Here is a 57,671-nt window from a genome sequence, read left to right on the forward strand (position 1 = left end):
GGCACCACACCGGCGATGCCGCCAATGATCATGACGATAAACACCGTTTGCATGGTCAGCAGGCTACGCAATGTGCTGCCCACTCCGGCTAGGCGGTGCTCAGTGACCCATAGCGCGCAGGCAAATACGAAGGCCGCCATTAATCCAAAACCAWTCCCCGCGATCCAGCCTGGCCCCATACCATCAGCACTGGCAATCCATGAAGGGATATCCAGCACCACCAGCAAGCCGATTAAAATAGTGCCCATAATCAAACAGCTACGTAGCGTCGGGCGTGGGCCGCCCAATGCCCAACTGAGCAGCGCCAGTTGAATCGGGAAGGTATTGACCAATAGCAGCGCAATCACCACCGGTAGCCTTGCTACCGCCGAGTAGAGGCTAACGCTCTGGATCGCGATCAGCAGACCCACCGCGAGCTGCCACGGCCAAGAACCAGCGGGCAGCCAAAGCCGCTTTCTCTGCACGATGACTAGCGCCACTAAAATCAGGCAGGCAACCCCTGAGCGGGTTAATACCGCCAGCAATAGCCCGGTTCCGTTATCAAACGCCAGCCGCGCGGAGACGTGATTGGCGGCGAACATGGTGGCCACGGTCATCATTAACACAATGGCCAAATGGCGCGGCAGTAGTTTTGGCAGAGAAGGCGCTGACATAGGAACGAAACGGCTCGTTGTAGTGGTTAAGGTGTAAGATGGGTGGCGGTCATGCAGGTCGCTAGAGCCCAGCATGCCTAGCTTTCACATAGAAGGCTAACGAAATCCTAGCGCTGCTTTTCCGCACTGCAGCATGTTATACTAAAGTCCAATGCTTTGCTCACTAACCTCCTAGCGAAAAGGTTTTTATGAACGCACCGGTGCTGGTAATTAACTGCGGTTCCTCCTCTATTAAATACGCGTTGATTGATTCAGACCCTCAGGCACCGCGACTTGAAGGCATAGCTGAACGCCTGAGTAGTGGGGAGGCACGTTTAAAGGGCAAAAACAGTGCCGGTGAACGTTTTACTCAACCACTGCCTGATGCCGACCATACCCAGGCACTTAACGCGATTCTTGAGCGGATGGAGGGCCGCTTACCGACGGCGGTGGGCCATCGCATCGTGCATGGCGGGGAGCACTTCACCCAAGCCGCGCTCATCGACAATAGCGTCATCACCGCGATCGAAACCACCGCAGCGCTCGCCCCCCTTCACAACCCTGCCAACTTAGCAGGCATCGCAGCAACCCAAAACGTATTCCCTGAACTGCCGCAAGTGGCGGTTTTTGATACCGCTTTTCATCAAACCATGCCGCCGCGTGCCTATCGTTACGCGCTGCCTGAAAACCTCTACGCCGMGCATGGTATTCGCCGCTATGGCTTTCATGGCACCAGCCACGCTTACGTTAGTCAGCGGGTGGGCAAACTAAGTAGCCGTGGCACAGGCGGTTGGCTAACCGCCCACTTAGGCAATGGCTGCTCTACCAGCGCGGTGTGGAACAATCAAAGCCAGGATACCAGCATGGGCCTTACCCCTTTGGAAGGCTTGGTGATGGGCACCCGCAGTGGCGATGTTGATCCCGGCCTGCACGCTCACCTGCACCGCCAATTGGGCTGGTCGTTAGACAAAATCGACGACGTGCTCAACAAACACAGCGGCCTACTGGGGCTTTCAGGCTTAACCAACGATATGCGTGAAATTGAAGAGGCCTCCGAACAGGGCCACGCCACTGCACAGCTGGCAGTGGAGGTATTTTGCTACCGGATCGCTAAATCGCTGGCGGGGCTCTCCTGCGCGCTGCCCCAGCTCGATGGGGTTATTTTCACCGGCGGAATCGGCGAAAACTCACCTATCGTGCGCCGTAATGTATTGTCACTGATGCCCCACTTCGGCTTTGCGTTGGATAACGACGCTAACGAAGCCACCATTCGCGGCAAAGAGGGCAAGCTGGATAGCCCTGACCACCAAGGCCCCCAGGTGTGGGTGATCCCTACCGATGAAGAGGGCCGCATTGCCATGGAAACCCGCCACTGCTTAGAGACCCGTGTATGACTGCCCACCCCGACCAGCCACAAGCCATTCTATTAGTGCCCACCAGCCAGGGTGCCGGGCTCACCTCCGCCTGTCTGGGGTTAATTCAAGCGCTGGATACCATCGGCCTGAAAGCCGGGTTTTTAAAGCCGTTTATGCAGAACGAGCTGAACGGCCCGGGGCTGGATCGCTCCACCGCGCTGGTCTCGCGGGCACTTAATCAGCGCCCGCCTTCGCCGATTTCCCAGGCTCGGCTGGAGCGCTTGCTGCGCGACGACCAAACCGATGAGCTCATGGAAAACGCCGTCGAGCTCTATGAACAGGTTGTCCAGCAGGCCCACCGCGATGGCAGCACCTTAGACCTTGTCGTGGTAGAAGGCGTGGTGCCCACCCAACACACCACCTACGCGACGCAAACCAATGCCCAACTCGCCAACGCGCTGAATGCGCGGATTATTCTGGTGGGCACCGGTGACTTAAACGAACCCCAGGCCCTGGCCGACCAGCTGGATATGCACGCCCGCAGCTTTGGTGGGGTTAGCTCCAGCCGCACTCTGGGCGGCATTTTGATGCGCATGAAAAACCTGCCCTACGCTCAGGAAGATGACCTTTCTGCGGCACCGGGCACTTTCAAACCACAGTTGGAAGAGTCGGTGCTCGCCGAGCTACGGCAATACTCTCCGGCCCTGGCGACGGATAAGTTCCACCTGATCGGCGTGGTGCCTTACAGTAAAACACTCAGTGCGCCGCGCACCCTGGATGTAGCCCGAGCGCTCAATGCCAAACTGCTAAACGAAGGCGATGCGGCCAGCCGCCGGGTGCTTTCCACCAGCCTCTGCGCCCGCAGCGCTGCAAATGCGCTGCATATTTTCACCCCTGGCAGCTTGATAGTGGCCTCCGGCGACCGCGACGATGTGGTGCTGGCCTCCGCACTGGCCACCATGAACGGCATTCAATTAGCGGGCGTACTGCTGACTAACGGCTTTATGCCCAACGACAATATGATTGAGATGTGCCGCCCCGCGCTCAAAACGGGCCTGCCTGTTTTGGCGGTAGAGACCGACAGCCTGACCACCGCCCAGCACCTCAGCCAGTTAAGCGGCGAAATTCCCATGGACGATTTCGAGCGCGCCGAACAGGTGGCTCGTTATGTGGCGGCCCATATGGATCTTGAGTGGCTGAAAGCCCACCTAAGCAGCGGTTATACCCGCCGCCTGTCGCCTTCGGCGTTTCGCCACCAGTTGGTGAAACTTGCTCAACTGGCCAAAAAGCGCGTGGTGCTGCCGGAAGGCGATGAGCCGCGCACCGTCGAAGCGGCGATTATCTGCCAGCGCCGCGGCATTGCCGACTGTGTACTACTCGGTAAGCGCGATGATATTGAAAATGTGGCGCGTAACCGCGGGCTGACGCTGCCCAAAGCGCTGACGATTATCGATCCTGAAAGCAGCCGCGCGCGCTATATTGGCCCGATGGTCGAGCGTCGTCGTGGCAAGCTCAACGAACTCACCGCCGAAGCGCAGTTGCAAGACAACGTGGTGCTCGGCACCATGATGCTGCAGCTGGATGAAGTCGACGGCCTCGTCTCTGGGGCAGTACACACCACCGCCAACACCGTGCGTCCCGCGTTCCAGCTGATTAAAACTGCGCCAGAATACAGCCAGGTGTCGTCGATCTTCTTTATGCTGCTGCCCGAACAGGTGGTGGTCTACGGCGACTGCGCGGTGAATCCCGACCCGGACGCCGAAACCCTGGCCGAAATCGCCCTACAAAGCGCCCGCTCCGCGGAGGCCTTTGGTATTGAACCGCGTGTCGCTATGATCAGCTACTCCACCGGTGACTCCGGCACCGGTGCCGATGTGGATAAAGTCCGCGAAGCCACCCGGATTGCTAAACAGCGCGCACCGCACTTAGCCATTGACGGCCCGCTCCAGTACGACGCCGCCGCCATTGAGAGTGTAGGCAAACAAAAAGCGCCCGACTCCCCGGTTGCCGGTAAGGCGACGGTGTTTATTTTCCCCGACCTCAACACCGGCAACACCACCTATAAAGCAGTACAGCGTAGCGCCCGCGTAGTGAGCGTTGGCCCCATGCTTCAAGGGTTGAACAAGCCGGTGAACGACCTTTCCCGAGGCGCACTGGTCGACGATATCGTTTACACCATTGCGCTAACCGCCATTCAGGCCAGTCAGCGGGAAAGCTGAGTTACAGAATTTTTCCCTAGCCAATAAAAACGCCCCGAGCAGATAACTGCTCGGGGCGTTTTATTAACGACTTAACGGTGTGTGAGGCCTAGACCCACATTGGCACCATCGATTCCAGCACCATGACTAAGCTCATCGCGGTGATGGTTAGGATAGAGACGCCAAATACTTTCTTGGCCCAGCGCACATCGTCGTCTAAACGGTAGCCGCGCAGCGCCAGGTAGAGCCAGTAGCCGCCCATGGTCAGCGCCACACACAGATACCCAGCGCCTGCCTGACTGGCCAACCCTAGCGCCAGCGAGGCGGGAATAAACGCCACAATGTAGCCAAGGATATGGTGTTTGGCCATTTTCACCCCGCGCACTACCGGCAACACCGGAATCGATGCCCGTTGATAATCAGCGTAGCGGAAGATCGCAATGGCATAGGAGKGCGGCATCTGCCACAGGCAGAAAATCACCAGTAGCATGATCGCACCGCTGTCGAACTGACCGGTCACGGCGCAGTAGCCAACCACCGGCGGCATGGCGCCGGAGAGGCTGCCTACCAAGGTGCCGTACTCCGAGCGGCGCTTCATATAGAGGCTATAAAGCCCCACATACACGCCCCAGCCAATCACCGCCAAGGCAACGGTTAGCCCATTGGTGCCCAGCGCCAGGCACACCACCCCCGATACACCCAGCAGCGCCGAAACGCCCAGTGCCTGGGTAATAGAGATGCTGCCTCTTACCAGAGGGCGATGGCGCGTACGCGCCATCAATGCATCAATATCGCGGTCAATAACGTTGTTACACGCACAGCCTGACGCGATGATTAATGCAATCCCCACCATGACCGAGACAAAGCTGAGCCACTCGAACTGCCCCTGGGCGGCGAGAAAATAGCCCCCCAGGGTGGCAATCAGGTTGCCGCCGATAATGCCCGGCTTGGTCAGCTCGAGCAGATCCCGCCAGCGGCTGGGCGCTGAGATTAGCCGATCATCATGTTGAGATGCAGATGCTGCATGATCCACAGCGAGCCTCCTACCACTAGGACGAGAATCGTCAGTGTGAAGACGAAGGACATCAGATTCCAGCCCTCGTCGGCTTTGGTACTCATATGCATAAACATGACCAGTTGCACCAGTATCTGCAACACCGCGGTCACGGCTATCACAATCACGGTAGCCAATACGCTAAAAGCGCCACTCATCACCACCGCAAAAGGGATAATGGTCAGTATCAGCGACAATACCAGTCCTGTCACATACGACTTAACGCTGCCATGGGCATTGGTTGAACTTGCACTCATCTCACAACACTCCCATCAGATAGACGAATGAGAAGACACAGATCCAGACAATATCGAGGAAGTGCCAGAACAGGCTTAGGCACAAAATCCTCGGCCGGGTCATATCGTTCAACCCTTTGGTCGACAGCTGTACCAACATGACCAAAATCCAGATCATGCCAAACGTAACGTGCAACCCGTGAGTACCTACTAGGGTAAAGAAGGCCGATAAAAAGCCGCTACGGTCCGGACCGTACCCTTCATGGATCAGATGCTGGAATTCATAGACTTCCATCCCCAGGAAGCACAAGCCCAGTAGAAAGGTAATAATCAGCCACACTTTCACTTGGCCAACACGGTTGGCATGCATTGCCAAAACGCCCATACCGAAGGTGAAACTACTGATCAGCAGTGCAAAGGTTCCGAAAAGGATCAAAGGTAATTCAAAGATATCAGCGCCGGTTGGCCCACCCGCCGTGCCTTTCATCAGCACGGCGTAAGTGGCGAACAGTGACCCGAAGATCACCAAATCGCTCATTAAGTAGACCCAGAAACCAAATAGCTTCGTGCCCGAAGCATCGTGATGCTCATGAGGCTCGGCCGTTGCGCCGTGATGTAACGTATCGGTTGCCATTACGCTTGCGCCTCCACGCGTTGTTGATGCTCACGTTCGATTCGCTCAACTTCAGCAGCGGGAACGTAGTAGTCGATATCGTCGTTAAATACCCGTGCCATAAAGCTGATGAATACACCCACGGCGCCGACGCCGGCTAACCACCAGATATGCCACACCAGGGCGAAACCGATGACCAGCGCAAAGAAGCTGATAACTGGCCCGGCCACGGTATTACGCGGCATATGAATATCGGTATAGGGGGCTTCTTCAAGCTGCTCTTCGCTACGCTGCTTTTGCGACCAGAAGCTGTCGATATCGCCCACTTCCGGTAGACGTGCAAAGTTGTAGAACGGCGCTGGAGAAGAGGTTGACCACTCCAAGGTGCGGCCGTTCCAGGGGTCGCCGGTGACATCAGCGTTCTGTTTGCGGTCGCGAATACTCACCCAGAACTGGATGATGGTGCAGACAATGCCCAGCATAATGATTACCGCGCCTACCCAAGCCAGAATCATCCACGGTTGCCATTCGGGGTTGGCGTAGGACTGCATGCGGCGTACGGCACCAAAGAAGGCCAGTACGTAAAGCGGCATAAAGGCGACGTAGAAGCCAATAAACCAGCACCAGAACGAACGCTTGCCCCACTTTTCGTTCAAAGTGAAACCGAACGCTTTGGGGAACCAATAGGTAAGCCCCGCCATCATGCCGAACACCACGCCGCCGATAATAACGTTGTGGAAGTGCGCAATAACGAACAGGCTGTTATGCAACACAAAGTTAGCTGCGGGCACCGCCAGCATAACGCCGGTCATACCGCCTAGGGTAAAGGTGATAATAAAGCCCAGCGTCCATAGCACCGGCGAAGTGAGTTCCAGGCTGCCGCGGAACATGGTGAACAGCCAGTTGAACACTTTCACCCCGGTAGGAATGGCGATGATCATTGTCATAATGCCGAAGAAGGCGTTGACGTTGGCGCCCGCCCCCATGGTGAAAAAGTGGTGCAACCAAACCACAAACGAGAGCAAGGTGATCGAAATGGTCGCCCACACCATGGTGGCGTAGCCGAACAGCCGCTTACGGGCAAAGGTCGCAATCACTTCAGAGAACACGCCGAAGGCTGGCAGAATCAGGATATAAACTTCCGGGTGGCCCCAGGCCCAGATGAGATTGACGTACATCATCATGTTGCCGCCAAAATCATTGGTAAAGAAGTGCATGCCCAAATAGCGGTCCAGCGTTAGCAGTGCGATGGTCGCGGTCAAAATTGGGAAGGAAGCAATGATCAGCACGTTGGCGCACAGCGATGTCCAGGTGAAGATCGGCATGCGGAACATCGTCATGCCTTTGGTGCGCATTTTAATGATGGTCACGAAAAAGTTAATACCGGTCAGCGTGGTGCCTATACCGGATATCTGCAACGCCCATATCCAGTAGTCGACCCCCACCCCGGGACTAAACTCGATCCCCGATAACGGCGCGTAAGCGAGCCAGCCGGTTTTGGCGAATTCGCCCACCACCAGCGAGATATTGACCAGTATCGCGGAGACCGCAAACAGCCAAAAGCTTAAGTTATTCAGGAAAGGGAAAGCAACGYCGCGGGCACCAATTTGCAGCGGCACCACCAGGTTCATCAAGCCGATGACCATGGGCATGGCGACAAAGAAGATCATAATCACGCCGTGGGCGGTAAAGATCTGGTCGTAGTGCTCGGGGGGTAAATAGCCCGCTGCATCCCCGGCGGCCATCGCCAGCTGGGTGCGCATCATTATCGCATCCGAGAAGCCGCGCAGCAGCATCACCAGGGCGACGATGAAATACATAATGCCGAGCTTTTTGTGGTCAACGGAGGTAAACCACTCGTTCCACAGCCAGCCCCACTTACGGTAATAGGTGATTAAACCAAACAGTGCGATCCCACCAATGGCCATAAAGGCCGCGACGACCATGATGATCGGCTCGTGGTAGGGAATTGACTCTAACGTGAGTTTTCCAAACACGGCTTAACCTCCCACTTCTACGCTAGAGGAATGGCTGCGCATGGCATTATCCTGACTAGCATGGTTGTTAGTGACATGACCTGATTCGGCCGCGTGATCGGCAGTCTTCTCATTTTCGCCATCGTGGGAGTCAGCATGATCGCCGCCCATCTGATGCTCGCCGCCGGTATGGAAGCTTCGTAAGATGCTTTCATACAGCGATGGTGAGATGGCTGAGAAGTACTCAACCGGATTCGATTCGCTAGGTTCCGCCAACGCTTCATAACCTTCTGGGTAGGTCAGCGTTTGTGGAGCAGCGCGTACCGTTTCCACCCAGGCGTCAAAATCCTCGGGGTTGGTCACCTTGGCTTCAAAGGTCATGCCAGAGAAGCCTGCGCCACTGTAGTTGGTGGAACGACCAGGGTAGCTACCAATTTCATCGGCGATGAGATGGACATCGTTATCCATGCCCGCCATGGCATAAATCTGGCTGCCAAGATGGGGGATAAAGAAAGCGTTCATCACTGAGCCTGAGCTGACCCGAAAGCGCACCGGTGTATCTACCGGAAAGGCCACTTCGTTAACACTGGCAATACCCTGCTCGGGGTAGATAAACAGCCACTTCCAATCAAGCGCCACCGCCTGTATTTCGATCGGCGCCACATCGCTTTCCAGCGGTTTGTGGGGATCAAGGCTATGGGAGGTCTTCCAGGTCAACAGGGCGAGCACCGCGATAATCGCACAGGGCACGATCCACACCACCGCTTCAATCACGTTGGAGTGCGCCCAATCAGGCGTGTATTTAGCCAGGCTATTACTACGCCGGTAACGCCAGCCAAACAGCAGCGTCATGACAATCACAGGAATAACTACAATCAACATTAGGCCAAAGGCGGTCAGAATCAGTGTGCGCTGCTCAGCGCCAATCTGGCCTTTTGGGTCTAGCAGCGCTGAACTACAGCCTGCTAGAAACAGACACAGCGCAAGAAGCACTAGCGTGCCTCGCCTGCGCCAAAGTGAGCGTCGTTGCATGGTGTGATCTCGTCAGAGGTTGTTTAAAACACTAGCTAGCCATGTCGCCCTTCTACATAGCAGGCTAACTACCACCCCATACTCTTCCCAAAACATGCTCTGCATGACGCTCTTGAAAACGTGCTAGGAAAACGCTCTCAAGGACAGTGCACACGTGACGCTGGGCGCCATTGCTCCGGGAAAAATATGCGTCGCCGGATGGGAATTGGCGACGAGCCTCGCTGGCCTAAGCACTAAAGGCTTAAGCAGTTAAGACTAAAGTATTTTCTATTGATCGAGATCATGAAAGAAGTGGCGCATTGCCGCACCCCAGGTATTGACTGCTATGAGCCCCCTCGCCATCGGTGACCACCACATCAAAATCGTCCAGGGCGGCGAAATAAGCCGGGCGCACCACGCCGAACTTGCTGGCATCTACCACTAACAGGCGCTGCATAGCGGTGGCAATGGCCGCTTGTTTCGGTGCCACTTCGTGAAAGTGGAAACAGCTTACCCCCCGCTCTAAATCCACCCCCGCCGCAGATATCAACGCTTTATTAATGCCTAAACGTTCGATAGCGGCGGCCATATTGTCGCTGCCAAATGATTGTGAGGCGGGATAAAATAACCCACCCAGCAGCACCAAACGCACGTTGGGGAGTGCGGCGACGGCATTGGCGACGTTAAGCGCATAGGTCACTACCGTCAGCTCATTAAAATGGCTTAATTGGCTCAACAGCGGCATCAGCGTTGAGCCGCAGTCAATAAACAGCGTATCGCCCTCTTCAATAAAGGCGAGTGCTCGCTGGCACAGGCGATGCTTCGCCTGGTAGTGGCTGGCCTGCTGCTCGGTTAGGTCATAAATAGGCGTGACGCCGGGGTAATTCGCCATCACTAAGCGCCCCCCCAGCAGGCTAATGGCGGAGACCTGGGKTGTTAGGTCGCGGCGGATGGTCATTTCGGAAACATCGCACAGCTCTGCTGCATCGCGCAGATGAAGAGTACCGCCACTGGCAAGCGCTTCCTGAAGTTTGGCAAGGCGCTGAGCGCTACGGCCATTCATGGTGGGCATCTCCTGACAAACCCCTCTTGTTGTGTTTTTCGCAACGACAGCATCGGTGTTGCGTCAATTTCTATGCTGAGCGAGCTGCGGCGTAATTTCCACTGCTACGACGGCTATTGATACTATTAGTGCCACAGTGAGAGCCATATGACATTTAAATAGCGTTGATGTGACAATACTTGCAAATCAACGTTAGAAAAATAACACTAAATGTTATAATTTTAACATTAACGCCAGCCCGCACAATTACAACCCTCGGATAGCCACACCCAAATGGCTCCGCGATAACCTTGTTGAGGCTTTTATGACAGTTCGTACACACTCTCACTCTTCTCGCTCCTCGTCTTTTGTCGCGCTTAGCGCTGGCGTAACGGGCGTATTGACGACGATGCTCACCACACCGCTAATGGCAGATGATGCTCAGCCCCATCCGCTTGATCGGCTGTGGTCATTCGCCAACGTCTCGGKCAACTATCTGGACTGGTCGAACGGCACCGAAGCGCGCACCGCTTCCAATGCGGCTAAAAGCGACTTTATGTTTCTCGAAATCGAAGGCGGCGCTGGCTTTAGCTGGGGCGAGTTTTATGGCTTCTTTGATTTCGAGAACCCCACCAACGACCAGTTTGATGAATCCAGCGGCGGCAAGGACAACTTCCGCACCGCAGGTAAAGTGAMCTCGCACATTTATCTGGGCGATAGCCCGCTGTCGATTTATGCCCACCTGTATGACTTCCGCGATTACGGTTATAACAGCCGCGAGCAGGATCAGATTCTGGGCCTGGGCTACCGCACTACCTTCGACAATGGTCTGTGGTTTAAACCCTTTATCGGGGCGGCGCGGGTACAAAGTAATAGCTATACCGGCATGAACGGCTATATGGCAGGCTGGGTCGCGGGTTATGATTTCACCGCGCTCAACCAGAATTTCAGCGTCACCAACTGGCACGAACAGACGTTTGGCCGTGACGATGAGTATCTGGAACAGAACTACGTGGGCGATACAGCAGGCAGTGTAGGCACCAACGGTGCACTGAGCCTGTGGTGGCATCCGAGCGATTTGATCACCACCGGTATTCAGTATCGCTACTCTGACAACAAGTTGGGTACCCCCAACAATTATCAGAATGCGATGATTTACTCCGTCAAGCTCAACTTACTTTAAACGCGTTACTGTCTATAAAAACGTTACTTACGCGCTGACGCGAAGGATCCCCATATGACACTCCTTATGAGCTTGGTGGGTATGGTCMCTCTGGTGGCCATTGCCCTGATCTTCTCTTATGACCGTAAATCGATCCGGCTGCGTACCGTGCTGGGCGCCTTTGCTATCCAGGCGGGTATCGGTGCCTTTGTACTTTACGTGCCGTTTGGCCAAGCGGTGCTGCAGGCCATTTCGTCCGGTGTTAGCCAAATATTGGTGTATGCCAACGACGGTATCGGCTTTCTGTTCGGTGGTTTAGCGGATGTTGATAACGTCGGCTTTGTATTTGCGATCAAAGTACTCCCCGTCATTATCTTCTTCTCGTCGCTAATTGCCGTGCTTTATTACATCGGCATTATGCAGTGGGTGATTCGTATCCTGGGTGGCGCCCTGCAAAAAGCGCTGGGCACCTCACGCACGGAATCACTCTCCGCAACGGCAAATATTTTCGTCGGCCAGACCGAAGCACCGCTAGTGGTGCGCCCGTTTATCGCCCGCATGACGCCATCGCAACTTTTTGCCGTTATGTGTGGTGGTCTGGCGTCGGTCGCCGGTTCAGTATTGGCGGGCTACGCCGCGCTGGGGATTCCCATGGAGTACCTGGTAGCGGCCTCCTTTATGGCGGCACCGGGCGGGCTGCTGTTCGCCAAGCTGATCATGCCGGAAACCCAAGACGTAACCGATAGCGACAGCGTTTCCAAGGTGGAAGAAGAGATTGACGCCCAGGAAGATAAACCTGCCAATGTGCTAGATGCTGCGGCATCGGGCGCCACCTCGGGTTTAATGCTGGCCGCCAACGTGGGTGCGATGCTGCTGGCATTTATCGCCCTGATTGCCCTGATCAACGGCATCCTGGGTGGCATTGGCGGCTGGGTGGGCTTTGACTCGCTGAGCCTGGAGCTGATCTTGGGCTGGTTGTTTGCTCCACTCGCCTTCCTGTTGGGTGTACCCTGGGAAGAAGCGACCCTGGCGGGCTCATTCATTGGCCAAAAACTGGTGGTCAACGAATTTGTCGCTTACATCAATTTAGCCCCCTACATTGACGGGGAACAAGTTGTTGCCGCCACGGGTCAGTTAATGACACCGCACACTATGGCGATCCTCTCTTTTGCGCTGTGTGGCTTTGCTAACCTCTCCTCCATTGCGATTCTGCTGGGCGGTTTAGGTAGCATTGCCCCCACGCGTCGTAAAGAGATTGCCCGCTTTGGTGTCAAAGCCGTGCTGGCCGGTACACTATCCAACTTGATGTCGGCCTCGATTGCTGGCTTCTTTATTGCGCTAAGTGGCGCGTCTGCATAGCGCTTGCCATTGCTAGCGCAGTGACGGCTACTTAACGCATCGGGCACTGCGGTTTTATCCGCAGTGCCCGTTTTTATCTTTTACTGATTTGTGAGAACTCCATGACTGCGACTGCCTCCCCTCATATCGTCCAAGCCGCCCGACAGGCACTCACCCTCATGGACCTGACGAGCCTGAACGACAGCGACACTGACAGCACCATCGAGGCGCTTTGCCAGCAGGTGAAAACGCCTTTCGGCAATCCAGCCGCGGTCTGCGTCTACCCGCAGTTTATCGTTACTGCCCAGCGCGCGCTTACCGCGCATAAACTCGATAACCAAGTTAAAATTGCCACGGTCACCAACTTCCCCAACGGCGACGACGACATTATGGCCGCCGCCCGTGAAACCCGCGATGCGGTTGCCTCCGGCGCCCATGAAGTTGATGTGGTCTTTCCCTACCGCGCGTTGATGGCAGGCGACGAAGAGACCGGCCTTGAGTTGGTTGAAATGTGCAAAGCCGCCTGTGCTGGCCAAGCGCTGCTCAAAGTGATTATTGAGTCCGGCGAGCTTAAAGAGCCCGAGCTGATTAAACGCGCCAGCGAACTCGCTATTGAAGGCGGCGCTGATTTTATTAAAACCTCGACCGGCAAAGTAGCCGTTAACGCTACGCTGGAAGCCGCTGAGATCATGTTAAGAGCCATCAAGGCCAGCGGCCAAGATGTTGGTTTTAAAGCGGCGGGTGGCGTCAAAACTGCCGAAGACGCGGCAGCATATCTGGCCCTTGCCAACAACATTATGGGCCCAGGCTGGGCAACGCCCGCGCACTTCCGCTTTGGAGCTTCCAGCCTGCTGGGCAATCTGCTGGCAACGTTGACCGGCAATACCAACGCCGCCGCCACAGACGGAGGTTACTAATGGCTGCCAACACGACTAAACACGCCCTGCTCCCCCAGGAACTGATTCGCCTTAAGCGTGATAACCAGCCGTTGCCGGCTGAAGAGATCAAAGCCTTTGTGCAAGGCATTGCCGATGATCGCATTAGCGACGCACAAATTGGCGCTTTCACCATGGCGGTGTTTCTTAACGGCATGAGCCGTGAAGAAGTCGTGGCGCTGACTACCGCCACCCGCGACTCCGGTCATGTGATGCAGTGGAGCGACCTGAACCTGCCCGGCCCGATTGTCGATAAGCACTCCACTGGCGGTGTAGGCGACTTGGTCTCGCTGGTGCTTGGCCCCTGGGTCGCCGCCTGCGGCGCCTTTGTACCGATGATTTCTGGCCGCGGCCTGGGACACACCGGCGGCACGCTGGATAAGCTTGAATCGATCCCCGGCTACGACCCCTACCCTGCGCCAGAGCGTTTCCGCGAGGTGGTGAAATCCACCGGCGTGGCGATTATCGGCCAGACCGGGGATCTTGCCCCTGCCGATAAGCGCATTTACGGCGTGCGGGACGTCACCGCCACGGTAGAGTCTATTCCGCTGATTACCGCCTCTATCCTGGGCAAAAAGCTCGCTTCAGGCCTGGACGCGCTGGTCATGGACGTTAAAGTCGGCAGCGGCGCTTTTATGCCCACGCCGGAAAAATCCCGCGAGCTGGCAAAAAGCATCGCCAATGTGGCCACCCAAGCGGGCACGCCCACAACTGCCCTGCTCACCGACATGAGCCAACCGCTGGCCCCCTGCGCCGGTAACGCCGTTGAAATCGTCGAGACCTTGGCGCTACTGCGCGGCGACCGCCCCAACAGCCGCGTGATGCAAGTCACCCGCGAGCTGGCGGTAGAGATGCTGATCGCTGGCAAGCTGGCTGGCTCACGTGAAGAAGCACTAACTAAGCTTGAGAAAGCGCTGACCTCCGGCGCTGCCGCGGAAGTATTCGCCCGCATGGTGCGCGAACTTGGCGGCCCCAGCGACTTTATGGAGCGCTCAGATCACTACCTGGCCAAAGCCGACGTGATTAAACCCGTGTATGCCGAGCAATCGGGTGTCGTCCAGAGTATCGATACCCGCGCCGTGGGCATGAGCGTGGTGGAACTGGGTGGTGGCCGCCTGCGTAACGATGCCAGCGTCGATCACAGCGTCGGTTTCACCGACATCGTCGAAATCGGTGAGAGCGTGGATAGCCAGCGGCCCATTGCCATGGTGCACGCCCGCAGTGACGCCGCCGCCGAGCGCGCCGCCGAACAGCTGCGTGCAGCGTTTACAATTGGCGAAGGTGCCGCCAACGCCGACACCCTGCTACAAGACACTTTCCGTGGAGAAGCCTTATGAGCCGCGCGATTGTACTGGTACTTGACTCCTTTGGGATTGGCGCCGCCCCGGATGCCGCGACCTTCGGCGATGAAGGCTCCGATACCCTGGGCCATATCGCCGCCGCATGCGCCCGTGGCGAGGCGGATAACGCCAACCGCTCAGGCCCGCTCAAGCTGCCCAACATGGCCAAGTTGGGGCTATTTCACGCCCACCGCGATGCCACGGGCAGCGTTGCCGAAGGCGTCACGCTGCCGGAAAGCCTGGAAGGCGCTTACGCCCACGCCAAAGAAATTTCCAGCGGCAAAGACACCCCCTCCGGCCACTGGGAAATTGCCGGCGTACCAGTACGCTTTGACTGGGGTTACTTTCTGGATAAAACCGACAGCTTCCCCCTTGAGCTGCTCGACGCCATTGTTCAGGAAGCCGACCTCACTGGGGTGATTGGCAACTGCCACGCCTCCGGTACCGAGATCATCGCCCGCCTGGGTGAAGAGCACATCGCCACCGGCAAGCCAATTGTTTACACCTCGGCGGATTCGGTCTTTCAGATCGCCGCTCACGAAGAGCATTTCGGCCTTGAGCGGCTTTATAAGCTGTGCGAAACCGTCCGCGAGCTGCTGGAGCCTTATAACATTGGCCGCGTCATTGCGCGTCCGTTTATTGGCGAAGACAGCAACACCTTCGCCCGCACCGGCAACCGCCGCGACTATAGCGTTGAGCCACCGGCACCGACCGTGCTGCAAAAGCTTGATGATGCCGGTGGCGAAGTGGTCTCGATTGGAAAAATTGCCGACATCTACGCCCACTGCGGCATTACTCACAAGGTAAAAGCCAGCGGCCACGATGCACTGATGGACGCCACGCTCAACGAGATCGAGCGCACCAGCCAGCGCGGCTTTGACAAGAAAAATCAGGGCGAGCGCGCCATGATCATGACCAACTTTGTCGATTTTGACTCGGTCTATGGCCACCGCCGGGATGTGCCGGGCTACGCTGCCGCACTAGAAGATTTCGACGCCCAGCTACCTAAGCTGCTGGCTGCGCTAAGCGAAGATGATCTGCTGATTCTCACCGCCGACCACGGCTGCGACCCCAGCTGGCACGGCACCGAGCMCACCCGCGAGTACATCCCCATTCTGGTACATGGCCCCGGCTTTACCCCCGGCTCGCTGGGTGAGCGCGGCACCTTTGCCGATATTGGCCAAACCCTGGCCGACTTTTTCCTGCTTCCGGCCATGGCCGATGGCACAAGCTTTCTACCTGACGCTGCTTAAAGGCGAGCGCCGCTTAAAGGAGACCTTTGATGGCAACCCCACATATCAACGCTGCCCCCGGTGATTTTGCCGATACCGTACTGATGCCCGGTGACCCGCTGCGCGCCAAGTACATTGCCGACACCTACCTGGAGAATGTTCGCCAGGTCAACGACGTGCGCAATATGTTTGGTTATACCGGCACCTATAAAGGCCGCGAGATTTCCGTGATGGGCCACGGCATGGGCATTCCGTCGGTCTCCATCTATGCCAAAGAGCTGATCACCGACTACGGCGTAAAATCGCTAATTCGCGTGGGCTCCTGCGGCGCGGTACGCGACGACGTCAACGTGCGCGATGTGGTCATCGGCATGGGCGCCAGCACCGATTCAAAAGTTAACCGTATGCGCTTCAACGACCACGACTTCGCCGCCATCGCAGACTTTGAGCTGACCCAGCACGCCGTTGCTGCCGCCAAAGCCAAAAAAGTGCCAGTCAAAGTCGGCAACATCTTCTCAGCGGACTTGTTCTACAACCCGCAAACCGAAATGGCTGAAATGCTTAAGCGCTACGGCATTGTCGGCGTCGAGATGGAAGCTGCTGGTCTATACGGCGTCGCCGCCGAGTTTGGCGCCCGCGCCATGACCATCTGCACCGTATCGGATCACATCCTGAAAGGCGACTCGCTCTCCAGCGCAGACCGTCAAACTACCTTTGACGACATGATGCTGATTGCTTTGGACACCGTGTTACGCGACGACGCTGCCCGCGCTTGAAGCGCTGACATGGCCTAAAGCAAGGTTCTTCTTCGCTCAGTATGGAATTATCTCTACCAGCCTGATAGTTGCACCCGTGGGAGGTAGCTTTAGCTCGCGACCGCTTAGGCTGCCAGCCTGACAACACCGGGGTACCTTCGGCACCCTTCGCCCGCTGGAAGCGGCCTCCCACAATTAGCTTCCAGCCTGATAGTTGCACCTGTGGGAGATGACGAAGAACCAAAAGGAAAAATGATGGAACAGGTATCAGAAGAGATCGTTCAGAAGTTATTCAGCGCCCGGGCTAACGCCTATGTGCCCTACTCCGCGCATCCGGTGGCATCAGTGATGGTGACTCCCGATGGTCAGCAGTTTGCGGGCACCAATGTGGAAGTGGCGCACTACAAAGGCCTGTGTGCCGAAGCCTCGGCCATTTCCGCCATGATCACCGCAGGGCAACGCCAGTTAGCCTCCGTCTACGTCATGGGCCCAGGCGATCACTTATGCACGCCCTGCGGCGATTGCCGTCAGCGCATCCGCGAGTTCGCCACGCCAGAAACGCAAATCAAGGTGCTATCCGGCGGCGGCGAACTACTGAAAACCTACACCATGGAAGCCCTGCTACCCGATGGTTTTGGGCCAGAGCAGCTGCCGCCGCGCTAACTCGTTTCCCGTAGCACCAGCGCCACCGGCAGCGATACGTGCCGGGGCGCTTCTCCCGCCCTTGCTTCTGCCAGTAGTGCCATGCTCGTCGCCGCTATCTCAGCAATATTCTGCCGTACGGTGGTGAGCCCAGTGGCGAGGGTGGGCAGGTCATCAAACCCCGTTACTGCGACCTGAACAGGCACTTCAATGCCGCGGTCTTCCAGCGCGGCCACACAGCCCAACGCTAGTTCGTCGGTGGCGCATACCAGCGCATCAAAAGGCAGTGGTTGAGTGCCCTCTTCGTCTAAATAGCGATTTAGATAGCGATAGCTGTTAAGGGAGTCTGACGCTAGGCGGTGCGGTAGGCTGATCAAGCGTTCGGCAAGCCCTGCCTCTTCCAACGCACGCCGGTATCCTTCCAAACGGCTATGGGGACGCGGCACCTCTAGCTCACCGCCCATAAAGGCCAGCCGCTGGCGGCCCTGGGTAATGAGGTGGTGCGTTATTTCATACAGACCCTGCCTATCGTCTGGGGAGACGGAAAAGCCTTCCCCGGCGTCACCTATGCGTACAAAAGGAATCGCAGCGGCCTTAAGCAGCGCTGGGCGCTCATCGTCTGGGGCTTCACCAAGCAAAATGGCCGCCCCCGCGCGTTCGGGTAATTCAGCGGTTTGCTGGTGATTAAAGAACACCGGCACCATACCCTGCTGATGAAGGGCCACGGTAAGGTGTTGGTAGAGCAAAATATAGTAAGGACGCAGTTCGATATCCTGTCGCCCCAGTGATATGCCCACTACCGCCGTTTTGCCGCTGATGAGCTGGCGCGCGGCAGCACTGGGCTGGTAAGCAACCTCGCGGCTAATCGCCAAAATCCTCTCACGCAGGTTATCGCTGAGCCCCGGTTTGCCATTTAGGGCTCGACTCACGGAGGCAATTGATACTTCGGCCCGCCGGGCAATTTCTCGGATGGTGGCCGTTTGGGCGTTTTGTTTGCTCTTTATCACCGAATCTCTCACCGGCTATTTCCCGCCCTATTTTTCACCTGGAATGCCTCCAGTGTGCCGAAAAACGCCCGGCGTTGCGACGCTGATTACACTGCAATTTCCAGACTGCGATCTTCCTGACTGGATATAACGCAGGCATCAAGAACGGTTTGGATCGCCGCCCCTCGGGCAAAGTCCGGCTGGTCGTTTTCACCACTGCGAATGCTTTCCACAAAACGCTGATAGATACTGGGTGTTGGCGGTGCCTTCACTGTGCTCCAGCGCGCCGGGTGAACGTCATCGTCCAAACACACCTGCACGTTCTCTTTTGAGGCATCTAAATCGATTCGAATAGCACCTTTATCGCCGTGTACGCTCAGGGTTAGCGAGTTATGGTGCCCCGTCGCCCAGCGGGTGGCTTGAATGGTGCCCTTGGCCCCATTGGCAAAGGTCACTCGCATTAGCGCGGTATCGTTGGCATCCAATAGATAATCGCCGATGCGGTTATTCGGGGCTTTTTCAAAGCAGGTCAGTTCGCAGTTCACGCGACTAATATCACCGACCGGGAAGCTGGCGAAATCGACAATATGCACACCCACATCGCCCAATACGCCTTTGCTGCCATGGGCTTCCGAAAGCCGCCAAAGCCACTGACTCTCCTGATCCCAGCGCCCCCACTCATTGCTGACCAACCAACTTTGCCGGTAGCTGGCATCTACGTGGCGAACTTGACCAATCGCCCCAGCGGTAATCAGTGCACGAGCGTGCTGAATGGCCGGCGCATCGCGATAGCTAAAATTGACCATATTGATGACCTTGGCGGCCTGCGCCGCTTGGGCCATTTCATGAGCATCATCCGCATTCGTCGCCAGCGGCTTTTCGCACAGAATGTGCTTACCTGCGGTGATCGCGGCCAGTGACGTGCGCTTATGAACACCATCCGGCGTGACGTTGCTAACGGCTTGGATATCCTTCCGCGCCAGCATAGTCTTCAGGTCGTCATACGCATCGGCGATACCATAACGGCCAGCAAAATCACGGGCCTTGGCCAGCTCCATATCGCACACCGCCACCACTTCCACTCCCTCGATCCGGCTAAAGTGCTTGGCGTGTTCCCCCGCCATACTGCCAGCGCCAATAATCGCCAAGCGGATCATTTGAAGCCCCCTTCGCCGGGTTTATGCAGCCCTTCGCCTTTGATTTCCACCGGGTTGGGGGCCTGATCGGCAGGAATATTGGGGCAGCTGTCGATCCACCGGGAGCCTTCCGGGCGCGCCCATTTCACAGCGTTCTTCAGTACCGTTTTCACCTGTGCGTCGTAGTAGATTGGGTAGGTTTCGTGACCAGGGCGGAAGTAGAAAATCTTGCCGTTGCCGCGTTTGTAGGTCAGCCCTGAACGGAATACCTCACCACCCTCAAAAGCACTGATAAAGACCACTTCATCGGGGTTGGGTACCGCAAACGGCTCGCCGTACATTTCGGTGTGCGGCAGTTCGATATAGTCGCCCAGGCCCTGCACAATAGGGTGACCAGGGTTAACGACCCATAGCCGCTCGCGCTCTCCCGCTTCCCGCCACTTGAGCGAGCAGGTGGTGCCCATCAGACGTTTGAAGATTTTTGCGTAGTGCCCAGAGTGCAGCACAATTAGCCCCATACCCTGCAACACGCGCGCCTGCACGCGGTCGACGGTTTCCTCAAGCACATCGCCATGGGCAGCGTGGCCCCACCACAGCAGCACGTCGGTATTGTCGAGGAACTCGTCACTTAACCCCTGTTCAGGGTCTTGCAGAGTGACAGCACGGGCATTGAGCCCTTCAGCTTCGTTTAGCCCTTCGGCGATGCAGTGATGCATACCATCAGGATAAATTCTTGCTACAACTTCATTGGTTTGCTCGTGAACGTTTTCACCCCACACGGTGACGTTAATGGTCATATTTTCTCCTTAGCCATAGCGGCCTAACAGCGTAAAAACGGCTTTAAGTGACACCCAAGGTACAAAGTAAACGTTTACTATAAATACGTAAACGTTTACTTTTCTACATCTTTAGTCGCTATCCCCACCTCGACTATGTAGACCATCACTATTGGCATCGCGCCGAGGTTATCCGTATTCTGAAACGCTACCTCACGCTTTAGCGTGGCTAACAATGCGTGTTTAATTATTTGCTTCTAACAACAGGCTGTTCCACGACAGGCTGTTTCTAAAAACAGGAGAACGCCATGGCTGGTTTACTGCCCAACGTCGACCCCGACGGCTTGCTTGAGTACTCGGTGGTCTACACAGACCGCTCGCTGAATCACATGTCGCAGCAGTTTCAAGGTGTGATGCGGGATATTTCCGCCACGCTGAAAGAGGTGTACAACGCCCATGCAGCGGTCATCGTGCCCGGCAGCGGCACCTTTGGCATGGAAGCGGTGGCGCGCCAGTTTGCCCTTGACCAGAAAACCCTGGTCATTCGTAACGGCTGGTTCAGCTACCGCTGGACGCAAATTATCGAGATGGGCCGTTTAACCGATCAGCACAAGGTACTTAAGGCGCGGCGCCTGAATGGCGATGACCCTCGCTCGCCTTTTCAGCCGGTTCCCATTGATGAGGCCGTCGCGCAAATTCGTAGCGAAAAGCCTGCCGTTGTGTTCGCCCCGCAAGTCGAAACCTCTGCTGGTTTGCTGCTTCCGGATGACTATATTCAAGCGCTCGCCGAAGCCACTCACGAGGTAGGTGGCATGTTTGTGCTGGATGCCATTGCCGCGGGCACTCTGTGGGTGGATATGCAGACACTCGGGATTGATGTGGTAGTAAGCGCGCCGCAAAAAGGCTGGAGCGGTTCGCCCTGCTGCGCCATGGTAATGCTCTCAGAACGCGCCACACAGCGCTTAAGTGAGACCCAGAGCAACAGCTTTGCCTGTGATTTGGGCAAGTGGCACAGCATTATGCAGGCCTACGAAAATGGCGGGCACGCCTACCACGCCACCATGCCTACCGATGCACTGCGGCAGCTAAGGGACATTATGCAGGAGACCCGCGCTTACGGCTTTGCCAAGGTAAAAGAGGAGCAGCAGGCGATTGGCCGGGAAGTCCGCGCCATGCTTAAACGCCACGGTTTTGTGAGCGTTGCTGCGGAAGGTTTTGAGGCCCCGGGGGTAGTAGTGTGCTATAGCGACGATAGCGGCTTAGTGGGCAAACTTGCCCAGGCGGGCGTGCAAGTGGCGGGAGGCGTACCGCTGATGTGCGATGAAGGCGATAACTTCCAAACCTTCCGCATAGGTCTATTTGGCCTCGATAAACTGCATCACACAGAGCGCAGTGTGAATAGCTTGGAGCAGGCGATTAAAGCAGTGGTTTAAGAGCGTGTTGAAGAGAGTGCTTAAGAGAGCAAGGAAGGAAAAGCCCGCTATTTTAATAGCGGGCTTAAAGTCACATATAGCCCACGCCCCGCGGCATCATACCCAGATGGTTTTCGACTTGGGTAACCCCAGGTACGTTTTCCGCAGCGACGGTCACCGCTTGCTTCTGCTCAAGCGATTCGACCAGCCCCCATACCTCCACAGCACCGCCATCCACAATCACGCTAATACCTTCAACCTGTACGCCGGCATTATTCTCAACCTCGTTAAGAATAGCCTCGCGAATTTGCCGATCATTCGTGGGTGACTGGGTCGGCGCCACCGCCGCATTGGCAATACCTTGTAGCAGGTTTGCACGGCTGACGATGCCCACCAGTTTACCTTCACGCAGCACAGGCACCCGCTTGATATGGTGTTTTTCCAACATGCGCGCAATGGTGTGCAGCGGCGTGTTCTCTTCGACGGTCATTGGATTCGGGGTCATGACCTCGTGGGCTTTACGACCATGGGACTTAACGTAGTCGCCAGCATCCTTGCCGCCGGTAAACAGCGATAACCACCAGGAGTCGCGATGGTCACCGTCGCCTTTTACCCGGCGCATTAAATCGCCTTCACTGACAATGCCAATCACCTGGTGAGCCTCATCCACTACGGGAACGGCACTGATGCGGTGACTGAGCAACAACTGGGCAATTTCTCGCACTTCAGTATCAGGCCCCACACTCACCACTTTGGGGGTCATAATATCGATAGCTTGCATGGTTCTACTCCTTGCGCTCAACCCTTAAAGACTGGGCCGCAGATGCAGGTTAGTCTGCCTGTACTTTGAGACTAGTTCGCTGCTGGCAATTTGCCCATGTCGAGAGGCGATATCAATGAACGCATTGAGGCGGCGTTGATCTGGCGCAGTTTATTTGCCCCTTTCTTATTTGTGCTCCTTCACCACACTGCTCTCTTCGACTTTCTCAACATCGACAATGCCCGAGCGGCTAACAACCACCTTCCAGCGGGCGAGGTAGGGCGCATCCTCACTACCCGTCTCCCGAATCACCAAGTTGAACAGATGGCGGCGCTCGACGCCCTCACGCACCGCTTGGCCATCTTTTAAACGGTAGATATGATGCTTGCCCTTACTCATTAGCCGCGTCAGCATGGAGATATCCAGATTGAGCGTTTCGCGGGTGTGCTCGTAGCCGCTTAAAAAGCGCGTGGGCGACATACGTGAGCTTGAGCGGTAATGCAGCACCACCTCTTCCCGCTGAGCCACCTTGCGACGGCGCATCTGCTGAATATCCTCGCCCAGCGAGGCAAATCGCTTGTAGTCGAACCATTCCAGTTGACGCCCCACCAAGGCGTTAKGCGTGGGGTCGCGATACTGTCGGCGCCACTTGGGGCGTCCTTTACGCAGCCAGCGCCAAAGGGTATTGCGCAAATCATCCTTAAACACTTCACGCATGGCGTAGAGCAGCGCCATAGCTAAGACGAACAGGGCAGTAATCCCGCCCAGCACGCTGCGCAATTGCAGTACACCCAAGGTCACAAATGTCATCACCACGGCTGTCGCCAGGGCCTTGACCGCTTTCTGCTCACCGCCACCCAGCTCTAACGCCGCTTGTTTCAGGGTAATCGGGTGCTCAATCAGCCGCCGCAGCAGGCGCATTTTATTCGACATGCGTGTTGGGTCTGCCATAACCCGCTCGGCGTTGTACTGCTGCTCGCGGCGGTACTCATCCTCTCGATGGCAGACGCTGATAAAACGGCGACGAATATCGGTAAACTCTCCTCCACGGGGCATATGGGCTATCAACGCCAGCAACTGCTGTTCGGTAAACCAGGAGAGGTAGTTATCGATATTGGCAAAGTACTTATTGAAGCTTTCATCATCGGGCTTATGGCGTCGCAGCCGCTTGAGAATGCCGTCACTTAGGTCGATCATCTCGTGCAGTTGGTCGCGTAGGGCGACAGCACTCTGTTGCACCTCACGGTTTTCTTCCCGCTCCTCTTGGCGAGCGTGGCGCAACTTATTGGCGTTCACCAGCATCGCTCGAGTCGTGCGCTCCATCGCTTCCACGTATTGGTAGGCGTAGAGGCTCAGACTCAACCGGTACGAATCGCTGCCGAGGCGGTTACGACTGGCCAATCGACTGTGCACCAAGGGTAAGAGATACTCGTCACTGTAGTAGGTGCGCGAGACATTGATGGCCGCATGATAAAAGGCTTCTTCTGAGATAAGCTGGGTGCTTAATCCAAGCTCGCCAGGCACAAAAAGATAGACGTCGAGGTTATGCGATGTCTCTTCCTTGAGCCGCCGGGTAAGACGCAGCTGAAAGCTGTTTTTACGCTCAACGTTGATCAACTCATCAATCTCCTACTCCTTTGGCTAACGTGATGATATACCATGGCTAAAATGATCATGGGGCTGCGCAAAGCCACCGCCCTTTGTTTACCTCTTCGTCTGTGGAGCTAGGAAATGCCCATTGCCCGTTTTTCACCCTTTGAGCTGCTGCTATTAAAGAGCCGTAGCCAAGTGGATACGGCAACCCTGCTGCTGTTGGCCTGGGTGCTGGTGCACCGCCAACACGTCTCAGAGGGGCAGCGGCGACGCCGCCTAGCTCAGGTGACCGCACAGTTTCGCCACGGGCATGAGTTAGGCCCGGTGATGAGTATTGCCCATAGCCAAGACCTGCAAGCGATCCAACTAGCGGCCGAGGTGGTTCGCAAAGAGTGCGGCACAGAGCGCTGCCTCAGCGTTATTCATCAAGCGATTACCGTTGCCACCGATGACGGCGAGCTGTCGCTGGCCAACCACTATATTTTGCGCTTTTTGGCCGATTTGCTAAGCGTTGCCCCAATGACCTTAAACACCCTGTTTAAGGAGCTCACCGGCACCTCGCTTACCACCCCCGAAGACCCCAGTCGTGATGCCTACTGGAAAACTCACGACCCAGATTACCATGCCCGAAAAGCACGCGAGGCAGAGGCGGCGGAACGGCAGCACCAACAGGCCAACGCCCAGGCCGAACAGCAACAGCGAAAAAAAGAACAGCGCCACCAACAGAAGCAGCAAAAACAGCAGGAGAAGCAGCAGCGCCAAGAGCAGGCTCGCCAAGCCCGCGATCACGAACGGCAACGCCAGCGGGAACAGMCGCGCCAGCAGGAGCAGCACAGGCAACAACAGCAGCGCGAACAAGCCGAGCGGGAACAGCAACGCCGCTCTCGCGATCACTCTTCTCAGCAACGCTCTCGTCAGCAAGACTCTTATCATCAAGAGCAGCGCAATCGCCAGCAACGCGCTTCMCCGCCACCGCCGGACCGCACCACGCGGGCGCTTTCGGTGCTGGGACTTACCCCAGGCGCCACCCGTATAGAAGTGCGCCACGCCTATCGGCGAATGGCACAGCTCCACCACCCAGACCGCTTCTATTCGGAGAGCGAGCACCAGGTAGCCCTGGCTTCAGCGCGGTTTCAGCGTATTAAAAACGCCTACGATTATTTGATGCAAACTTATTGAAGCCATGCAACGCTAGCCTGCTCGCACACCCTGTTTGGCCTACAAGAATTGACAGTCCTAAGAGAAACGATAGCCCCCTATGCGCGATTTGTACCAGCGCCTCGCGGTTTCCCCCGAGGCCAACGACCAAGAAATCAGCCAAGCCGTTGCTAGCTGCCAGCATAGCGCTCTACGCCAGGATGCCGAGGCGGTGTTCGCCGTTGCCGAACGCCGTGAAMCCTACGATACGCTGCACGACACCGTCAGCGATATCGGCAGGCTACGCGCGCGCCTGGGGCTCAGCCACGGCGCCCACTGGCAGGGCGATGTCGCCAACGACTTTTCACTGCCCCCCGACCACGCTATTTCCCGTCACGACGAACTGGTTGACCGCGTTAGCCACGCGGTCTCGCTTTACAACCGCTGGCGCCGCTGGCGCGGGCCGTGGCTACTGATCGCCATGTTCGCCGCCGGGGCTGGCATAGGTATCGCTCTGGGGCTCGCCCTGTGCCTGGGGTTTGTGCCGATGTGAAGCCGCACGATTAGCCGTGTTATCGTGTTTACGCTCCTGTTCATCCTTGCGAATCTCGGCTTTTGTGGGGCGCGGCGCCGGTTTCGGCGGCGCGGGTTTCTTATGTTCCTCTGGATTTGATGTAGCTTCTTGGGCTGATTCACCCTTGCCCTGTTCACGCTCAGGTGGGTCGTTTTCTTGCGAGTCTGTGTCTAGCGAGAACGAAGTCCCCGCGGTAGCCTCCATACGGTCTTCGGAGCGCGCTTCCATACTGACACTGAGACGCGGCACGCCCAGGTCAATCTCTTGGGCTTCCATGCGCTGCTTCAGCAGCAGGTTAAACGCCCGTGAGACATCCCACTGCATCTCCGGTGCGGTACGAAAACGCATGCGTAGGATAGGGCAGCCATCCTCAAAGCCCTGGACCCCCTGCATTTCCAGCGGCGACCAAATATAGTGGCGCATCATCGGATCGCGGCGCAGCTCCTGGGCGGTCTCCTGCATCAGCGTAATCGCATCGTCGATTTTCATATCAAACGGAATACGGATACGCATCAGCGCGATGCCAAACTGGCGCGACATGTTATGAATCGACTCAATGCGGCTAAAGGTGATGATATGCACAATCCCATCCAAATCGCGCAGCCGCACGGTGCGCAGCGTCAGCCCTTCGACCGTACCCATATGGTTATTGATCTGTACAAAGTCATCTACCGCCAGCGAATCCTCAATCAAGATAAAAATACCGGTAATCAAATCCTGTACTAACGTCTGGGCGCCAAAACCAATCGCTAGACCGATCACACCCGCACCGGCTAGCAGCGGCGTGACATTGACACCCAAATTCGCCAGCCCAGCGATGAAGGCAATAATCAAAATGGTGACGAAGATAACATTGCGAATCATCGGCGTGATGGTTTGCGCCCGGGCCTGATTAACCCGCCGCCCCCGAGAGCGTGCCGACGACGTAAGTGCCCGCTGAATGGCGGTGTCAGCGAAGATCCACACTAGCCATGCCAATAGTACGGTGGCGCCCAGGCTCACCAGCGCTTGACCAATCCGCGCGCTGGCCACGGCCTGCTGGCCCAGCCCAAAGAACGAACTGCCCCACACCTGCATGGAGAGCTCGGCAAACACCATCCATGAACAGATATGCGCCAGCACAAAACCGAAGCGCTCTAAACGCTTACGATACTGGCTCTGGCGGTGTCGGTGTCGGCGCTTGCCCATCCGTTCCGCTTGGCGGCGCAGCAGCCCAGTGACCACCAGCGTTAACACCAACAGGCTGGCGGAAATAATTGAGCGTGCCAGCGCGGTGCCTACATCGCCAACGGTGATAAAAATCGCCAACAGTGAACCACTCACCATCAGTAACGCAGGTATGTGCCATAGCCCACCCAGGGAGCGGATCATCTCGACCGCGGCGCTGGCATCACGACGCTGCTTGAAGGGGCGATTGCAAATCAAATGGCGTACGGGGCGTTTGAATTTGATAATAAACCGCGCCGCGAGCAGCGCCGCCAACATATTGGAAAGCACCGACACTAGGCTCGATAGCTCGCTGCCAAGCATTTCGACCAAGCGAGAGGAGTTAACCGCATCGCCAAGCGCAATTAAGGCACCGATCACAAACAGGCCGCGCAGCGCGTGCTGTTGAAGCAGTTGAACCGCGGTAAACCGATGGCCGCGGCTAAAGAATGCGATAACCGTTTCAAATACCACCGAGAGCGCCCGACCACACAGGCAAATATAGGCCACCACCAGCACCAGCGTTCGCCCAGGGCTATCAGGCAGCACCTGACCAATGCCCAGCGTGATAGCAAACGACAACGCCCAAGGCAGCATACGGCGCAAGAAGTGCACCGCCATCAACCAGCCTTTTGGGTCCCGGGGTAAATCCAGCGGCCACTCCCGCCGGGTGGCCACCATGCGTCCAAAGGCAATCATGACGACCAGCAGCACGCCCCAAATCAGCGCAAGCACGGCGCCCTCGGCCACCGCCCGAATCGCCTCGCCCTGGTCGGCATCATCGTTAAGCGCGCGCAAATCATCTGCGCCTTGAACCAACTGGCGTGACCACTGATCAACCGGCGAGTCCCCCGCCTGGGCCTGATCACCCAGGTCACTTAAGGTGTCAGCGAGAGCCCCCAGCAGCCCTTGGCGCACCACGCCTTCATCCTCACTGGCAGCGTCAGCGGTGACCTGCAACTCGCGTAGCGATTTAAGCAGCTCGGTGCGCTGTTGCTCGCTTTCGAGCATGGTGATGACGTCATTCAAGGACGCCTGGAACTCTTCACCACTGACCTCGGCCGTTTGCTCTTCAGAACCACCGCCCAAGCTGGGAAGCGACACCGTTTGCGCCTGGGCCTGCGTAATTGCCGTACTCGTCAATACCAGGCTTGCCAAGACAAACAAGACAAGGCCTGTTAGCGAGTTGATTAACCAGTGCTGTCGCACGCCTTACTCCTGAAAATTAGCTTAGATGGCGCTCTGCTTATCATCTGCTGCCGCTACGCCAGTAATACGCACAGTCTCAACGCGTGACTATGATAGGCTGGAAACCTAAACGTTCACCTCAAGGATGGCGAGATGACGCTACAAGCTCCACCCAACCGCTTAAACAGCCATGGGAAAATTCGGCAGGTTGGCGTTGAAATTGAATTCGCAGGCCTGCCGCCCCGGGACACAGCGATGATTGTACGTGAGCTGTTTGGCGGGGAGCTTAACGKGGTAAGCCCTCATCGGCTACTCGTAGAGGATACACGCTGGGGCGAATTTGGTATCGAGCTCGACACTCAGTACGCTCATCCTGACAAAACACTCGTTGACGACCCGCACGCCCAAGACAGCGAGTGGGCGCGCCATCAGCATCAGCGGCGGATCGAGTTTCATCAAAAAACCCGCGAATTGATTGGTGATATGGTCACCGGTCTAGTGCCTACCGAAATCGTTTGCCCCCCCATCCCCTGGGATGAGCTGGAAGATTTAGACACGCTATTCGAGGCTCTGCGTAAGCATGGCGCCAAGGGCACCGATGCCAGCCTGTTGTATGGGTTTGGGTTACACCTAAACCCCGAAGTGGAGCGTTTCGACGTTGACTACTTGCTGGCCATGCTGCGTGCGTACCTGCTGCTAGCTAGCTGGCTGCGTGACGAAATTAAAGTCGATATTACCCGTGAGATGCTGCCCCACGCGAATCCATTCCCCAAAGCCTATGCGTTAAAAGTGCTTGATAGCCGCTATTCGCCGGATCTCGACACGCTGATTGACGACTATTTGGGCTACAATCCAACGCGCAACCGCGAGCTGGATATGCTGCCGCTATTTGCCTACCTACGACCCGATCATGCCCATGAATTACTGCATAAGCAGCTTACCAAGCCGCGCCCTACCTTTCACTATCGCCTACCCAACGCCCAGCTTTCACAGCCGGGGTGGGGCTCCGTGGTCGAGTGGAATCGCTGGGTAGAGGTTGAGAAACTGGCCGCTAATGCTGACGTTTTGCTCGCCCGGTGCGATGAGTACATCGCCGATCATAACCGCCCCATTTTGACCCGTGTAAAAGAGAAACTGACCCACTGGCTACGCCGTAAACACTAGTTTTTTTTCGTTCTTTATTTCCCGCAACAGTGAGTAACCACCCGCATGTCTCGGCCGCTTATCGGAATTACTACCTCTGACCAAAAAAGCCATTTAGCGTGGTGTTTCGATTGGTTTGCCGTCTGGCGGCATGGCGGCAAACCGCTGCGTTTATCGCCTTCGCGCCCGCAGCCAGAAAGCCTTGATGGTTTAATCATCGGCGGCGGCGACGATATTCAGGCCCACCTTTATGGCGGCGAAGTCCAACTGGATGTGCGCCTTGACCCCGCCCGGGATGAGCTGGAGCTCACCCTACTTGAGCGCTTTATCCCGCTGGATACCCCTGTACTGGGTATTTGCCGAGGGGCGCAATTAATCAACGTACACCTTGGCGGCACCCTGGACCCCGACATCTACACGACCCATGAAGGGCTAAAGCGGCGACGCACCGTACTCCCGCGCAAAACCGTTGATATCGTAGGAGCGAGTAAATTGCATCGCTTGCTAGGGGTTACCTGGTGTCGGGTTAACAGCCTGCATCATCAAGCCGTTTATCAAGCGGGTAAAGGGATTGAAATCGTTGCACGTGACAGGGATGGTTTGGTGCAGGGCATTGAGTCGCGGGAACACGGCTTCTTGATTGGCGTCCAGTGGCACCCGGAGTGGTTGATTTTCAATCGCCCCCAGCAGCGCTTGATTCGCGCGCTGGTGAGGGCGTCAGAGCGGCATGCTAAACGGCATACGAGCTAGTTCAGTACCGCCAAGGCAGCCTCATAATCAGGCTCGTTCTTCAACTCGCTCACCAGCTCACTATGCAGCACCCGGTTATCGGCATCCAGTACCACGACTGCACGGGCGCAAAGGCCTTCCATGGGGTTGTTGCACAGCGCTACGCCCCAGGCTTCGCGAAACTCAGCGTGACGGAAAGTCGATAGCGTTTCGACGTTATCCAAACCTTCCGCCCCACAGAAGCGCTTGGCCGCAAACGGTAAGTCCGCAGAGACAACCAATACTACGGTATCCGCAAGGTTAGACGCCAGCTCGTTAAAGTGCCGCGTAGACATGGCACAAGTAGGCGTATCTACACTGGGAATGATATTCAGCACTTTACGCTTGCCTGCATAGGTATCGAGCGTAACGTCTTGCAAATCAGTGTTGGTCAGCGTCATCGCAGGTGCCGGCTGCCCTTTTGCAGGCAGTGTGCCAGCCACATCTAGCGGTTCGCCTGCGCGGGTAATCTGTTGCATTCTCGTCTCCTTATAAGGTTAATAATGAATACGTGTTGGCCATTTGATAAGCCATGGTAGGCTATCTTCATGCCTTTGCGTTCTGCCTGAAAGGCCTTTGTTCAATGTTTGCGTTTCATCCTACCGAGGGAGTGATATGGCCTGTGTATTAATCATTAAAACCGGCGACGCTTTTCCGGAAGKTGTCGACCAGCACGGTGATTTTGAAACGCTATTTGAAAAGCAGCTTAGCACGGCTCTACCGGCACATTTAGATTTACAGGTATGGGATGCAACCCGCCAACCCAGCGCACCTGATCTTAAAGCACCCGCGGGCATTGTGATTACCGGCTCGCACAGCATGGTCAGCGAAGCCGAACCCTGGAGCGAGGCGCTTAAACCATGGCTGCAAGAGGCGCTGGCAAACGAAACGCCGATGCTAGGCGTTTGCTATGGTCACCAGTTAATGGCCGCCGCTTTTGGTGGCGTGAGCGACTACCACCCGGCGGGAAGGGAATCCGGCACGCGTACCGTGCGGCTAACCCAAGCGGGGCAGCAAGACCCTTTGTTTAGACAGCTACCGGAAAGTTTTTCCGCCCACCTGACCCATGCCCAATCGGTGATGCAAGCGCCTCACGGTTGCACAGTGCTGGCCCATAACAGCCACGACGCCCACCAGGCGCTACGCTACGGCCCACGCCAGTGGAGCGTCCAGTTTCATCCTGAGTTTACTGCGCCGGTGATGCGCGCCTACATTGAGCGCCAACGTGCCGCGCTGCGCGACCAGGGCGAAGAGCCCGATACTCTGCTGGCGAACATTGTGGACTGCCATGAAGCCACCAGCTTGCTGCGGCGCTTTTTGGCGTTTGTATAGCGCGTGGCCACTGCCCTTAGCCAATGCGACGCTGATCTCGACGTGAGGCCAAGCGATCCGCCAGCCGCGTTGGCTCAGGCAGCTTGGTACGTCCTAAGCAGCGCATCACCCATTCAAGCGATGTTTCCAAGGTGATGCGGTGCCCAGGCGATACGTACACTGGTTTAACCTTGGTACGGGAGCGCAAAACCGCACCAATGGTCTCTTGCCCCGCGTAAAGCGGCACCCTGTCACCGCGCTGCTCGCCCACCTCAGCGTGTTGACCACACAGGCGCGACTTGGCAATCCCAATGGTGGGCAAATCCAGCCATAGCCCTAGATGAGCCGCCACCCCTAACCGGCGTGGGTGCGCAATACCCTGGCCATCGACCATCACCAGCTCAGGCATCACGCTGAGTTTTTCAAACGCGCCCAGCGCAGCGGGGATTTCGCGAAACGACAGCAAACCAGGGATGTACGGCATGCGCGTGGGTTCGCGGTGGATCACCTGCTCTACCACGCTTAAATCGGGTGCGGTGGCAGGGTCCCACTTCAATACCACCACCGCTGCCCGGGTGATTTCGCCACGCTCTTCAAAACCGATATCTACCCCAGCGATATGCGTTACCGGCGCTAGGCGGTCGGTCATTTCCAAGCGCTTGGCCAGCTCTGTCTGCAGGGCTCTCGCCTCTTTAGGCGCCAAATTCCATTCGTGTAACGGTGCTGACATATCATCCTCCTTGATCTAGTGAATGGTAATCAAGGTAGCAAAAAAACGCCCCCGCACCTGGAAAGGTACGGGGGCGTTTGAGATTTTCTCAGGCGCCGTTTAACGGCGACTGATCAATCTTTAGGCGCGTTCGCGACGACGAACCGGCGCATCGCCTTCGTCGCGACGGCGGCGCGGTGCACGCTCTGCCGGTGCGCTATCTTCGCTGATTTCCAGCGGACGACCGGCAACACGGGCACGTGCCATCTTGGTCAGAATCGTTGCGGGCAAGCCGCTCGGCAGTTCGACCACAGAGAAAGCGTTGCGGATATCGATACGGCCGATACGCGCGCCTTCAATACCACCTTCATTAGCCAGGGCACCGACTAGTTGACCCGGCTTAACGCCATCTTTATGACCCACGGAAACGCGGTAGCGCGTCATGCCTTCGGTCGGGCCGCTAGTACGTTCACGACGAGCGCCCGGCTTACCGGCGGGTGCGCCATCACGCGAAGGCTTCTCTTTGCGCGGCGCCTGTAGGCGACCAATCGGCGCCTCGTCAGCGCGTGCCATGGCAGCAAACGCACAGGTCAGCTCAATCGGGTCATGACCTTCTTCGACCAGACGCTCAATCAGCGCACGCTGCTCTTCGGCGCCTTTGGTTAAAGAGGCAATAACGCGCTGATAGAAAACGTCATCGCGGTGGGCGCGAATCGCACTTTCATCAGGCAGCGGCATTTCGGTCATTTTCTGACCGGTTGCCTGCTCCATCCAGCCTACTTTACGGCCTTCACGGAAACCCGCAAAGGTAATCGCGATGCCGCTGCGGCCCGCACGACCAGTACGACCGATACGGTGGGTGTAGGCTTCCGCATCTTGGGGTAGATCGTAGTTGATAACGTGAGTAATGCGCGATACGTCTAGACCACGCGCAGCCACATCAGTCGCAATCAACACGTCGACTTTGCCACGCTTCAAGCGCGTAATGGTGCGCTCACGCAGGCTCTGATCGAGATCACCCGACAAGCCTGCGGCGTTAACGCCACGTGCAGTCAGTTGCTCAACCAGCGTGGTACACGCAGCACGGGTACGCACAAAGACGATAGCGCCATCGACCGGTTCAACTTCAAGAATACGCGACAGCGCTTCCAGCTTAGCGCCGCCATCAACGCGCACAATGCGCTGTTCGATGTTCTCGCCGGTAGTGGTGCCAGACTCAATGGCGACTTTCACCGGATTAACCAAATAGCGGTTAACGATGCGCTCAATTTCAGTCGGCAGTGTCGCCGAGAAGAACACACGCTGGGCATCTTTCGGGGTATCGGCAACCACGCGTTTTACGTCGTCGATAAAGCCCATGCGCAGCATTTCATCAGCTTCGTCCAGCACCAGGGCGGACAAGCCATCAAGCTTCAGGCTACCGCGATCCAGGTGGTCGATAATACGGCCTGGGGTACCCACAACCACTTGCGCGCCACGCTTCAGGGCGCCCAGCTGCTCACGGTACTCTTGACCGCCACATAGGGTGGCAACTTCAAGGCCTTTGAGGTTTTGGCCATACTTACTAAAAGAGGCGGCTACTTGCTGCGCCAGCTCGCGGGTTGGCGCCATCACCAACACTTGCGGCTCGCGGCGGGTCAGTTCTAAACGTGACAGTAACGGTAATGCAAACGCTGCAGTTTTGCCGGTACCCGTCTGGGCCTGGCCCAGCATATCGCGGCCTTCAAGCAGCGCAGGGATGGTTTGTGCCTGAATCGGTGAAGGAACTAGGTAGCCCTGTGATTCAACAGCAGACAGAACGGCAGGCAAAAGAGCCAGATCGCCGAAGCTCGGCGAGGCGACAGAAGTCGAGGTCATTAATCACACCTTGGTAGGCCGGTAAATACCGGCAAAAAACATCATAAGCGTCTCTGACTCTGTCATCGCACAACGGCATAAAGTGTGGTCGTTGTCGATAACAGGCACCGCCGTAGCGGTTAAAGCCATCAATGGAGTCGGAGACGCCGGTCGCACCTAGCATCCGGTTGGCAAGCACCGCGTTAACGGGCCAACCGTTGTGGCGACCTACTGCGCCGATCTCACCCGTGTGGTGAAATACTGGAGGCGCGCCATCTTCACAGCAATGAACATCTAGCAATTGGCGAGATGTTCCCGTAAGCGCCGCTACGCGTAACTATTAATATTGACTCATTAATAGCAATGTCATTAATAACTATCTCACTAACGACTACGTAGACAAACACTCACCGTCATGATGGAGGGGTCAACACATGCGAGGAAGGCGCATCCTAACACCGCATTTTACTCATGACCAGTTTTTTCACGTACATTCTCTTACCTCTCAATCTTGCACCACAATGAATCAAGAGCTTGCACTTGTGCATATATAGTCTAACCTAAGAATTGCCTAAACAAGTTCACTATTCTCAAGGAGCGATGCGATGAACTGGGATCAAATTGAAGGCAAATGGACAGAAATGAAGGGCAAGGCCCGTTCCAGCTGGGGCGAAATTACTGACGATGAATGGGATCAAATCGGCGGCAAGAAAGMCCAGTTGGTAGGTAAGCTTCAACAGAGATATGGCATTGAACGTGAAGAAGCAGAGCGTCAAGCCGACGACTGGGCTGATAAGCAGTAGATTCCATTTTAAGTAGGTCGGCATTGTCAGCTATATCCGCTAAACGACCTACCCTTTATCGTAGCCACATGGAGAGATGCTATGCGTAAGACAATTCTGACTACAGCGATCAGTACTGCCCTACTGGGAAGCTTTGCGATGGGCGCTCATGCCCAAAACGAGCCCCAGGGCATGTATTCTGCCGACGATATTCTGGATGCAGAGGTCTATTTTGCCGGCGGTTCCGGTGAAGAGATCGGCGATGTTGATGACATCTTGTTTGATGAAGAGATGCGTATCAGCGCCATCGTGATTGAAAGTGGCTCAGTGCTTGGCCTGGGCGGTCGCGAAATCGTTGTCGATACCGATTACTTCACTCTCGAAACCGAGACTGAAGGCGACGGTGACACCGAGCACCGCATCATGGTTGAAGCCAGCCAGGAAGAGGTGGAAGCCTTCCCCGCTTATGATAATGACTGGTGGGAACAGACCAAAGCCAACGCCCGTGACGCTTGGCAAACCACCCAAGAAGGCGCTGAGAGCGCTTGGCAGCGAACTCGTGATGCGGTAAACGCAGACGAATAAAGTTAAGCCAAGCCAGTAAGCACCTATAAGCAAAAGGGCCACCCGTTTGGGTGGCCCTTTTTGATGGAAACCGCCTAGTGGCGCGTTCACTACTTACGCTACACGTCTATTTACGCCGCACCCCTTTGCCCGGCAAACGCTCTCGGTCGTGGGGCTGCTGAAAATCAAGCAGCGGTCCGGCAGGCACAATCCGCGTGGGGTTAATCGTATCGTGACTGTAGTAGTAGTGGCGCTTGATATGATCCATATTGACGGTCTCAGCCACTCCCGGCCACTGATAGATTTCCCTCACGTAATTGGAAAGATTGGGATAATCTTCAATGCGCTTAAAATTGCATTTGAAGTGGCCATAGTAAACCGCGTCAAACCGGATCAGCGTGGTAAAGAGACGAATATCCGCCTCGGTTAACCACTCCCCGGCCAAATAGCGCTGCCCGGCCAAGCGCGCTTCCATACGCTCTAGGGCGTCAAACAATGCCTTCACATGCTTCTCATAAACCGCCTGCTCGGTGGCAAAGCCTGATTTATACACCCCATTATTGATATGGTCGTAGACATCGGCATTGACGTCATCAATAACGTCACGCAGGTCGTGTGGGTAAAAATCCAGGTCGTTGCCGGTCAACGCATCAAACCCATGATTAAATATGCGTAGCAGATCCGCGGACTCATTATTAACGATGGCACTGCGCTGTTTGTCCCATAGCACGGGGACGGTCACGCGACCGGTGTAGTGCGGGTCGGTCATGGTATACAGCTGGTGATGGAAATCGACGCCGTTAATGGGGTCACCACTAGCGCCTTCGTCCTGGCGGTATGTCCAGCCTTGGTCGAGCATCAAGGGGCTTACATGGGACGTGCCGATCAACGGTTCCAGCCCTTTCAGCTTACGCATCATCAAGGTGCGATGCGCCCAGGGACAGGCGAGCGAGACATATAAATGGTAGCGCTCTTTTTCAGCCGGGTAACAGTGGCCGTCGGTCTCAGCCTGGTCGCCCACCCAATCGCGTAGCTGAGCTGATTCCCGGACAAATTCGCCGCCGTGTTTTTTGGTGTCATACCACTGGTCTTGCCATTCGCCGTTTACAAGTAGTCCCATGGGGCGTCTCCTGAACAGTTGTTTGGGGTGCTGAGCTAATACATTCTTTTTTTCAGCATACGCCCGCTTCAAGGAGGCTCAAGCGGATGTTTTACGGTCTTTCATTCGAGTCAGTCGAATCATGCAGCACGCACTCGCTTACCACGGCTTGTTTCAGTGCAGCCGCCATCGCATGCGCCGCAGGCCCAGCGCGATCCCGATCGCGAAAAATCAGCTGAACCGGCACTTCGCGAATCCCTCCCGCGGGCAGTGGCAGTGGCTTTAATTGGCCGCTTTTCAACTCATCAGCAATGCGTGTCTCGGGCATCCAGGCAAAGCCAAGTCCACGCCTTAGCATATCAAGCGAGGTGTTTAGGTGGCTGACGGTCCAGCGCTGCTCCGCTTTCAACCAGCCAGAATTGGTTGATTGGCGCAGGGCTGAATCACGCACCACCAACTGCCGATGCTGGGCCAGGTCGCGCAGGTCTAATGAGCGCCCCAGCTGGTGCAACACATGCTGGGGGTGTGCCACGGCAACAAAGCGCACCGTTACTAACGGCTCGCCCAAGAACCCCTGCGCCTCAATGCCAGAGACCACTAAATCGGCGCGGCCATCGTAGAGCATTTCAATGCCGCCATTGAGCACACTCTCGTGTAACTGAACGCGCACCTGGGGGTAGGTTTCAGAGAAGCGCTCTAACGCTTTGGCTTGAGCGGCGGCAGGAAACACCTGATCAATGGCCACCACCACTTCTGCTTCTAAACCTGCGGCTAGCCGGGTGGCGACATCCTCAAGTGACGCCGCGCTCTCGATTAATTGGCGCGCACGTCGAAGCAACAGCTCCCCCGCCTCGGTTAACCGCACCTGTCGGCCAATAGGCTCTAACACCTGGACGCCGAGCTGCTCTTCTAATTTATGCACGGCATGGTTCAGCGTAGAAGGGCTTTTATGTACCGCCTCTGCCGCACGCGCAAACCCACCGTGGTCAACCACGGCGGCCAACATTTGCCATTGTGAAAGTGTTACCCGGGACATTTCGATTTCCTCAACGCAATACAGCGAAACAATGCGCTTAATGTTCGAAAAAACTTGTGTTCGAAAACATGGCTAGAATGCCAGGAAATAGCCAACACTTCCGCCCATGCTTGTAAAATGCTTGAGAATAACCGCTGGCAACAGGCGAAAAGGCGTCCAACGCCCGCCCAAATACTCGACATCTCTTATAGGTAAACCTTAAAAAGCTTTGTTTTCATCTATCGTTAACATCAGCTATTTAGTTAGCACGCCTTATCGGTTACATTTGTTAGCAAACACTGTTTATAAATAGTGATTTGCGTTTATTATTATCATTTTCGCATTTAATTACATTTTATGTATAGGCATACAGTCTATGCACCCCTGCCTTCATCGGGTATGGTTTCTGGGTTTATTCACTTAATAGTTAATTTTAATCACGAACTCGGCGGTCCATTTACCCATGTTGCGAATCCTCCATTCGCTGCCTCGCACGCATAAATTATTACTGTTACCCGTGGCCACAATGGTCACCGTGCTGGGCACACAAAAATTATTGACGACATACCAAGATTTAAATCAGCCACAGACACCACTTGAAAGCGTGCTGGTACCGCTTCCAAGTGATTCTACTCCGGGCGTTCCTTCCCTGCGTCAAGAACGCACCCCGGTGGCAGATGCGATCGACCGCGCCTCACGCGCCCTCGACGCCACCCGCGAAAACATCCCCCTCAGTGAACTCACCGCAACCGAGATCGTTGATCTTGACGTCATTGCTAGCGCAGAAGCCGATATGGCGGTCCAACCCGCCTTGGGTGGCGATGCCACGGCACTGAATACTGCCGCACTGACAGGTGGCGGCCTTGATGGTGGGGCGCTGCATATGGCGATTGTGCTGGGCACGCTGACCAGCGGTATGCTGGATGTCGATCACGACGACTCCTCCGTTGAAATTGCCGATGCCACCTCTTATGAGGACTACGGCATTGAGCTATTCGATGATATCTCGTTTCTTAATTTAGAGCTGGCAGCTGAAGAGCCGTTTGTGCCGGAGTGGGAAACGCACATTGTCGAATCTGGCGAAACCTTCGCGGTACTGGCACAGAATGAATTAGGCCTTGGTTACAGCGAAGTGATGGCTCTGCTTGAGGATTTACCCGATCAGCGCTTGCTAACGAACTGGCGCGCCGGGCACAGCTTTGATTACCAGCTGGATGAAGATGGGCGTTTGTTATCGCTACGCATGATGAAAAACACCCGTGATGGCATATTGTTGGAGAAAGATGCAGACCACTTCGCCATCACCACAATTGAACGCCAGGGCGAGCCTGTTCAACGCCTCTATGCAGGCAGCGTCAGCGGTAGTTTCGCGCGTTCCGCTCAGGCGACAGGCTTGAACAGCGGCTCGGTAACAGAGCTGACAAAGCTGCTTGAGAAGAAACTCGATTTTCGGCGTGACAGCCGTCGTGGCGACCGCTTTCAGGTGCTGGTTGAGTCAGACATGATCGATGGGGAAACGCTGGATTCCCGCGTATTGGCGGTTCATTACGACGGCGAACGCATGGACTTAACCGTTGTACGTAATGCCAGCGACGATAATTTCTATACGCCCGAGGGTGGTAGCCTGGACCCTGCCTTTGCCCGCCACCCGTTTGAGGGCAGCTACCGCTTAAGCTCTAGCTTCAATCCTCGGCGCAAGCACCCGGTCACTGGTCGCATCAGCCCCCATAACGGCACTGACTTTGCCATGCCTATTGGCACACCGGTAACGGCTCCCGCCAATGGTGTCGTTGAGCGTGTGAGCAACCATCACGCCGCTGGTCGCTATGTCGTTATCCGCCACGACAATGGCTACCGGACGCGCTACTTGCATCTCTCCCGGCCGTTGGTTGAGCAAGGTGAACGAGTGACCATGGGCGAGCGCATTGCCCTTTCAGGCAATACAGGCCGTAGCACTGGCCCTCACCTGCACTATGAAGTCATCGTTAACAACTCGCCTGTGAATGCGATGACCGTCCCTCTGCCCGAAAACACCAGTTTGAGCGGCGACACGCTTATTGCCTTCCAAACCCAGGCCTCACCGATACTGGCTGCACTGGAAAGCGGCGAAACAGGGCCGGTTAATGTGGCTAACTATCAGCAGGAAAGCGACGACTAGCGCTTCGCTACGCAATAACGAGCGCTTATAAGTAACGCACCGCCCTCGGGCGGTGCGTTACGTTGGGGTGCACTATTTTAACTTTGCAGATGCTTAAACCGGACGCCGCAATGCGGCCAGTAGCGTTGCATCGCGGCGGTAGATGTCAGGCCTAAACTCCACCTCGCCTTCGGCATTCGGCCACGCGGTTAAGTAGTGCAGCGCAATGGGAATACGCTGGGTCAAACTCACGTTGCGATCGCTCCCGCCACTCAATAGCGTACTCATTTGGTAACGACTGCCGGTGTCTTGCAACAGCATCTGGGCTAGCTCAGCCACACCTTCAACTCGAATACAGCCCGAACTGAGCGCGCGCTGTTCACGCTGGAATAACCCCCGCGCGGGGGTATCGTGCAAATAGATCATGTCATCGTTGGGAAACCGCACCACGACACGGCCTAGCGGGTTACCTGAGCCCGCCACTTGACGCAACATAACGCCGCCCGGGCGCTGCCAATCAATCTCCTCAGCAACCAACTGCTCACCCGACAGACTAATCACCTGGATGTTTTTACGCGCCAAATAATCGATATCGGCACGTACCTGGGGTAACACATCCTCACGCATAATGGTCGGCGGGATCGTCCAGGAAGGGTTAATGGTTAAATGACTGATCGTGGAGTGGATAATCGGCGTCTCACGGCGCGATGAACCGACCACCACCCGGGCATCCCAATGCTGGCCGTTAGGCCGCACGTAGTGCATCCGGTAGCCCGCAATGTCGACCCACACCCGTGGTTCGGCAGACTGCATCGGACGAATCCAGCGCGCGCGCTCTAGATTGACCCGTAGTTGGTCGATTCGCGCCGCCACCGAAGTGTTCAAGGCCAAACGGGTTTGCTCACCCACCACGCCATCTTCCTGCAGCAGATGGCGGCGTTGAAAACGTCTCACAGCGGCCTCTAGCGGTGCGTCAAAGGTGCGACGGTTAGACGCCGCCTGCACGCTAATCATTGGATAAGCACTACCGTCGGCCACCTGCAACTCCGCCTCCCCCCATAGCGCTAAACGTTGGCGCAGCACGCTTACATCGTCGGCTTCGTCACCTGGGCGCAGCGACTCATCCCGAGCGTCTAGATAGGGCACGCTGCCCAAGTTAGCCAATTGATAATGCTGCTTCAATGTAGCGCGCAACTGCTGATATTCGGCGGATGAGGGCCGAGCTAACGCCATGGCGTTTTCAAGCTCACGGTCATCGACGGCATGCACAACCCGCAGCAACGAGTAGCCACGTTCAGGGCGCGGCGCATCCCACTGGGACTCGACATCACGCGGGTTCACCTTGCCGCGCTCTAAATGATCCAGCGCCAGCAGCAGCGACCGAGTCGCTTTAACATCAAACGACGCCTGGGCGGCTTCATCACCGGCCTGACTGCGCTGAAACTCATCCAGCAGCGTATCAGCGTGGTAGTCTTCGGGTGCCAGACCATCAATTGCCAAGCTATTTAGCCCAGCGACCAATGACTCAACCGCCACTGCCGACTGCCAGGCGGGCTGACCATCGCGCAGCTGATAAAACTCAGCGATGGGGAGCCGATGCGCTTCCACCGACGAGCTTAACTGCTGGGCTAGCGCCTGTTGTAGCGGCGCTGAATCCGCATACACAGTGCTGATGCCTAAAGGGCTGTGGGTAAGCGTTAGACCTAGAGCGACCCCTATCGCCCATCGTCTTAGTGGCAGTATCTCGTTCATCGCCCTCTCCTTGCGTTACTATAGTCTTCCACATCGCCGACCCTGTTTTTTTATCTTAGTCGGCTAATCTTCATAATGACTGATATTGCTTGTAGGATCGACTTTTATGGCTCTTCGATTAAATGTTGCCTCGTTATTATTCACCTTACCTTTTACATTATTTACATTACCGCTACACGCTGCCAGTTTCTTTGCCCAAGTTGATTCAACGCCACCCCGCGGCGTATTGCCTTTAAACCACCAGTTGCAGCAGCTCGCCCCTCAGGCATCACCCGAGGCACTGCGCTTAGCCGCTCAAGCCCTTAACTGTGCCGAACCTAATGCCGAGCGTCTGGCAGTGATCGATTACTCCCTGCCGTCTACCGAGCCGCGCCTATGGGTGTTTGATTTGCGCCAGCATAAGCTGCTCTTCGAAGAGCTGGTCTCTCACGGCCAAGGCTCCGGTGACGCCCAAGCCGAAACGTTTTCCAACACCCCCGACAGCCACCAGTCCAGCATTGGTCTATTTCGTACTATGAACAGCTATTATGGCCGCAACGGCTATTCGCTACGACTAGAGGGACTGGAGCCCAATGTTAATGACTTGGCGTTCGAGCGCGCGATTGTGATCCATGGCGCTGACTATGTGAGTGACGCGTTTATTACCCAAACCGGGAGGCTCGGGCGCAGCCATGGCTGCCCGGCAGTACGTGAAGACGTGACGTACCCGCTGATTGACAGTCTAAAAGAGGATCAGTACGTGTTCGCTTATTATCCTGATGCCGAGTGGCTTGCCACCTCAGCCTTTCTAGGCTGCACAGCTGCCGCCGCACAGCTTGCCCGGCGCTAATGTCCGGGCYTTTAATAAGCATAAGCGTTAACAACCTCAGTCTTGCAGGCAACCAATAGCTCATTTTCATCATTCACGGCAGCTAAATCATGCGCACAGCGGAACTCTCTGCAATACTTTGTGACAAATCAACACAAAACGTTGCTATCTGCCGTAGGTGTCTCTGCCATGTTCACCTTTATGCACCCATATCAAAAAATTCATCGCCTGGAACAGGAAGTCGCCGACTTACGCGCTCAGCTTGACGCTGCTACCCCGTCTCCCAGCTGCCGCCTGTTAAGCCTGATGAAACCAGCGCACTCCATCGGCATGCTGCAAGCAAGAGGAGCCGATATGCTGGCTTCTCTGAATAGCGGCATTCAAGAGTACGCCGACCAGTTGGCGGGTGAGCGCGCTACTCTAACGGAGACAGTTAATTTGATTGCCGCGGCTGAACACGCGATCAATGCCCTTGATCAGCGTTGCCACGACACAGAGCATGCCGAAGCGTTACCCCCGTTAGTCCTCGCCAAAACCTTACACGCCCTAAGCCAAATGCAGGTCGGTCTTGCACGCAGTGCGGGCCACGCCCAAGCGCTAGCGGTTAGCACGGCGCTCGAAACGGCCCATAGCCAAGGTCTACTTGGCAGCACTGACGCCGCAACCCAGCCATCGCCGGGGTTAGCAGCCATTGCTGATGACGTTCACCGCTTAGCACTTACGATGCATCGATTGAGCCACCAMCTCAGCCTGCTGATGGAACAAGTGAATTGCCAGGTAAGAGAGCACTCACGGGCCGTGGTGAAAAAGCGCTTGGCTGACGATGAGATTGCCCTCTCGGCGCAAACAGCCAAGCAGGCAGTGCATCAACTGGCTGACCAATCCCAGCATATGCACAAGGTGATTCATCACAGCGCCACCGCTGCATTTTTACACTCCGCTAAGCTTGATCATGCGGTGTGGAAGTGCAGACTTTATAAGCAGCTACTGTCTGCCAACACAGACACTCCCTTAGAGGATCACCACCAGTGCCGTTTAGGCCGCTGGCATCAACAGGGAGAGGGTTACCAACGCTACGCACGCAGCGACGCTTATCGAGCGCTAGCGGCGCCCCATCGTCGTATGCACGACAGCGGTGCTGAAGCACTTAAGTTTGCCCGCCTGGGCGACCGCAATGGCCAACTGGCTGCCTTAGGCGTAATGGAAGAGGCCAGCCAGCAGCTTGCCCGGCAGCTGGACAAACTTATGGAGCACGCCATATTCGAGGCGCCCTACTCAACCAGCCATCGCTCTCCGCTAGCAGGGGCGCCTTAAGCGCCCATCATAGAGCTGCCCGCTAAAWAGCCTTTCGTCTTCTCTAGCTGCCTATGCCATGCTGTTTCCACTGCAATCACTATTCCCACTAGTGACAATAGGAAAAAGCATATGGCACAGGTCAAAAAGCTAGACCTCGCGTTACAAGGCGGCGGCGCTCACGGAGCCTATACCTGGGGTGTCATTGATCGCCTACTGGCCGATGATCGTATTGAAATTGAAGGTATCAGCGGTACCAGCGCCGGAGCGATGAACGGCGTGGTGATGGCCGATGCGCTGACACGAGGTGATAAAGAGACCGCTCGGCAAGCACTGCACGATTTTTGGCAAGCAGTGAGCCGAGCAGGCATGGCCAGCCCCATCCGCCGCTCCCCCATGGATATCTTAACCGGCAACTGGAGCCTGGATCACTCGCCCGGCTTTGTTGCCATGGATCTGTTAAGCCGAGTGGCCTCCCCCTACCAACTCAACCCACTCAACATAAATCCGCTGCGCGATATCGTGGCCGATCACATTGATTTCGAGCGGGTGAGACAATGCCAGCAGCTCAAGCTGTTTGTGGCAGCCACCAATGTACGTACGGGCAAACAGCGCGTGTTCCGTCGTGAAGAGATGAGCGTTGACGCCGTGATGGCCTCCGCCTGCTTACCCTTTGTGTTCCAGGCGGTGGAGATCGACGGCGAAGCGTATTGGGATGGTGGCTATATGGGTAATCCAGCGCTGTTCCCTCTCATGGAAGAGTGCAGCGCGCGGGACATCCTGCTGATACAAATTAACCCTATCAGCCGTAATGAAGTACCTACCTCAGCGTCGGCGATTATGAACCGCCTTAACGAGATCACCTTTAATTCAGCACTGATTAAAGAGATCCGCATGATCGCACTACTTAAGCACGCCCTTGATGAGCAGGGCATTGAAAACTGTTATCAGCAGGCTCTGTTCCACCGCATCAGCGGTGAGCAGGCGCTTGAGGAGCTCTCGGTCTCTAGCAAATCCAATTCCGAGTGGCCTTTTCTATGCCATCTATATGAGCAGGGCCAAGCCGCCGCCGAACGCTGGTTATGCGAGCACTTCGATGCCATCGGTAGCCACTCCACACTGGATATAGACGCCGTCTATTTACATGAATAACCGGCGCCATAAACCACCATTGTTAAAAACTCCTCTAGCACCAAGATGCCGCAAAACCAGCACTGCATGCCCAATCATGCAGCATACTGTTGGCCTTTCAATTCTCACATGCTTAGCAAAAATAAATTAACATTTTGATTTTTATCAACAAACAATCAACTGGCAAACTACCTGCATAACTCCTACCAGTGGTGGTAGGCGTGGACCAGGCCCAACTGGGTACGAGTGCGTCGAGCCTGACCTTCAACGATGAAGGCATGTTCTCGTCAATTGTTTGCGTAACGCGCTAACTCGTTTGCGTTGCGTAGCGATCAACTCGTTTTATGCCCCGTGAGGCCATCCCATGGACATACGCAACAAAGCCAACCGCATTCGGTTATTCAATTTCTCGACCCCTCAAATGCGCGCTTTCCACTTTTCATGGTTCGCGTTTCATATCTGCTTTTTCGGCTGGTTCGGCATCGCCCCTCTTATGGCGATTGTTCGCGAAGACCTTTCGCTGACTCAAACACAAATCGGCAATACGATTATCGCTTCAGTGGCGATTACCGTCATTGTGCGCCTTGCGATTGGCGTACTGTGCGACCGCATCGGCCCGCGTAAAACCTATACCGGGCTACTGTTGCTAGGTGCTATCCCGGTGATGGGCATTGGCTTAGCCGACAGTTTTGAAACTTTTCTATTGGCACGCTTAGCCATAGGGGCGATTGGCGCCTCCTTCGTCATTACCCAGTACCACACCTCGATGATGTTCGCCCCCAATGTGGTTGGCACCGCCAACGCTACCAGCGCGGGGTGGGGCAACTTAGGTGGCGGCACTACACAAATTCTGATGCCGCTGATCTTCTCCGGCATGCTGATGCTGGGCGTTAACGAAGCCTTTGGCTGGCGCCTGGCAATGATGGTACCTGGTGTCGTGATGTTCTTTACCGGTATTGGCTACTGGTTCTTCACTCAAGATGCGCCCAATGGTAACTTCAGCGAACTTCGCGCACGCGGCGAATTGCCTGAAGCCTCGGGTGAAAATGGTGCCGCGCAAAGCTTTCTAGCCGCCGCCAAGGATATCCGTGTTTGGGCGCTGTTCGTCGTTTATGGCCTCTGCTTTGGCGTGGAACTCACGATCAACAACATTGCCGCCATCTACTTCTTCGATAAGTTTGATCTCACCCTGGCCACCGCTGGTCTGATTGCTGGCTTGTTCGGGTTAATGAATATTTTTGCGCGTACCCTTGGGGGCGTTTTCTCAGMCCTTTTCGCCAAGCAAGGGGGATTGAAAGGACGCGTTCGCTGGCTGTTTATTGCCTTGGTTTGCGAAGGTATTGCCTTGGTGGCATTCTCACAGATGCACGTGTTAAGCCTTGCGATAGGTATCATGCTGGTGTTCAGCCTGTTTGTGCAGATGGCAGAAGGCGCTACCTACGGTGTGGTGCCGTTTATCAATAAAAAAGCCTTGGGGGCCGTCGCGGGTATTGTTGGTGCTGGCGGTAACGTGGGCGCAGTAGGCGCAGCATTTTTGTTCCGTAGTGAAAGCCTAACGTATCAACAAGGCCTGTTCTATTTAGGCCTCACGGTACTGGTGCTGGCCTCCTGTGTGTTGCTAGTACGCTTTAGCGATGCAACCGAAGCAGAAGAGGCCAAAGCCTACCGCGACGCGGTGGGTGATGACGTAGGCGCAGGCGCTCTGTCGTTACGTTAAACGCTTTCCAGTACAGTCGCGTACACTCCCATCTCGCTACTTAGCAGTATGGGAGTGTATTCATTTAGGGTTATTCGTCATCTAATGTGGATTTAATAGTAACCGGCACATTTTGTGCTTCACGGTTCAGACAGAAACCACCAAGCCAACTGTCTGTTGKGGGAGGCCGCTTCCAGCGGGCGAAGGTACCCCGGTGTTGTCAGGCTGGCAGCCTAAACGGTCGCGAGCTAAAGCTACCTCCCACAGGTCAACTGTCAGGCTGACAGAAATAATTCCATACCGAATGACGAAGAGCCTCATTTAGGTGGCAAGCCACTAAGGAAATTTCTATGTCTTCAGCGCAGCAACTGCTCTTAACCGCCATCCGTTGCGATATCGACAACCTTACCCACCTTGCCACCACCGCCGATATAGTCGGTGATATTAGCCGCTTTATTCATATGCTCCAGCGTGAACGGGGCGCCTCGACGATTTACCTTGTCTCCCAAGGTCAACGCTTCAAAACCCGCCGCGACACCTACCGGGAGCACAGCCAGCAGGCTGAGACATTAATGCGCCAACGGCTGGAAGCGCTCAGCGAGGAGGCTCGCCCTCAGGCCGCCGCGCGCTTACTGCGCCGGATTGCTGCCGTTTGGTACGCCCTAGACGAACTTGGCGCGCTTCGCCAGGCCATCGATACCTTTGCCATCACGCCCGATGCGGCGACACAGGCATTTAACCAGTTAACTAGCGGGCTGCTGGCCATTGTGTTTGAGGCCGCAGACACCTCTATAGATCCTGATATTACCCGCACGCTAGTGGCCATTTTCCACTTGATGCAGGGCAAAGAGCTGGCTGGCCAGGAACGCGCCTGCGGCGCTTTTGGCTTTACCCATGGCCACTTCGACGAGCCCCATCGCGCGCTGCTCAATCAACTCATGGCAGATCAACAGCGCTGCTTTGACMCCTTTGTCGAGTTCGCGACACCTGAAGCGCAGCAGGCCTGGCAAAAGGAGCTTTCACCACGCACGCTGTCAGGTATCTGCCAACTGAGAGACACTGCCTGCCAGCGCTCATCGACAACGCCATCACCCTCCAAAGAGACACCTGATACGTTGGGTGAAACCTGGTACGAATTGACCACCCTGCGTATCGACTCAATGAAAAGGGTTGAAGATGCGCTGATCTCACAGCTGAGCGTACTGTGCCACCGCAAAATCGCCCAAGCGCAAGACGCTTTAGAGAAAACTAAAACGCAGCCTTGTACTTATGCACCTGCGCCGTGCGAACAACTGCTGGCGCTTAATGATGGGCAACCGTTAGGCGATCTGACCGCCAACGCCCTCACCTCACCATTAGGCCGCTCGCTAATTGAACTTACCCAAGCCCAGGCCAGCCGTTTGCAGGGGCTTAGCGATGAGTTGGAAAATACCCGCAAAGCGCTGCGTGAACGCAAACTGATTGAACGCGCCAAAGGGCTGATCATGGCCCACCAGGACATGAGCGAAGAAGAGGCCTACCGCTTTCTGCGTAAAACCTCGATGGATCAGAGCAAAAGCATGGCGGATATGGCCCAAGCAATACTGGATCTCTCAGCGATGCTAAAGCGTAAAGATGCTAAAACCTAACGCTGATGGGCATTCCCGTTAATGATTAATGAGCAGTGCCGTACCTGGCGGATCAAGGGATGTTTGCAGGATGGCATGAGGTTAGCCATGCTTAAGACTTAACTGTCTAAACGAGCAAGGAGCGCACCCCATGCATAACGGCGTGCTATTAATTACCGGCGCATCCAGCGGCATTGGCGCAGCCACCGCCCGAGCAGCCGCACGTGAAGGCTACAAACTGGTGCTGGCCGCCCGTTCTAGCGACAAGCTCACCGCACTTGCTCAAGAGCTGGGGCCGGAAAACGTGCTGACCTGCGAGCTAGACGTGACCAACATGGAGCAGCAACAAGCCATGGTCGAGCAGGCACTGGAAACCTTTGGTCGGCTGGATGCCGTCTTTGCCAACGCTGGCCGTGGCGGCTCACCCGGCGGCTTTAGCGAGGCTGACCACAACGCATGGCGTGAGATGATCCTTACCAACATCTACGGCGTGGGCCTCACTATCCAGGCTTGCTTGCCTGCCCTTAAACGTAGCAAAGGCCATGTGTTATTAACCGGTTCAGCGGCAGGCCGCACGACTATTCCAGGCTCTATGTATAGCGCAACCAAATGGGCGGTCACGGGAATCGGCTACAACCTGCGCGAAGAGCTCCGCGGTACAGGCATGCGCGTCACGCTGATCGAACCGGGAATGGTCGACACGCCCTTTTTTGATGAACCCCCAACACATGCCTTAGAGGATCGCGACATTGCCAATGCGGTGGTTTACGCGCTTGCACAGCCTGCCCATGTAGATGTGAATGAAATTCTTATTCGCCCCACCCCGCCGCTTGAGTGAATGTTTATGGTGCAGCGAACACCACCTGCACAATCCACACCTTGCAATTCACCTGCACTGGCCGCATAACGTGTAATTACCAAGCGCGCTAAGTAATTTTTTCACTCTACGCGCCCACGAATTTATTTGCAGGTGACCCATGAGCCAACTCGCTTCCACGGCACTTTCCGTCCTCGACCTGGCACCTATTCGTCAGGGGGGCAGCGCCGCTGAGACCTTCCGCGATAGCGTTGCCCTTGCACAATTAACCGAGCGGCTAGGCTTTACCCGTTACTGGCTCGCTGAGCACCACAATATTGCCGGTATCGCCAGCGCCGCCACCGCGGTACTGATTGGTCATATTGCCGGACAAACGTCCACTATCCGCGTAGGTAGCGGTGGCATTATGCTGCCTAACCATCCGCCGCTGGTGATTGCCGAGCAGTTCGGCACCCTGGAAACGCTCTACCCTGGCCGTATTGACCTGGGCTTAGGGCGTGCGCCGGGCTCGGATGGCGCCACCATGCAGGCGATGCGGCGCAACGCCCATGCGGGGGTCGACGATTTTCCACAACTGCTTAACGAGCTGCGCAGCTACTTAGCCGATGCAGAGCCCCAGCAGCGCGTGAAAGCGGTGCCTGGCCAGGGTACCCATGTGCCTATTTGGTTGCTGGGCTCCAGCGGCTACAGCGCACAGCTGGCGGCTAAGCTGGGCCTACCCTTTGCGTTTGCTGCTCAGTTTGCGCCGGGTTATTTATTTGAAGCCCTGCGCTTATATCGCGACAACTTCCGTCCATCGCAACACCTCGACAAGCCCCACGCCATGGTCGGCCTACCGGTGATGGCCGCAGAGAGCGACGCGATGGCTCACTACCTGGCCACGACCGCGCAGCAGAAGTTTTTAAACCTGATCCGCGGCAAGCCAACTCAGTCACAGCCACCGGTTGAGCAACTGGATTGGTCCCCGGTTGAGCAGGCCCAAGTCAGCCAGTTTTTAGGCGCGGCGATTATTGGTGGGCCAGAGACGGTGAAAGCGGAGCTGGAGGAGTTCCAAGCGCGCACTGGCGCCGATGAGCTTATGATTAATAGCGATTTTTATAACCACGCTGACCGCCTGCGTAGCTACGAAATTGTGGCTGAGGCAGCCCGTTAAGCGCTTCGCTGTACAGGATACTTATGACCACACTCGCTTTCTCTCCAATGACGGATGACGATTTTGCTKCTTTCTGGCCAACTTTCMAAGCCATTGTCGCAGCGCAAGAAACCTATGCGTTTGATCCCGATATCAGCTTTGAAGCTGCCCGTCAGCTATGGTGTAAAACGCCTAATGCGAGTGTGGTTGCCAAAGATGAAAATGGCCAAGTGCTGGGTGCCTACTACTTAAAAGCCAACGCGGCAGGCCCTGGTGGCCATGTATKCAACTGTGGCTATATGGTCACCCCTGCCGCACGGGGCAAAGGCGTAGCGCGTGCCATGTGTGAGCACTCCCAGCAACAGGCACGCGAACTAGGGTTTCTAGCCATGCAGTACAACGCCGTGGTAGCCACCAATGAAGTCGCCGTCGCCTTATGGCAGAAACTTGGGTTTAGCATTGTCGGTACCGTTCCTAATGCCTACCGTCATGCGCACCTTGGGTTTGTCGACACTTATGTGATGCATAAGACACTTTAACCGTTACGTTTAAGGTAACGATTGAAAGCACTGGCTTGAGTTAGGGGTTTACGCTCCTAATTCAGCCTTTGTTTCTTCCCTCCTTTACTCTACCCTCTTTCACTATAGAAATTAAAGCCCCTCTTTTAATCATCGAAAAAGCCTAAAAGCTTTTATTTTAAATAAAACTTAATACAAAAACTCTTCAAATAGCAAGCAAACATTTAACTATACAMCTTTATCGTGATTAAGCATTTAAAAATATAATACATTAAAAACAGCTTAATTAACCCGCCAGCTTACCAAGCAATTGGTACCTTTTAAAACTCCCCTAGACACCAATTCAGGTGCGGGGAGTATTAGGAGAAGTATCAATGCAAAATATATCAGTTAAGAGAGTGATTGCTGGCGCACTGATTGTGCTTTTAGCCATGCTTATCATTTTGGGTGGCATGGGCGCCATGGCAGAACGCGAAGGTGCACAGCTGCTGGCAGAAATTAATGAGATCAGCGCTCAACAAGCGAGTGCTGCTAATCGTGCAGAAACAAATCTAATGGAAATGCGGGTCAGGCTAGAGCGCATGTCACAGCACTACCGCAATGGCAACGAAAACTATGCTGAGCGTGCGCTAGGAGAAGCGCTGGTGGGTTTGGAGAACTCCGACCAGCGTATTGCAGAACTTACTCGCCTTGAACTCCCAAGCGATTCTGATCGTCGCCCGCTAATCGATGCAATTGTCGATAGTTACAACCTTATTGTCACTGACACCTTACGAAGTGATTTAGCCAATGAGCGTTATGAGGCACTGGACGAATACCGTGATCCCATGAATCAGAAGTTCTCCGGCTTTAGCACTGCGATCAGTAATTTTAATGACTATGCACTGAGCAGAGGCAACCAAGTTCTCTCAGAAGCACAGCGCGACAGCATCATTTTTGGTATTACCGTAGGCGTTCTCACTTTAACCGCGATTGTGCTCTATATTGTGGTACAAATAATTATTAATCGGCTCGTTATCAGCCCCCTACAGCGGGCAGTCAGCATTTGCGAAAACATTGCAAAGGGGGATTTGACCAGCCATATCGACGACCTAGGGCGTAACGAGATCGGTCGCCTTTATAGCGCCATGGAGGATATGCAAGAGCGTCTGGAAGAGATGATTGGCACACTCAATCAAAGTAGCGAAGCCGTCGCCTCTAGCTCCAAGCAAATCGCTAGCGGCAGCCAAGACCTCGCCTCACGTACCGAGCAACAAGCTGCGGCTTTGCAGCAAACTGCTGCGAGTATGGATGAAATTTCATCGATTGTGCGGCAGAACGCGGATACCGCTGGTCAAGCACAGCAGCTAACCCAAGACGCAGCACAACAGGCGAATACCGGCAAACAGGCCTCTGAGCGCACTAGCCTACTGATGCGCGAACTGGAAGAAACCTCACACAAAGTCAACGATATTGTGCAGGTGATTGATTCGATCGCCTTTCAAACCAATATTCTGGCGTTGAATGCGTCGGTGGAAGCTGCCCGGGCAGGCGAACATGGCAGAGGGTTTGCAGTGGTGGCCAGCGAAGTCCGCTCATTAGCCACAAAAACGTCCACCTCTTCGAAAGAAATACGCACCATGATTGAAGATATCTCGCAGCGTATTGTGGTGGGTGCGGAACAAGCAGCGAAAAATGGCCATGATATGGCGGAAATTAACGAAGCAATTCGTAAAGTGACGGAAATGATGCAAGAGCTGGCTCTCGCCGCAAAAGAGCAGGAGTCGGGCATTAGCCAAGTGAGTACGGCAGTTTCTCAAATGGATTCCGCCACTCAGGAAAATGTTTCGTTGGTTGAAGAAACCAGTACGGCATCTGCATCACTCCAGGATGAAGCCACCCGTCTGGCCGAGTTAGTCACCACCTTCAAACTGAAGCGCGTGACTAATAGTGGTGCGGAAAGCCCCGCTGTCACTAGCTCGCAGCAGAAGTTTGCAACTACTCGCGCTTATCCATCTAAACAATTGCCTAGCGCCACGCCCGATTGGGAAGAGTTTTAGGCCACACTTCGGGGCCAGCTCGGCTGGCCCTTTTGCCACTGAGTTGCCACTAACGTTAATAAAAAATAACAACCAGTTAAATGCAAATATCGACAGAATAAGGTACGTTTTCCTACATAATGACAATTAAGTAAGTCACTCCTTTCCTATGTAATGGCAAATTATGTCTGTTGATACTTGGTTGTTTTCACGCTTCTCGTTGCGCTCTCGGTTTATTGCCCTGATTGCCACATTGGTGTTTGCCACGACGCTGCTACTGGGCTGGGTGGCATCGCGTGAATCAGCACAGCAAATGGAAGCCAATATTGGTAATGCAGCCTCTGAAGCCGCCTATCAAATGGTGGATAAGCTGGATCGCAGCATGGACGCACGCATCAAAGAGGTAAAACTCCTATTAGGTATGCAGGCGCTCACTAATGACACCACTACTAGCGCTCTACGGGAGCAGCTAGAGCGCCTGCAAGACAACCACAACGTCGTTTCGTGGATTGGCTTTACCGACCCAGAAGGTACTGTTCAAGCAGCTACTGGAGGAATTTTAGAAGGCGTTTCGATAGCGCAAAGGCCCGTATTTATTGAAGGACGCGAGGCACTCTGGATAGGCGATGTTCATGAAGCAGTGCTACTCGCTCAACTACTGCCTAACCCCAGCGGCGAAGAGCTTAAATTTGTCGATATTGCCACTCCAGTGTATGACCGCAATGAGGAACTCCAGGGCGTTCTGGCGGTACATTTGAGTTGGGAGTGGGCCGAATATATTCAGCAATCCATGTTTTCGCCCGCTAAGCAGCGGCAAGATAACGAAATACTACTACTTTCAGCCAATGGTACCGTACTGCTCGGGCCAGAGGCACTGATGGGAAAACCGTTAGGCAGCCTTGAACACCTACCTAGCCCTACCAATACATCGCCACAATGGGCCATTGAAACCTGGCCCAATGGCGAGAAATTTGTCACCGGCTATGCGCGCAGCAGTGGCTTTGAGGACTTTCCTGGATTGGGATGGATAGCCATTACCCGTAACCCCGTCGCATCAGCCTTTGCCCCTGTAGAGCAGCTTCAGGCAGCCATTATGGGCATAGGCATTCTACTGGCGCTGCTATTTGCAATGATTGGTTGGGTGATTGCCTCTCGAATGGTGGCTCCTCTCRCCCGCTTAGCCAGGGCCGCCGATCAAATACAGGAGGGTGAGCACGCCGATTGTATTCCCCCGGAAAGCGGCTCTCCTGAAATGAAACGCCTATCGACCTCTATGCGTAACATGGTTAGCCGCTTGCTGGATCAACGGCAAACGATCCATCGTTTGGAGGATTTAGCCAATACCGACCCGCTAACAGGCCTGCCTAACCGTTCGTTTCTTAATCAATACCTGCAGCTGGCCATCCCAGAGGCTGAAAGAAACCAGCAAAGCATGGTGGTGATGTACATCGACCTGGATGGTTTCAAACAGGTCAACGATGAGCTCGGCCACCACGCCGGGGATCTGCTGCTCATTGAAGTCACTCAGCGGCTGAAAAACGCTCTGCGCAGTGGCGATGTGGTGGCACGCCTGGGTGGCGATGAATTCGTCATGGTACTTAAAACCAAGCCAGAACACCTGGAAATGCTTACTCACGAGGTTAGTAGGCGTTTACTTACTGCTATCGCTCAACCGATTTTATTACCCGAAAATAAGCGCGCTCACGTGGGCTGTAGCTTGGGCGCTGCTTGGTGGCCGCACCACGGTTTGCATATTGAGACGGTGCTAAAACTTGCGGATAGCGCCCTGTACGCAGCCAAAAGCAAAGGTAAGCACCAGCTAGTGATTCACAAGCCTGAGCCCTTTTAATTTCAAACCCAGGCCATAAAGCTCAAACGCTAGTCCTTCATATCAAAACAGTGCTGCAACTGCTGCTCAGCGGCTTCGCTGCCCATTGCCGTTAACTTAGCAATATTGCGCTTAGGGATAGCGTCGGTATCGCCGTAAAACTCAATCGCTTTTTCGACGCTCTCTTCGCGCAGCAGATGCACCATGGCATAGGGGGAGCGGTTGGTATAGTTAGCGGCGTCATCCGGCTCAGCACCGTCAAAACAGTAATCGGGATGGAAGGTAGCGAGCTGATAGATCCCTTCATACCCCTGGTCGACCAGGATGCTCTCGGCCAGCTCAACAAAATCCAGATAGTGATCAAAGCTTTTGAACAGCGTTGGAAATACCAGCAGCGTGGTTTCTGTTGCTGGGTGCTCGTCCAGCCACTGCACCTCGACCATTAACTCCTCAAGCGCCACTTCGATTTTCTTGGAGCGCACGACCTCAACGCGGACAGCTTCGCGCGAGAGCTCCCGCTGAGCGAACGGGCAAATATCATGCGCTACAATGAAGGTGCGCACCCAGTTCAGGGTTTGCACCACTATTTGGTTGTCTGCGTGCATAGCACCCTCTTTACTCCATTAGGTCGGCTGATAGCCAACACACCGCGGGCGGCAGTTTATCAATGGTTAACAGCTAATGTGTGTGACTAATGCTTCTTTACGCACTATACGTGCTCTTGGTAACGCTTCAGGGCGACTTCGTAAGATTTATGAATATGGTCATCCATTAATTCTCGCGCCATTTTAGCATCACGCTGCAGTGCCAGCTCCACGAGTTGATGATGCTGTTCATCCAGCTCCTGGCGAATCGTCGGCATTTTTGGGCCCAGACGCCGGTAGCGGTCAAATTGATCATGCAACTGCTCAATAAAGCGTAGTAACCAGACCGACCCACACGGCGCCACCAACGTACGGTGAAACTGGGTATGCAGATGCTCCCACTCCTCGCCTTTATCCAAGGTAATATCGGCCCGTTTCAGGCGATGCGCGGCGGCCAACAAATCGGCCTCCCAAAGCGAGTCGCCGTTAGCGATAGCCCGCTCGAGCGCCATTCCCTCCATTTCCAAGCGCATCTGAGCAATATCGTCCAGCTCATCACGCGACAACTTCGGCACCCGAAAGCCGCGCTGGTTCTCCTGCACCAGCAATCCATAGGCCGCCAGTTTATTGAGCGCTTCACGTAACGGGCTTAAACCGACCTGATAGCGATCTTTAAGCGCATTGATCGCGAGCTTTTCGCCGGCAACAAAACGCCCGCCGACTAAATCTTTGCGCAAATTATCAAATACACGGCTTGATGCTGTCCCGGCTAGCCCAGCTGGCCCTGCTGACTTAGGTAAAGAATTATTCATGACGATGTCCTTTATGCATCTCAGCTCCCGCTGTCCATTCCGTATCCACTGTTGACGTCGGATCGAGCACTACCTATATTCTATTTTAGACAAGATAATCGATTTTTTAATCTACAAACGATAAATAAGGCTCGGGTATGCTTTTAATCTCCTCATCGGCTTTACGGGATATGCGTCCATGAAACCACCCGCCGTTACCTGGCAACTGTTCTGGGCCTTTTTCCGTATCGGCATTTTTGGTTTCGGCGGCGGTCCAGCCATGATTCCTTTAGTGCGCGCCGAAGTCGTCACCCGCCACCACTGGCTTACTGATGAAGAGTTTGCCGATGTGCTGGCGATTGGCAATACCTTACCCGGCCCTATTGCGACCAAAATGCCCGGCTACATTGGCTACCGCGTAGGCGGCGTAATCGGCTGTATCGCCGCCGTTATTGCCATCATCGTGCCAATGATCGTGGCGATGATTGTTATGTTAGGCATTTTCAGCCGCTACCGCGATGTGGCATGGATTCGCGGTATGGGCCAAGCGGTCGTGCCCGTGGTCATGGTTATGATGGCACAGCTCACGTGGGATTTTTTTGATAAATCCCAGGCTGCCTTAGGCTGGCTGGCAAGCGCCATAATGGCAATCGTGGCCGCTGGGCTAATTTACTGGCTTGGTATTCACCCTGGCTGGGTGATTGGCGCCATTCTCGTTGCCGCCCTGCTACGCCCCTCAGGCACTAAACCTTCGGGAACTAAAAAAGCGGAGGGGCGCGCATGATTTATTGGGATCTCTTTTTAGCGTTTTTTATCCCTAACATTATTGGTTACGGCGGTGGCCCAGCGATTATCCCACTGATTGAGGCCGAGGTGGTGGGCCGCTATGGCTGGATGACGTCCCAGGCCTTTKCTGAAACATTAGCCTTAGGCAATGCGCTACCCAGCCCCATCGCCACCAAAATGGCAGGCTATGTGGGCTATGAAGTAGCCGGGGCTGGTGGCGCTTTCATCGCCGTGGCCGCCACCGTGATCCCCACATTGCTCTTGATGCTAGGCGCACTGGGGCTGCTGTACCGCCACCGTGACTCACCCCGCGTTAAGCGCATGAGCCAGTGGGTTCGCCCAGTTATCGCCATGATGATGGCCTGGCTGACCTTGGGGTTTCTGCTCGAAAGCCTCGACAACAGCGGTGCTATCCACACGCTGGTTATTGGTGTAGTGGCGGCTATTGCACTGATTCGCTTCAAAACACATCCCGCCTTTGTGGTCATGGGCGCCCTGGTTTATGGAGCCTTACTTCTCGGCTAACACCCACTTGCAGGTGCTTTTGCAAGACAACAAGAACCCGACAACGGGACCACGCGCTCACAACGTCGCCGCAGTAAAGGCGGCATCCCACAACACCAACCCTAATCTATAAAGGTGTATAAGAATGACGCGTTCAACATTTACTCTAAGCACTACATTAGCTGCCATCGGACTTGCGTCTAGTATGGCGTTCACCACCACGGTACAAGCTGACTATCCTGAGCAGGATGTACGCTTGATCATCCCGTACGGCCCGGGGGGAGCAACTGACATACTCTTCCGGCTGATTTCTCAGGAAGCCGAAAAGAGCCTTGGAGAGTCCATCGTTCCGGTCAATATGGCGGGTGCAGGGGCAACATTAGGGTCACGTAACGTAAAAGATGCTGACCCCGACGGCTACACGCTGCTGGGCAGCCACGACACCATTGCGCTTTCAAAACTAGCGGGCMCCGTCGACTACTCATTTGATGCCTTCGAACCCATCGCACTGCTCACCCAAACCATCAATATTCCCACCGCCCATGCCAATCATCCTGTGCAGAGCGCCGACGAAATAGCTGACTTTGTTCGCGAAAACCCAGGCCAAGTGCGTTTCAGCATGATCCCCAGCTCCACTGACCACTTCTTCTGGGCGCAGTTCTTCCAGGAAACGGGCATCGATATGGCAGATGTACGCTTAGTGGGTTACCCAGATACCGGAGAGCAGGTATCGGCTCTAATGGCGGAGGAGGT

Annotated in this window: 52 protein-coding genes (2 of these 52 running past the window's edge); 31 read left to right on the top strand and 21 right to left on the bottom strand. The window is 55.5% G+C overall.

The features are described 5' to 3' along the window. Positions 1 to 653: the 5' portion of an EamA family transporter gene (locus HALO_RS17735; RefSeq protein ID WP_050714206.1), read on the bottom strand. 268 nt of this gene lie to the left of the window's left edge; 653 of the gene's 921 nt are visible here — the first part of the coding sequence; its start codon is at positions 651 to 653; its stop codon lies off the left edge, out of view. A 188-nt stretch (positions 654 to 841) separates the two neighbouring features. Between HALO_RS17735 and HALO_RS17740 the strand changes: the two genes are divergently transcribed. Both HALO_RS17740 and pta read left to right on the top strand, forming a co-directional pair. Then, positions 842 to 2,026 (top strand): acetate/propionate family kinase, encoded by a 1,185-nt coding sequence (locus HALO_RS17740; protein ID WP_050713776.1) that lies wholly within the window; start codon positions 842 to 844, stop codon positions 2,024 to 2,026. Beyond that, positions 2,023 to 4,206, top strand: a complete 2,184-nt coding sequence (gene pta / locus HALO_RS17745) for a phosphate acetyltransferase (RefSeq protein WP_035577278.1) — start codon at positions 2,023 to 2,025, stop codon at positions 4,204 to 4,206. Before HALO_RS17740 ends, pta begins: the two co-directional genes overlap by 4 nt. Positions 4,207 to 4,294: 88 nt before the next feature. Here the strand turns inward: pta and cyoE are convergent, their stop codons facing one another. The 6 genes from cyoE to HALO_RS17775 form a co-directional block, all read right to left on the bottom strand. Continuing rightward, positions 4,295 to 5,218, bottom strand: a complete 924-nt coding sequence (gene cyoE, locus HALO_RS17750; RefSeq protein WP_050713777.1) for a heme o synthase — start codon at positions 5,216 to 5,218, stop codon at positions 4,295 to 4,297. Beyond that, positions 5,176 to 5,496 (bottom strand): cytochrome o ubiquinol oxidase subunit IV, encoded by a 321-nt coding sequence (cyoD, locus tag HALO_RS17755; protein WP_022520636.1) that lies wholly within the window; start codon positions 5,494 to 5,496, stop codon positions 5,176 to 5,178. Before cyoD ends, cyoE begins: the two co-directional genes overlap by 43 nt. A gap of 1 nt (position 5,497) precedes the next feature. Then, positions 5,498 to 6,109 (bottom strand): cytochrome o ubiquinol oxidase subunit III, encoded by a 612-nt coding sequence (gene cyoC / locus HALO_RS17760; RefSeq protein WP_035577276.1) that lies wholly within the window; start codon positions 6,107 to 6,109, stop codon positions 5,498 to 5,500. Continuing rightward, a complete protein-coding gene (gene cyoB / locus HALO_RS17765) occupies positions 6,109 to 8,085 on the bottom strand; it encodes a cytochrome o ubiquinol oxidase subunit I (protein ID WP_050713778.1) in 1,977 nt (658 codons plus the stop codon). The genes cyoC and cyoB overlap by 1 nt, the downstream gene beginning before the upstream one ends. A 3-nt stretch (positions 8,086 to 8,088) precedes the next feature. Further along, complete coding sequence (gene cyoA, locus HALO_RS17770; RefSeq protein ID WP_009287201.1) at positions 8,089 to 9,096, bottom strand: ubiquinol oxidase subunit II; 1,008 nt, start codon at positions 9,094 to 9,096, stop codon at positions 8,089 to 8,091. Between the two features lie 280 nt (positions 9,097 to 9,376). After that, a complete protein-coding gene (locus HALO_RS17775; RefSeq protein ID WP_050713779.1) occupies positions 9,377 to 10,138 on the bottom strand; it encodes a DeoR/GlpR family DNA-binding transcription regulator in 762 nt (253 codons plus the stop codon). Between the two features lie 388 nt (positions 10,139 to 10,526). Between HALO_RS17775 and HALO_RS17780 the strand changes: the two genes are divergently transcribed. The 7 genes from HALO_RS17780 to cdd all read left to right on the top strand — a co-directional run bounded on the left by HALO_RS17780 (position 10,527) and on the right by cdd (position 17,542). Beyond that, entirely contained in the window at positions 10,527 to 11,300 is a 774-nt protein-coding gene (locus HALO_RS17780; RefSeq protein WP_442906070.1) for an outer membrane protein OmpK, read from the top strand. 54 nt (positions 11,301 to 11,354) lie between these two features. Further along, the gene (locus tag HALO_RS17785) at positions 11,355 to 12,638 is read left to right on the top strand and encodes a NupC/NupG family nucleoside CNT transporter (RefSeq protein WP_050713781.1); all 1,284 of its coding nucleotides are present in this window, start codon (positions 11,355 to 11,357) and stop codon (positions 12,636 to 12,638) included. Positions 12,639 to 12,739: 101 nt separating this feature from the next. Continuing rightward, the gene (gene deoC / locus HALO_RS17790; RefSeq protein ID WP_035577270.1) at positions 12,740 to 13,534 is read left to right on the top strand and encodes a deoxyribose-phosphate aldolase; all 795 of its coding nucleotides are present in this window, start codon (positions 12,740 to 12,742) and stop codon (positions 13,532 to 13,534) included. Beyond that, positions 13,534 to 14,889, top strand: coding sequence for a thymidine phosphorylase (gene deoA / locus HALO_RS17795; protein ID WP_035577268.1), 1,356 nt, complete (start codon positions 13,534 to 13,536; stop codon positions 14,887 to 14,889). Before deoC ends, deoA begins: the two co-directional genes overlap by 1 nt. Continuing rightward, positions 14,886 to 16,145: a phosphopentomutase gene (locus tag HALO_RS17800; RefSeq protein WP_050713782.1), complete on the top strand. Its 1,260-nt coding sequence runs from the start codon at positions 14,886 to 14,888 to the stop codon at positions 16,143 to 16,145. Before deoA ends, HALO_RS17800 begins: the two co-directional genes overlap by 4 nt. 29 nt (positions 16,146 to 16,174) lie before the next feature. Then, positions 16,175 to 16,900 (top strand): purine-nucleoside phosphorylase, encoded by a 726-nt coding sequence (deoD, locus tag HALO_RS17805; RefSeq protein WP_035577264.1) that lies wholly within the window; start codon positions 16,175 to 16,177, stop codon positions 16,898 to 16,900. 234 nt (positions 16,901 to 17,134) lie between these two features. After that, on the top strand, positions 17,135 to 17,542 hold the full coding sequence (gene cdd, locus HALO_RS17810; protein ID WP_035577262.1) for a cytidine deaminase: 408 nt from the start codon (positions 17,135 to 17,137) through the stop codon (positions 17,540 to 17,542). Here the strand turns inward: cdd and HALO_RS17815 are convergent. From HALO_RS17815 to HALO_RS17825, 3 genes are all read right to left on the bottom strand, one after another. Then, positions 17,539 to 18,528, bottom strand: a complete 990-nt coding sequence (locus HALO_RS17815) for a LacI family DNA-binding transcriptional regulator (RefSeq protein ID WP_035577260.1) — start codon at positions 18,526 to 18,528, stop codon at positions 17,539 to 17,541. The two genes, cdd and HALO_RS17815, sit on opposite strands and share 4 nt — an antisense overlap. 86 nt (positions 18,529 to 18,614) lie before the next feature. Next, complete coding sequence (locus tag HALO_RS17820; protein WP_035577258.1) at positions 18,615 to 19,664, bottom strand: Gfo/Idh/MocA family protein; 1,050 nt, start codon at positions 19,662 to 19,664, stop codon at positions 18,615 to 18,617. Continuing rightward, positions 19,661 to 20,440 (bottom strand): ThuA domain-containing protein, encoded by a 780-nt coding sequence (locus HALO_RS17825; protein ID WP_035577256.1) that lies wholly within the window; start codon positions 20,438 to 20,440, stop codon positions 19,661 to 19,663. The genes HALO_RS17820 and HALO_RS17825 overlap by 4 nt, the downstream gene beginning before the upstream one ends. A gap of 287 nt (positions 20,441 to 20,727) precedes the next feature. Here HALO_RS17825 and HALO_RS17830 point away from each other — a divergent pair, with 287 nt between their 5' ends. Further along, positions 20,728 to 21,852: an aminotransferase class V-fold PLP-dependent enzyme gene (locus HALO_RS17830; protein WP_035577255.1), complete on the top strand. Its 1,125-nt coding sequence runs from the start codon at positions 20,728 to 20,730 to the stop codon at positions 21,850 to 21,852. Positions 21,853 to 21,922: 70 nt separating this feature from the next. Here HALO_RS17830 and HALO_RS17835 read toward each other — a convergent pair whose 3' ends face one another. Next, positions 21,923 to 22,612: a CBS domain-containing protein gene (locus HALO_RS17835; RefSeq protein ID WP_035577253.1), complete on the bottom strand. Its 690-nt coding sequence runs from the start codon at positions 22,610 to 22,612 to the stop codon at positions 21,923 to 21,925. A 165-nt stretch (positions 22,613 to 22,777) separates the two neighbouring features. Next, on the bottom strand, positions 22,778 to 24,208 hold the full coding sequence (locus tag HALO_RS17840) for a hypothetical protein (RefSeq protein WP_050713784.1): 1,431 nt from the start codon (positions 24,206 to 24,208) through the stop codon (positions 22,778 to 22,780). Positions 24,209 to 24,322: 114 nt separating this feature from the next. Here HALO_RS17840 and HALO_RS17845 point away from each other — a divergent pair, with 114 nt between their 5' ends. Next, positions 24,323 to 25,363 (top strand): J domain-containing protein, encoded by a 1,041-nt coding sequence (locus HALO_RS17845; protein WP_050713785.1) that lies wholly within the window; start codon positions 24,323 to 24,325, stop codon positions 25,361 to 25,363. A gap of 79 nt (positions 25,364 to 25,442) precedes the next feature. After that, a complete protein-coding gene (locus HALO_RS17850) occupies positions 25,443 to 25,874 on the top strand; it encodes a hypothetical protein (protein WP_050713786.1) in 432 nt (143 codons plus the stop codon). Here the strand turns inward: HALO_RS17850 and HALO_RS17855 are convergent. Beyond that, positions 25,791 to 28,310, bottom strand: coding sequence for a mechanosensitive ion channel family protein (locus HALO_RS17855; protein ID WP_035577242.1), 2,520 nt, complete (start codon positions 28,308 to 28,310; stop codon positions 25,791 to 25,793). The genes HALO_RS17850 and HALO_RS17855 overlap by 84 nt on opposite strands. A gap of 132 nt (positions 28,311 to 28,442) precedes the next feature. Between HALO_RS17855 and HALO_RS17860 the strand changes: the two genes are divergently transcribed. Next, positions 28,443 to 29,453, top strand: coding sequence for an amidoligase family protein (locus HALO_RS17860; RefSeq protein ID WP_050713787.1), 1,011 nt, complete (start codon positions 28,443 to 28,445; stop codon positions 29,451 to 29,453). Positions 29,454 to 29,498: 45 nt separating this feature from the next. Beyond that, the gene (locus tag HALO_RS17865) at positions 29,499 to 30,182 is read left to right on the top strand and encodes a gamma-glutamyl-gamma-aminobutyrate hydrolase family protein (protein ID WP_035577238.1); all 684 of its coding nucleotides are present in this window, start codon (positions 29,499 to 29,501) and stop codon (positions 30,180 to 30,182) included. Here the strand turns inward: HALO_RS17865 and tpx are convergent. Beyond that, a complete protein-coding gene (gene tpx, locus HALO_RS17870; protein ID WP_035577236.1) occupies positions 30,179 to 30,679 on the bottom strand; it encodes a thiol peroxidase in 501 nt (166 codons plus the stop codon). The genes HALO_RS17865 and tpx overlap by 4 nt on opposite strands. Positions 30,680 to 30,815: 136 nt before the next feature. On the opposite strand from tpx, the gene HALO_RS17875 reads away from it, so the two are divergent. Continuing rightward, positions 30,816 to 31,532 carry a glutamine amidotransferase gene (locus HALO_RS17875; protein ID WP_050713788.1) on the top strand — a complete coding sequence of 239 codons (717 nt, stop codon included), beginning with the start codon at positions 30,816 to 30,818 and terminating at the stop codon, positions 31,530 to 31,532. A gap of 16 nt (positions 31,533 to 31,548) precedes the next feature. Here HALO_RS17875 and nfi read toward each other — a convergent pair whose 3' ends face one another. Continuing rightward, positions 31,549 to 32,241 carry a deoxyribonuclease V gene (gene nfi / locus HALO_RS17880; protein ID WP_035577233.1) on the bottom strand — a complete coding sequence of 231 codons (693 nt, stop codon included), beginning with the start codon at positions 32,239 to 32,241 and terminating at the stop codon, positions 31,549 to 31,551. Between the two features lie 120 nt (positions 32,242 to 32,361). Continuing rightward, complete coding sequence (locus tag HALO_RS17885; RefSeq protein ID WP_035577231.1) at positions 32,362 to 34,077, bottom strand: DEAD/DEAH box helicase; 1,716 nt, start codon at positions 34,075 to 34,077, stop codon at positions 32,362 to 32,364. A gap of 584 nt (positions 34,078 to 34,661) precedes the next feature. Here HALO_RS17885 and HALO_RS17895 point away from each other — a divergent pair. Together HALO_RS17895 and HALO_RS17900 are read left to right on the top strand one after the other, a co-directional pair. Beyond that, positions 34,662 to 34,859, top strand: a complete 198-nt coding sequence (locus tag HALO_RS17895) for a CsbD family protein (RefSeq protein ID WP_050713789.1) — start codon at positions 34,662 to 34,664, stop codon at positions 34,857 to 34,859. 81 nt (positions 34,860 to 34,940) lie between these two features. Beyond that, positions 34,941 to 35,423 (top strand): PRC-barrel domain-containing protein, encoded by a 483-nt coding sequence (locus tag HALO_RS17900; RefSeq protein WP_035577225.1) that lies wholly within the window; start codon positions 34,941 to 34,943, stop codon positions 35,421 to 35,423. Positions 35,424 to 35,529: 106 nt separating this feature from the next. Here the strand turns inward: HALO_RS17900 and HALO_RS17905 are convergent, their stop codons facing one another. After that, the gene (locus HALO_RS17905; RefSeq protein WP_035577223.1) at positions 35,530 to 36,522 is read right to left on the bottom strand and encodes a glutathione S-transferase family protein; all 993 of its coding nucleotides are present in this window, start codon (positions 36,520 to 36,522) and stop codon (positions 35,530 to 35,532) included. Positions 36,523 to 36,613: 91 nt separating this feature from the next. After that, positions 36,614 to 37,537, bottom strand: coding sequence for a LysR family transcriptional regulator (locus HALO_RS17910; protein ID WP_035577219.1), 924 nt, complete (start codon positions 37,535 to 37,537; stop codon positions 36,614 to 36,616). Positions 37,538 to 37,979: 442 nt separating this feature from the next. On the opposite strand from HALO_RS17910, the gene HALO_RS17915 reads away from it, so the two are divergent. Then, a complete protein-coding gene (locus HALO_RS17915; RefSeq protein ID WP_035577216.1) occupies positions 37,980 to 39,674 on the top strand; it encodes a peptidoglycan DD-metalloendopeptidase family protein in 1,695 nt (564 codons plus the stop codon). Positions 39,675 to 39,767: 93 nt separating this feature from the next. Here HALO_RS17915 and HALO_RS17920 read toward each other — a convergent pair whose 3' ends face one another. Beyond that, a complete protein-coding gene (locus tag HALO_RS17920; protein WP_035577213.1) occupies positions 39,768 to 41,405 on the bottom strand; it encodes a L,D-transpeptidase family protein in 1,638 nt (545 codons plus the stop codon). A gap of 106 nt (positions 41,406 to 41,511) precedes the next feature. On the opposite strand from HALO_RS17920, the gene HALO_RS17925 reads away from it, so the two are divergent. The 10 genes from HALO_RS17925 (at position 41,512) to HALO_RS17970 (ending at position 54,274) form a co-directional block, all read left to right on the top strand. Then, a complete protein-coding gene (locus HALO_RS17925) occupies positions 41,512 to 42,234 on the top strand; it encodes a murein L,D-transpeptidase catalytic domain family protein (protein ID WP_035577210.1) in 723 nt (240 codons plus the stop codon). A 168-nt stretch (positions 42,235 to 42,402) separates the two neighbouring features. Next, entirely contained in the window at positions 42,403 to 43,527 is a 1,125-nt protein-coding gene (locus HALO_RS17930; RefSeq protein WP_050713790.1) for a CZB domain-containing protein, read from the top strand. Between the two features lie 111 nt (positions 43,528 to 43,638). Then, positions 43,639 to 44,658 (top strand): patatin-like phospholipase family protein, encoded by a 1,020-nt coding sequence (locus HALO_RS17935; RefSeq protein WP_035577207.1) that lies wholly within the window; start codon positions 43,639 to 43,641, stop codon positions 44,656 to 44,658. Between the two features lie 343 nt (positions 44,659 to 45,001). Beyond that, positions 45,002 to 46,354 (top strand): MFS transporter, encoded by a 1,353-nt coding sequence (locus HALO_RS17940; RefSeq protein ID WP_050713791.1) that lies wholly within the window; start codon positions 45,002 to 45,004, stop codon positions 46,352 to 46,354. Between the two features lie 329 nt (positions 46,355 to 46,683). Next, the gene (locus tag HALO_RS17945) at positions 46,684 to 47,961 is read left to right on the top strand and encodes a nitrate regulatory protein (RefSeq protein WP_050713792.1); all 1,278 of its coding nucleotides are present in this window, start codon (positions 46,684 to 46,686) and stop codon (positions 47,959 to 47,961) included. 130 nt (positions 47,962 to 48,091) lie between these two features. Further along, a complete protein-coding gene (locus tag HALO_RS17950; protein WP_035577198.1) occupies positions 48,092 to 48,778 on the top strand; it encodes an SDR family oxidoreductase in 687 nt (228 codons plus the stop codon). A gap of 139 nt (positions 48,779 to 48,917) precedes the next feature. Next, positions 48,918 to 49,910 (top strand): LLM class flavin-dependent oxidoreductase, encoded by a 993-nt coding sequence (locus tag HALO_RS17955; protein ID WP_035577197.1) that lies wholly within the window; start codon positions 48,918 to 48,920, stop codon positions 49,908 to 49,910. A gap of 23 nt (positions 49,911 to 49,933) precedes the next feature. Next, complete coding sequence (locus tag HALO_RS17960; protein ID WP_050713793.1) at positions 49,934 to 50,428, top strand: GNAT family N-acetyltransferase; 495 nt, start codon at positions 49,934 to 49,936, stop codon at positions 50,426 to 50,428. 353 nt (positions 50,429 to 50,781) lie between these two features. Continuing rightward, a complete protein-coding gene (locus tag HALO_RS17965; RefSeq protein WP_035577195.1) occupies positions 50,782 to 52,446 on the top strand; it encodes a methyl-accepting chemotaxis protein in 1,665 nt (554 codons plus the stop codon). Between the two features lie 163 nt (positions 52,447 to 52,609). After that, positions 52,610 to 54,274 carry a sensor domain-containing diguanylate cyclase gene (locus tag HALO_RS17970; protein WP_050713794.1) on the top strand — a complete coding sequence of 555 codons (1,665 nt, stop codon included), beginning with the start codon at positions 52,610 to 52,612 and terminating at the stop codon, positions 54,272 to 54,274. Between the two features lie 29 nt (positions 54,275 to 54,303). Here HALO_RS17970 and HALO_RS17975 read toward each other — a convergent pair whose 3' ends face one another. Beyond that, positions 54,304 to 54,858, bottom strand: a complete 555-nt coding sequence (locus HALO_RS17975; protein WP_035577194.1) for a DUF1415 domain-containing protein — start codon at positions 54,856 to 54,858, stop codon at positions 54,304 to 54,306. Between the two features lie 104 nt (positions 54,859 to 54,962). Then, complete coding sequence (locus HALO_RS17980; protein WP_035577192.1) at positions 54,963 to 55,649, bottom strand: GntR family transcriptional regulator; 687 nt, start codon at positions 55,647 to 55,649, stop codon at positions 54,963 to 54,965. A gap of 178 nt (positions 55,650 to 55,827) precedes the next feature. Here HALO_RS17980 and HALO_RS17985 point away from each other — a divergent pair, with 178 nt between their 5' ends. The 3 genes from HALO_RS17985 to HALO_RS17995 form a co-directional block, all read left to right on the top strand. Further along, positions 55,828 to 56,412, top strand: a complete 585-nt coding sequence (locus tag HALO_RS17985; protein WP_035577190.1) for a chromate transporter — start codon at positions 55,828 to 55,830, stop codon at positions 56,410 to 56,412. Then, the gene (locus HALO_RS17990) at positions 56,409 to 56,939 is read left to right on the top strand and encodes a chromate transporter (protein ID WP_050713795.1); all 531 of its coding nucleotides are present in this window, start codon (positions 56,409 to 56,411) and stop codon (positions 56,937 to 56,939) included. Before HALO_RS17985 ends, HALO_RS17990 begins: the two co-directional genes overlap by 4 nt. Positions 56,940 to 57,063: 124 nt before the next feature. Then, a protein-coding gene (locus HALO_RS17995) for a Bug family tripartite tricarboxylate transporter substrate binding protein (RefSeq protein WP_231896745.1) crosses the window boundary here: on the top strand, positions 57,064 to 57,671 show its 5' portion. It continues 373 nt past the right edge of the window; the window shows 608 of its 981 coding nt (coding positions 1-608); it begins with the start codon at positions 57,064 to 57,066; its stop codon lies beyond the right edge, outside the window.

Origin of the sequence: Halomonas sp. R57-5 (assembly GCF_900070345.1) — a bacterium.
Lineage (GTDB): Bacteria > Pseudomonadota > Gammaproteobacteria > Pseudomonadales > Halomonadaceae > Vreelandella > Vreelandella ventosae_B.

Bases quoted from the DNA above. Each gene is read 5' to 3' on its own strand.
- pta (WP_035577278.1), top strand. From the start codon at position 2,023: ATGACTGCCCACCCCGACCAGCCACAAGCCATTCTATTAGTGCCCACC.
- cyoD (WP_022520636.1), bottom strand. From the start codon at position 5,496: ATGAGTGCAAGTTCAACCAATGCCCATGGCAGCGTTAAGTCGTATGTG.
- cyoC (WP_035577276.1), bottom strand. From the start codon at position 6,109: ATGGCAACCGATACGTTACATCACGGCGCAACGGCCGAGCCTCATGAG.
- cyoA (WP_009287201.1), bottom strand. From the start codon at position 9,096: ATGCAACGACGCTCACTTTGGCGCAGGCGAGGCACGCTAGTGCTTCTT.
- deoC (WP_035577270.1), top strand. From the start codon at position 12,740: ATGACTGCGACTGCCTCCCCTCATATCGTCCAAGCCGCCCGACAGGCA.
- deoA (WP_035577268.1), top strand. From the start codon at position 13,534: ATGGCTGCCAACACGACTAAACACGCCCTGCTCCCCCAGGAACTGATT.
- deoD (WP_035577264.1), top strand. From the start codon at position 16,175: ATGGCAACCCCACATATCAACGCTGCCCCCGGTGATTTTGCCGATACC.
- cdd (WP_035577262.1), top strand. From the start codon at position 17,135: ATGGAACAGGTATCAGAAGAGATCGTTCAGAAGTTATTCAGCGCCCGG.
- HALO_RS17820 (WP_035577258.1), bottom strand. From the start codon at position 19,664: ATGATCCGCTTGGCGATTATTGGCGCTGGCAGTATGGCGGGGGAACAC.
- HALO_RS17825 (WP_035577256.1), bottom strand. From the start codon at position 20,440: ATGACCATTAACGTCACCGTGTGGGGTGAAAACGTTCACGAGCAAACC.
- HALO_RS17830 (WP_035577255.1), top strand. From the start codon at position 20,728: ATGGCTGGTTTACTGCCCAACGTCGACCCCGACGGCTTGCTTGAGTAC.
- HALO_RS17835 (WP_035577253.1), bottom strand. From the start codon at position 22,612: ATGCAAGCTATCGATATTATGACCCCCAAAGTGGTGAGTGTGGGGCCT.
- HALO_RS17865 (WP_035577238.1), top strand. From the start codon at position 29,499: ATGTCTCGGCCGCTTATCGGAATTACTACCTCTGACCAAAAAAGCCAT.
- tpx (WP_035577236.1), bottom strand. From the start codon at position 30,679: ATGCAACAGATTACCCGCGCAGGCGAACCGCTAGATGTGGCTGGCACA.
- nfi (WP_035577233.1), bottom strand. From the start codon at position 32,241: ATGTCAGCACCGTTACACGAATGGAATTTGGCGCCTAAAGAGGCGAGA.
- HALO_RS17885 (WP_035577231.1), bottom strand. From the start codon at position 34,077: ATGACCTCGACTTCTGTCGCCTCGCCGAGCTTCGGCGATCTGGCTCTT.
- HALO_RS17900 (WP_035577225.1), top strand. From the start codon at position 34,941: ATGCGTAAGACAATTCTGACTACAGCGATCAGTACTGCCCTACTGGGA.
- HALO_RS17905 (WP_035577223.1), bottom strand. From the start codon at position 36,522: ATGGGACTACTTGTAAACGGCGAATGGCAAGACCAGTGGTATGACACC.
- HALO_RS17910 (WP_035577219.1), bottom strand. From the start codon at position 37,537: ATGTCCCGGGTAACACTTTCACAATGGCAAATGTTGGCCGCCGTGGTT.
- HALO_RS17915 (WP_035577216.1), top strand. From the start codon at position 37,980: ATGTTGCGAATCCTCCATTCGCTGCCTCGCACGCATAAATTATTACTG.
- HALO_RS17920 (WP_035577213.1), bottom strand. From the start codon at position 41,405: ATGAACGAGATACTGCCACTAAGACGATGGGCGATAGGGGTCGCTCTA.
- HALO_RS17925 (WP_035577210.1), top strand. From the start codon at position 41,512: ATGGCTCTTCGATTAAATGTTGCCTCGTTATTATTCACCTTACCTTTT.
- HALO_RS17935 (WP_035577207.1), top strand. From the start codon at position 43,639: ATGGCACAGGTCAAAAAGCTAGACCTCGCGTTACAAGGCGGCGGCGCT.
- HALO_RS17950 (WP_035577198.1), top strand. From the start codon at position 48,092: ATGCATAACGGCGTGCTATTAATTACCGGCGCATCCAGCGGCATTGGC.
- HALO_RS17955 (WP_035577197.1), top strand. From the start codon at position 48,918: ATGAGCCAACTCGCTTCCACGGCACTTTCCGTCCTCGACCTGGCACCT.
- HALO_RS17965 (WP_035577195.1), top strand. From the start codon at position 50,782: ATGCAAAATATATCAGTTAAGAGAGTGATTGCTGGCGCACTGATTGTG.
- HALO_RS17975 (WP_035577194.1), bottom strand. From the start codon at position 54,858: ATGCACGCAGACAACCAAATAGTGGTGCAAACCCTGAACTGGGTGCGC.
- HALO_RS17980 (WP_035577192.1), bottom strand. From the start codon at position 55,649: ATGAATAATTCTTTACCTAAGTCAGCAGGGCCAGCTGGGCTAGCCGGG.
- HALO_RS17985 (WP_035577190.1), top strand. From the start codon at position 55,828: ATGAAACCACCCGCCGTTACCTGGCAACTGTTCTGGGCCTTTTTCCGT.